The organism is Mesorhizobium sp. B2-3-7 (genome assembly GCF_006442695.1).
GTDB lineage: Bacteria > Pseudomonadota > Alphaproteobacteria > Rhizobiales > Rhizobiaceae > Mesorhizobium.
On sequence record NZ_VFVV01000004.1, the window covers coordinates 55,271 to 111,878 of the forward strand.

Annotated in this window: 51 protein-coding genes and 2 pseudogenes (2 of these 53 cut by a window edge); 21 read left to right on the plus strand and 32 right to left on the minus strand. The window is 64.0% G+C overall.

The features are described 5' to 3' along the window. The 5 genes from urtE to urtA form a co-directional block, all read right to left on the minus strand. On the minus strand, window positions 1–102 hold the 5' portion of the coding sequence (gene urtE / locus FJ940_RS09770) for an urea ABC transporter ATP-binding subunit UrtE (RefSeq protein ID WP_140557767.1). It extends 594 nt beyond the left edge of the window; the window shows 102 of its 696 coding nt (coding positions 1–102); its start codon is at window positions 100–102; its stop codon lies beyond the left edge, outside the window. Window positions 103–171: 69 nt separating this feature from the next. Then, on the minus strand, window positions 172–918 hold the full coding sequence (urtD, locus tag FJ940_RS09775; RefSeq protein ID WP_140584354.1) for an urea ABC transporter ATP-binding protein UrtD: 747 nt from the start codon (window positions 916–918) through the stop codon (window positions 172–174). Between the two features lie 6 nt (window positions 919–924). Next, window positions 925–2,154: an urea ABC transporter permease subunit UrtC gene (gene urtC / locus FJ940_RS09780; RefSeq protein ID WP_140656355.1), complete on the minus strand. Its 1,230-nt coding sequence runs from the start codon at window positions 2,152–2,154 to the stop codon at window positions 925–927. Beyond that, entirely contained in the window at window positions 2,151–3,767 is a 1,617-nt protein-coding gene (gene urtB, locus FJ940_RS09785) for an urea ABC transporter permease subunit UrtB (protein WP_140656357.1), read from the minus strand. The genes urtC and urtB overlap by 4 nt, the downstream gene beginning before the upstream one ends. Window positions 3,768–3,873: 106 nt before the next feature. After that, window positions 3,874–5,184 (minus strand): urea ABC transporter substrate-binding protein, encoded by a 1,311-nt coding sequence (gene urtA, locus FJ940_RS09790; protein ID WP_140498870.1) that lies wholly within the window; start codon window positions 5,182–5,184, stop codon window positions 3,874–3,876. A 314-nt stretch (window positions 5,185–5,498) separates the two neighbouring features. Between urtA and FJ940_RS09795 the strand changes: the two genes are divergently transcribed. After that, window positions 5,499–5,897 carry a hypothetical protein gene (locus tag FJ940_RS09795; RefSeq protein WP_140656360.1) on the plus strand — a complete coding sequence of 133 codons (399 nt, stop codon included), beginning with the start codon at window positions 5,499–5,501 and terminating at the stop codon, window positions 5,895–5,897. A 66-nt stretch (window positions 5,898–5,963) separates the two neighbouring features. Here FJ940_RS09795 and FJ940_RS09800 read toward each other — a convergent pair whose 3' ends face one another. From FJ940_RS09800 to FJ940_RS09810, 3 genes are all read right to left on the minus strand, one after another. Beyond that, window positions 5,964–7,535 carry a GMC family oxidoreductase gene (locus FJ940_RS09800; protein WP_140656363.1) on the minus strand — a complete coding sequence of 524 codons (1,572 nt, stop codon included), beginning with the start codon at window positions 7,533–7,535 and terminating at the stop codon, window positions 5,964–5,966. 48 nt (window positions 7,536–7,583) lie between these two features. Continuing rightward, window positions 7,584–8,114, minus strand: coding sequence for a gluconate 2-dehydrogenase subunit 3 family protein (locus FJ940_RS09805; protein ID WP_140656365.1), 531 nt, complete (start codon window positions 8,112–8,114; stop codon window positions 7,584–7,586). A 72-nt stretch (window positions 8,115–8,186) separates the two neighbouring features. Next, window positions 8,187–8,582 (minus strand): VOC family protein, encoded by a 396-nt coding sequence (locus tag FJ940_RS09810; RefSeq protein ID WP_140498876.1) that lies wholly within the window; start codon window positions 8,580–8,582, stop codon window positions 8,187–8,189. Between the two features lie 246 nt (window positions 8,583–8,828). Between FJ940_RS09810 and FJ940_RS09815 the strand changes: the two genes are divergently transcribed. After that, a complete protein-coding gene (locus FJ940_RS09815; protein ID WP_140498878.1) occupies window positions 8,829–9,134 on the plus strand; it encodes a ribbon-helix-helix domain-containing protein in 306 nt (101 codons plus the stop codon). A gap of 70 nt (window positions 9,135–9,204) precedes the next feature. On the opposite strand, the gene FJ940_RS09820 is transcribed toward FJ940_RS09815, so the two are convergent. The 3 genes and pseudogenes from FJ940_RS09820 to FJ940_RS09830 all read right to left on the minus strand — a co-directional run bounded on the left by FJ940_RS09820 (window position 9,205) and on the right by FJ940_RS09830 (window position 11,129). Further along, on the minus strand, window positions 9,205–9,927 hold the full coding sequence (locus FJ940_RS09820) for a DeoD-type purine-nucleoside phosphorylase (RefSeq protein WP_140656368.1): 723 nt from the start codon (window positions 9,925–9,927) through the stop codon (window positions 9,205–9,207). A 156-nt stretch (window positions 9,928–10,083) separates the two neighbouring features. Further along, window positions 10,084–10,201: pseudogene (locus FJ940_RS09825) on the minus strand (IS5/IS1182 family transposase); the annotation flags it as partial. An 85-nt stretch (window positions 10,202–10,286) separates the two neighbouring features. Then, window positions 10,287–11,129: an oxidoreductase gene (locus tag FJ940_RS09830; protein WP_140515294.1), complete on the minus strand. Its 843-nt coding sequence runs from the start codon at window positions 11,127–11,129 to the stop codon at window positions 10,287–10,289. Between the two features lie 49 nt (window positions 11,130–11,178). On the opposite strand from FJ940_RS09830, the gene FJ940_RS09835 reads away from it, so the two are divergent. Further along, window positions 11,179–11,805 carry a TetR/AcrR family transcriptional regulator gene (locus FJ940_RS09835; protein ID WP_140656371.1) on the plus strand — a complete coding sequence of 209 codons (627 nt, stop codon included), beginning with the start codon at window positions 11,179–11,181 and terminating at the stop codon, window positions 11,803–11,805. A 55-nt stretch (window positions 11,806–11,860) separates the two neighbouring features. Here FJ940_RS09835 and FJ940_RS09840 read toward each other — a convergent pair whose 3' ends face one another. Further along, on the minus strand, window positions 11,861–14,437 hold the full coding sequence (locus FJ940_RS09840; protein WP_140515292.1) for a response regulator: 2,577 nt from the start codon (window positions 14,435–14,437) through the stop codon (window positions 11,861–11,863). A 244-nt stretch (window positions 14,438–14,681) separates the two neighbouring features. Between FJ940_RS09840 and FJ940_RS09845 the strand changes: the two genes are divergently transcribed. Further along, window positions 14,682–15,419 (plus strand): flagellar biosynthetic protein FliO, encoded by a 738-nt coding sequence (locus FJ940_RS09845; RefSeq protein ID WP_181165356.1) that lies wholly within the window; start codon window positions 14,682–14,684, stop codon window positions 15,417–15,419. Window positions 15,420–15,553: 134 nt separating this feature from the next. Here FJ940_RS09845 and dksA read toward each other — a convergent pair whose 3' ends face one another. Continuing rightward, window positions 15,554–15,970, minus strand: coding sequence for an RNA polymerase-binding protein DksA (dksA, locus tag FJ940_RS09850; protein ID WP_140498888.1), 417 nt, complete (start codon window positions 15,968–15,970; stop codon window positions 15,554–15,556). A gap of 271 nt (window positions 15,971–16,241) precedes the next feature. On the opposite strand from dksA, the gene FJ940_RS09855 reads away from it, so the two are divergent. The 4 genes from FJ940_RS09855 (at window position 16,242) to FJ940_RS09870 (ending at window position 20,046) form a co-directional block, all read left to right on the plus strand. After that, a complete protein-coding gene (locus tag FJ940_RS09855) occupies window positions 16,242–16,745 on the plus strand; it encodes a histidine phosphatase family protein (RefSeq protein ID WP_140498890.1) in 504 nt (167 codons plus the stop codon). A 62-nt stretch (window positions 16,746–16,807) separates the two neighbouring features. Next, window positions 16,808–18,286 (plus strand): YcjX family protein, encoded by a 1,479-nt coding sequence (locus FJ940_RS09860; protein WP_140564480.1) that lies wholly within the window; start codon window positions 16,808–16,810, stop codon window positions 18,284–18,286. Next, window positions 18,283–19,404 (plus strand): YcjF family protein, encoded by a 1,122-nt coding sequence (locus tag FJ940_RS09865; RefSeq protein ID WP_140498894.1) that lies wholly within the window; start codon window positions 18,283–18,285, stop codon window positions 19,402–19,404. Before FJ940_RS09860 ends, FJ940_RS09865 begins: the two co-directional genes overlap by 4 nt. Window positions 19,405–19,494: 90 nt before the next feature. After that, entirely contained in the window at window positions 19,495–20,046 is a 552-nt protein-coding gene (locus FJ940_RS09870; protein ID WP_140498896.1) for a hypothetical protein, read from the plus strand. Between the two features lie 86 nt (window positions 20,047–20,132). Here the strand turns inward: FJ940_RS09870 and FJ940_RS09875 are convergent, their stop codons facing one another. After that, window positions 20,133–20,399, minus strand: coding sequence for a hypothetical protein (locus tag FJ940_RS09875; RefSeq protein ID WP_140547541.1), 267 nt, complete (start codon window positions 20,397–20,399; stop codon window positions 20,133–20,135). Window positions 20,400–20,663: 264 nt separating this feature from the next. Here FJ940_RS09875 and FJ940_RS09880 point away from each other — a divergent pair, with 264 nt between their 5' ends. Together FJ940_RS09880 and FJ940_RS09885 are read left to right on the plus strand one after the other, a co-directional pair. Next, window positions 20,664–22,499, plus strand: a complete 1,836-nt coding sequence (locus tag FJ940_RS09880) for a monovalent cation:proton antiporter-2 (CPA2) family protein (RefSeq protein ID WP_140515288.1) — start codon at window positions 20,664–20,666, stop codon at window positions 22,497–22,499. A 12-nt stretch (window positions 22,500–22,511) separates the two neighbouring features. Then, complete coding sequence (locus FJ940_RS09885) at window positions 22,512–23,057, plus strand: DUF924 family protein (RefSeq protein ID WP_140584347.1); 546 nt, start codon at window positions 22,512–22,514, stop codon at window positions 23,055–23,057. Here the strand turns inward: FJ940_RS09885 and folK are convergent. Genes folK through folP form a run of 3 tightly spaced genes read right to left on the minus strand, consistent with a single transcriptional unit; the run spans window position 23,049 to window position 24,777 of the window. After that, on the minus strand, window positions 23,049–23,576 hold the full coding sequence (gene folK, locus FJ940_RS09890) for a 2-amino-4-hydroxy-6-hydroxymethyldihydropteridine diphosphokinase (protein ID WP_140656374.1): 528 nt from the start codon (window positions 23,574–23,576) through the stop codon (window positions 23,049–23,051). The two genes, FJ940_RS09885 and folK, sit on opposite strands and share 9 nt — an antisense overlap. Then, window positions 23,560–23,919, minus strand: a complete 360-nt coding sequence (gene folB, locus FJ940_RS09895) for a dihydroneopterin aldolase (protein ID WP_140498905.1) — start codon at window positions 23,917–23,919, stop codon at window positions 23,560–23,562. Before folB ends, folK begins: the two co-directional genes overlap by 17 nt. Before the next feature lie 3 nt (window positions 23,920–23,922). Then, on the minus strand, window positions 23,923–24,777 hold the full coding sequence (gene folP, locus FJ940_RS09900; protein WP_140557791.1) for a dihydropteroate synthase: 855 nt from the start codon (window positions 24,775–24,777) through the stop codon (window positions 23,923–23,925). A 135-nt stretch (window positions 24,778–24,912) separates the two neighbouring features. Between folP and FJ940_RS09905 the strand changes: the two genes are divergently transcribed. Further along, entirely contained in the window at window positions 24,913–25,530 is a 618-nt protein-coding gene (locus FJ940_RS09905) for a DUF922 domain-containing protein (protein WP_181165355.1), read from the plus strand. A 240-nt stretch (window positions 25,531–25,770) separates the two neighbouring features. After that, complete coding sequence (locus tag FJ940_RS09910) at window positions 25,771–27,246, plus strand: MDR family MFS transporter (RefSeq protein ID WP_140656377.1); 1,476 nt, start codon at window positions 25,771–25,773, stop codon at window positions 27,244–27,246. Between the two features lie 11 nt (window positions 27,247–27,257). Here the strand turns inward: FJ940_RS09910 and FJ940_RS09915 are convergent, their stop codons facing one another. From FJ940_RS09915 to FJ940_RS09925, 3 genes are all read right to left on the minus strand, one after another. Beyond that, the gene (locus FJ940_RS09915) at window positions 27,258–28,292 is read right to left on the minus strand and encodes an NAD(P)/FAD-dependent oxidoreductase (protein WP_140498912.1); all 1,035 of its coding nucleotides are present in this window, start codon (window positions 28,290–28,292) and stop codon (window positions 27,258–27,260) included. A gap of 329 nt (window positions 28,293–28,621) precedes the next feature. After that, a complete protein-coding gene (locus FJ940_RS09920) occupies window positions 28,622–28,942 on the minus strand; it encodes a 2Fe-2S iron-sulfur cluster-binding protein (RefSeq protein WP_137931040.1) in 321 nt (106 codons plus the stop codon). Between the two features lie 98 nt (window positions 28,943–29,040). Next, window positions 29,041–29,409: an Hpt domain-containing protein gene (locus FJ940_RS09925; protein ID WP_140525377.1), complete on the minus strand. Its 369-nt coding sequence runs from the start codon at window positions 29,407–29,409 to the stop codon at window positions 29,041–29,043. A gap of 272 nt (window positions 29,410–29,681) precedes the next feature. Between FJ940_RS09925 and FJ940_RS09930 the strand changes: the two genes are divergently transcribed. Further along, on the plus strand, window positions 29,682–35,834 hold the full coding sequence (locus tag FJ940_RS09930; RefSeq protein ID WP_140656380.1) for a kinesin: 6,153 nt from the start codon (window positions 29,682–29,684) through the stop codon (window positions 35,832–35,834). Between the two features lie 97 nt (window positions 35,835–35,931). Next, window positions 35,932–36,547, plus strand: a pseudogene (locus FJ940_RS09935) (3'-5' exonuclease). Between the two features lie 32 nt (window positions 36,548–36,579). Here the strand turns inward: FJ940_RS09935 and FJ940_RS09940 are convergent. From FJ940_RS09940 to FJ940_RS09955, 4 genes are all read right to left on the minus strand, one after another. Further along, complete coding sequence (locus FJ940_RS09940; RefSeq protein WP_224518948.1) at window positions 36,580–37,179, minus strand: ABC-type transport auxiliary lipoprotein family protein; 600 nt, start codon at window positions 37,177–37,179, stop codon at window positions 36,580–36,582. Window positions 37,180–37,273: 94 nt separating this feature from the next. Beyond that, on the minus strand, window positions 37,274–38,647 hold the full coding sequence (locus FJ940_RS09945) for an MlaD family protein (RefSeq protein WP_140498920.1): 1,374 nt from the start codon (window positions 38,645–38,647) through the stop codon (window positions 37,274–37,276). Window positions 38,648–38,661: 14 nt separating this feature from the next. Then, window positions 38,662–39,480: an ABC transporter ATP-binding protein gene (locus FJ940_RS09950; protein WP_140498922.1), complete on the minus strand. Its 819-nt coding sequence runs from the start codon at window positions 39,478–39,480 to the stop codon at window positions 38,662–38,664. A gap of 1 nt (window position 39,481) precedes the next feature. After that, on the minus strand, window positions 39,482–40,669 hold the full coding sequence (locus tag FJ940_RS09955) for an ABC transporter permease (protein WP_140498924.1): 1,188 nt from the start codon (window positions 40,667–40,669) through the stop codon (window positions 39,482–39,484). Window positions 40,670–40,746: 77 nt separating this feature from the next. Between FJ940_RS09955 and dgcA the strand changes: the two genes are divergently transcribed. Next, window positions 40,747–41,730 (plus strand): N-acetyl-D-Glu racemase DgcA, encoded by a 984-nt coding sequence (dgcA, locus tag FJ940_RS09960; RefSeq protein ID WP_140656383.1) that lies wholly within the window; start codon window positions 40,747–40,749, stop codon window positions 41,728–41,730. On the opposite strand, the gene FJ940_RS09965 is transcribed toward dgcA, so the two are convergent. Beyond that, the gene (locus tag FJ940_RS09965) at window positions 41,701–42,915 is read right to left on the minus strand and encodes an MFS transporter (protein WP_140498927.1); all 1,215 of its coding nucleotides are present in this window, start codon (window positions 42,913–42,915) and stop codon (window positions 41,701–41,703) included. The genes dgcA and FJ940_RS09965 overlap by 30 nt on opposite strands. Window positions 42,916–43,044: 129 nt before the next feature. After that, on the minus strand, window positions 43,045–43,860 hold the full coding sequence (locus FJ940_RS09970) for a UDP-2,3-diacylglucosamine diphosphatase (RefSeq protein ID WP_140498929.1): 816 nt from the start codon (window positions 43,858–43,860) through the stop codon (window positions 43,045–43,047). Between the two features lie 117 nt (window positions 43,861–43,977). Between FJ940_RS09970 and FJ940_RS09975 the strand changes: the two genes are divergently transcribed. The 3 genes from FJ940_RS09975 (at window position 43,978) to FJ940_RS09985 (ending at window position 48,516) form a co-directional block, all read left to right on the plus strand. After that, entirely contained in the window at window positions 43,978–44,757 is a 780-nt protein-coding gene (locus FJ940_RS09975) for an SDR family oxidoreductase (protein WP_140560907.1), read from the plus strand. Window positions 44,758–44,917: 160 nt separating this feature from the next. Continuing rightward, the gene (locus FJ940_RS09980) at window positions 44,918–47,242 is read left to right on the plus strand and encodes an NADP-dependent malic enzyme (protein WP_140498933.1); all 2,325 of its coding nucleotides are present in this window, start codon (window positions 44,918–44,920) and stop codon (window positions 47,240–47,242) included. Window positions 47,243–47,319: 77 nt separating this feature from the next. Continuing rightward, entirely contained in the window at window positions 47,320–48,516 is a 1,197-nt protein-coding gene (locus FJ940_RS09985; protein WP_140656385.1) for a DUF2865 domain-containing protein, read from the plus strand. Here the strand turns inward: FJ940_RS09985 and gltX are convergent. Together gltX and FJ940_RS09995 are read right to left on the minus strand one after the other, a co-directional pair. Next, window positions 48,434–49,807, minus strand: coding sequence for a glutamate--tRNA ligase (gltX, locus tag FJ940_RS09990; RefSeq protein ID WP_140584338.1), 1,374 nt, complete (start codon window positions 49,805–49,807; stop codon window positions 48,434–48,436). The genes FJ940_RS09985 and gltX overlap by 83 nt on opposite strands. Window positions 49,808–50,006: 199 nt before the next feature. Further along, window positions 50,007–51,710, minus strand: a complete 1,704-nt coding sequence (locus FJ940_RS09995; protein ID WP_224518947.1) for an ABC transporter ATP-binding protein — start codon at window positions 51,708–51,710, stop codon at window positions 50,007–50,009. Here FJ940_RS09995 and FJ940_RS28715 point away from each other — a divergent pair. Then, entirely contained in the window at window positions 51,709–51,861 is a 153-nt protein-coding gene (locus FJ940_RS28715; RefSeq protein ID WP_224518946.1) for a hypothetical protein, read from the plus strand. The genes FJ940_RS09995 and FJ940_RS28715 overlap by 2 nt on opposite strands. Window positions 51,862–52,189: 328 nt before the next feature. Here FJ940_RS28715 and FJ940_RS10000 read toward each other — a convergent pair whose 3' ends face one another. The 3 genes from FJ940_RS10000 to FJ940_RS10010 form a co-directional block, all read right to left on the minus strand. Further along, window positions 52,190–52,603 carry a GNAT family N-acetyltransferase gene (locus FJ940_RS10000; protein ID WP_140656388.1) on the minus strand — a complete coding sequence of 138 codons (414 nt, stop codon included), beginning with the start codon at window positions 52,601–52,603 and terminating at the stop codon, window positions 52,190–52,192. A 49-nt stretch (window positions 52,604–52,652) separates the two neighbouring features. Next, the gene (locus FJ940_RS10005) at window positions 52,653–54,329 is read right to left on the minus strand and encodes an NAD+ synthase (protein ID WP_140656390.1); all 1,677 of its coding nucleotides are present in this window, start codon (window positions 54,327–54,329) and stop codon (window positions 52,653–52,655) included. Window positions 54,330–54,391: 62 nt separating this feature from the next. After that, window positions 54,392–55,108 carry a DNA-3-methyladenine glycosylase I gene (locus FJ940_RS10010; RefSeq protein WP_140525391.1) on the minus strand — a complete coding sequence of 239 codons (717 nt, stop codon included), beginning with the start codon at window positions 55,106–55,108 and terminating at the stop codon, window positions 54,392–54,394. 87 nt (window positions 55,109–55,195) lie between these two features. On the opposite strand from FJ940_RS10010, the gene FJ940_RS10015 reads away from it, so the two are divergent. Both FJ940_RS10015 and FJ940_RS10020 read left to right on the plus strand, forming a co-directional pair. Beyond that, on the plus strand, window positions 55,196–55,756 hold the full coding sequence (locus tag FJ940_RS10015) for a DUF1003 domain-containing protein (protein WP_140656393.1): 561 nt from the start codon (window positions 55,196–55,198) through the stop codon (window positions 55,754–55,756). Beyond that, on the plus strand, window positions 55,753–56,340 hold the full coding sequence (locus FJ940_RS10020; protein WP_140498949.1) for a DedA family protein: 588 nt from the start codon (window positions 55,753–55,755) through the stop codon (window positions 56,338–56,340). Before FJ940_RS10015 ends, FJ940_RS10020 begins: the two co-directional genes overlap by 4 nt. 22 nt (window positions 56,341–56,362) lie before the next feature. Here the strand turns inward: FJ940_RS10020 and FJ940_RS10025 are convergent, their stop codons facing one another. Continuing rightward, a protein-coding gene (locus tag FJ940_RS10025) for a diacylglycerol kinase (protein ID WP_140498951.1) crosses the window boundary here: on the minus strand, window positions 56,363–56,608 show its 3' portion. 114 nt of this gene lie beyond the right edge of the window; 246 of the gene's 360 nt are visible here — the last part of the coding sequence; its start codon lies off the right edge, out of view — the gene reads right to left on this strand; it ends in the stop codon at window positions 56,363–56,365.

Genomic DNA, 56,608 nt, shown 5'->3' on the forward strand with positions numbered 1-56,608 from the left:
GCCGAGCACGCAAGTGATCTTGCCGGCGCCCGCCTTGAGCGACACGCCGCGCAGCGCCTGGGCGGCGCCGTAGTGGAGCGTGGCATCGGAAACTTCGAGCATGTCAGCGCCTTCTCCAGAACCGAAGGAAGGCAAGATCGAAGCGATGGAATTGCACCCGCCAAACCATGCTCATCTCCCCAGATAGACTTCGACGACGCGTTCATCGGCAGATACGAAATCGAGCGTGCCTTCTGAAAGCACCGAGCCCTCATGCAGGCAGGTGACCTTGACGCCGAGCTCGCGCACGAAATGCATGTCATGCTCGACGACGATCACTGAATGGTCGCGGGCGATCTCCTTGAGCAGGCGCGCGGTTTCCTCGGTTTCGGCGTCGGTCATGCCGGCGACCGGCTCGTCGACCAGCAGCAGCTTCGGGTCCTGCGCCAGGAGCATGCCGATCTCCAGCCACTGCTTCTGCCCATGGCTGAGATAGGCGGCGAGCTCGTCGCGTTTGTCGCCGAGCCGGATGGTCCCGAGGATGTCATCGATCCGCCGCGTCTCGGCGGGCGAGCGTCGATGGAACAGCGCCGGGAAGATCGAGCGCGGCCCCTTCAGCGCCAGCATCAAATTTTCCTCGATGGTGTGGCTTTCGAAAACCGTCGGCTTCTGGAATTTGCGGCCAATGCCCATCATGGCGATCTCGGCCTCGTCATGGCGGGTGAGATCGACCTGGCCGTCGAAGAACACCTCGCCCTCGTCGGGCCGTGTCTTGCCGGTGACGATGTCCATCATCGTGGTCTTGCCGGCGCCGTTGGGGCCGATGATGGCGCGCATCTCGCCCTTGTCGAGCACCAGCGACAGATTGTTGATGGCGCGAAAGCCGTCGAAGGAAACCGAGACGCCGTCGAGATAGAGAATGGTGTTCGACTTCGACATCGCTCGTTACTCCGCCGGCTGTGGTTCGAGGCTGGACGAGGACCATTCGCCGGGTGTTCTGGCCGCCGCCTGCACGACTTTGGATGGCGCGATTTCACCATCGGCGCCGGCCTCCTCGGCCAACGATGCCGCGCGCAGCGCCTTGGCGTTGCCGCGCCAGCTATCCCACATGCCGATGATGCCTTTCGGCAAGAGCAGCGTCACGGCGACGAACACGCCGCCGAGTGCGAACAGCCACAGTTCAGGCAGCACGCCGGTGAACCAGGATTTTCCGGCGTTGACCAGCAGCGCACCGATGATCGGCCCGATGATGGTGCCGCGCCCGCCGACCGCGGCCCAGATCACCACCTCGATCGAATTGGAGGGTTCGAATTCGCCCGGATTGATGATGCCGACCTGCGGCACGTAAAGCGCGCCCGCGACGCCGGCCATGACAGCTGAAACCGTGAAGGCGAACAACTTCACATTCTCAGCCCGCCAGCCGAGGAAGCGGGTGCGGCTTTCGGCATCGCGCACCGCCATCAGCAGCTTGCCGTATTTGGAGCCGACGATCGCCCAGGTGACGAAGACGCCGAGCGCAAGCATCACCGCGCTGGCCGCGAACAGCGCCGAGCGGGTCACGTCGGCCTGGACGTTGAAGCCCAGAATGTCCTTGAAATCGGTCAGGCCGTTGTTGCCGCCGAAGCCCATGTCGTTGCGGAAGAAGGCGAGCAGCAGCGCATAGGTCATCGCCTGTGTGATGATCGAGAGATAGACGCCTGTGACGCGGCTGCGGAAGGCGAACCAGCCGAAGACGAAGGCGAGCAGGCCGGGCACCGCGAGCACCATGAGGCCGGCGAACCAGAAATGGTCGAAGCCGGTCCAGAACCAGGGCAGCTCCTTGTAGTTCAGGAATACCATGAAATCAGGCAGGATCGGGTTGCCATAGACGCCGCGCGAGCCGATCTGGCGCATCAGATACATGCCCATCGCGTAGCCGCCGAGCGCGAAGAAGGCGCCGTGGCCGAGCGAAAGGATGCCGCAATAGCCCCAGACAAGATCGAGCGCCAAGGCAAGCAGCGCGTAGCAGAGATATTTGCCGGTCAGCGCCACGATATAGGGCGGGACGTAGAAGGCGCTCGTCGGTGACACAGCAAGATTGAGCAGAGGGCCGACGATCGCGGCCCCGAGCAGGATGAAAATGGTGATGGCGATGCGGCGGTCCGCGCCCGCGGCGAAGAAGCGTCCCGACATCATGCTTCCACCGCCCTGCCCTTGAGCGCGAACAGGCCGCGCGGGCGCTTCTGGATGAACAGGATGATCAGCACCAGCACGACGATCTTGCCGAGCACGGCGCCGGCATAGGGTTCCAGGAACTTGTTGACGATGCCCAGCGAAAAGGCGCCGACCAGCGTGCCCCACAGATTGCCGACGCCGCCGAAGACGACGACCATGAAACTGTCGATGATGTAGCCGCGGCCGAGATTGGGCGAGACATTGTCGATCTGGCTGAGCGCCACGCCGGCAATGCCGGCAATGCCGGAGCCGAGCGCGAAGGTCAGCGCGTCGACCCATGGCGTCCTGATGCCCATAGAGGCGGCCATGCGGCGGTTGGCGGTGACGGCGCGCATCTGTAGGCCCCAGGGGGTGCGCTTCATCACATAGAGCAGCACGGCAAAGACGCTAAGCGCGAAGACCAGGATCCAGAGCCGGTTCCAGGTGATGGCAAGCTGGCCGACATCGAACGAACCCGACATCCAGGAGGGATTGCCGACCTCCTGGTTGGTTGGCCCGAAGATCGAGCGCACTGCCTGCTGCAGGATCAGCGAAACGCCCCATGTCGCCAGCAGCGTCTCCAGCGGCCGGCCGTAGAGGAAGCGGATAACGCCGCGCTCGACGGCGAGGCCGACAAGCCCCGCGACCAGGAAGGCGAGCGGCAGCGCGATCACCAGCGACCAGTCGAACAGGCCGGGAAAGGATGTACGGATCACCTGCTGGACAACGAAGGTCGTGTAGGCGCCGAGCATGACCATCTCGCCATGCGCCATGTTGATGACGCCCATGACGCCGAAGGTGATCGCAAGCCCGATCGCCGCCAGCAGCAGCACCGAGCCCAGCGAAATGCCGTACCAGATGTTCTGTCCGGCGTCCCACAGGGCCAGCGTCGAATTGATGTTGGCGATTGCCGCCGTCGCGGCTTCCTTCGCTGCGCCCGAGGCATTGGCCTCTGCCGAGGTGAGCAGCGATACCGCATCGCGGTCGCCGCGCGCGCCGATCAGGGCGATTGCCGCGAGCTTGTCGGCATCCGGCCGATCCGAGCTCAGGATCGACGCGGCACGAGCCTGTTCCAGCAAGGTCTTGACACTGGCGACCGTCTCATTGGCGATCGCAGCGTCGAGCGGCTCGATGTTTGCGGAATCGGGCGTCTTGAACATGGTGTCGGCGGCGGCGAGCCGCACGGCCGGATCCTTGGCGCCAAGCGTCAGCGTGCCCAGCGCATCGCGGATGGTGCGGCGCAGCGTGTTGTTGACCTTGATCTTGATGATGTCGTCCCTGGCCGCTTCACCGGATGGTTCACCGCTCAGCGGGTCGAAAAGCTGGACCCGTTCGCCGCCTTCCTTGCCGACGAAGACCAGGGAATCGATCTTGTGGATGTAGAGATTGCCATCGGCGAGCGCCGCAAGCGGCCGCTCCACTGCCGGATCGCCGGTCGCCGCCAGGTCGTGAACGACAGCTCCCGTCTCCGAAAAACCCTTGGCGGCGGCGAACTTGGCGATGATGCCACGCAGATCGGCTTCGCCGGCGCCCGATGACGACAGCGTCGCCAGCAAGAACAGCAGTGTCAGGCCAAGTGCGCGGAAAAGGTTCATCGGCGTCAGGCGACTCTTCAGGGTTGAGTTGGACGTCCGGACGGCGAAGGAACCGTCCGGACGCTCGCGGTCATGGGCATGGACCTGAAGGTCCAGCCCGGGAGGATCAGTTTGTGCCCTTGCCGCCGCATTTGCCGGTGGCGACATTGAAGTTGCCGCAGGACAGGGGCGCCCGCCAATCGGAGATCAGGTCCTTGGAATCGGGCAGGTAATCCGACCACTCGTCGCCCATCACCAGCCCCGGCGTGCGCGAGACCGTCTCGAACTGGCCGTCGGCCTGGATTTCACCGATCAGCACCGGCTTGGTGATGTGATGGTTCGGCATCATCGTCGAATAGCCGCCGGTCAGGTTCGGCACCGAGACGCCGACCATGGCGTCAATCACCTTGTCCGGATCGGTGGTGCCGGCCTTCTCGACCGCCTTCACCCACATGTTGAAGCCGATATAGTGGGCCTCCATCGGGTCGTTGGTGGTGCGCTTGTCGTTCTTGATGAACTTGTGCCAGTCGGCGATGAACTTCTTGTTCTCGGGCGTGTCGACGCTCTCGAAGTAGTTCCAGGCGGCGAGATGGCCGACCAGCGGCGCCGTGTCGAGACCGGCAAGCTCCTCCTCGCCGACCGAGAAGGCCATGACCGGGATGTCCTCGGCCTTGATGCCCTGGTTGCCCAGTTCCTTGTAGAACGGCACGTTGGCGTCGCCGTTGACGGTGGAGACGACGGCGGTCTTCTTGCCGGCCGAACCGAACTTCTTGATTGCCGAGACTTCGGTCTGCCAGTCGGAAAAACCGAACGGCGTGTAGTTGACCATGATGTCTTCCGCCGCGACGCCCTTGGCCTTCAGATAGGCCTCGAGGATCTTGTTGGTGGTGCGGGGATAGACATAGTCGGTGCCTTCCAGCACCCATCGCTTCACCGAGCCGCCATCCTCGCTCATCAGATAGTCGACGGCCGGAATGGCCTGCTGGTTCGGCGCCGCGCCCGTATAGAACACGTTGCGCTCGCTCTCCTCGCCCTCATACTGGACGGGATAGAACAGGATGTTGTCGAGTTCCGAAAACACCGGCAGCACCGATTTGCGCGACACCGAGGTCCAGCAGCCGAACACCGCCGCGACCTTGTCCTTGGAGATCAGCTCGCGCGCTTTCTCGGCGAAGAGCGGCCAGTTGGACGCCGGATCGACGACGACCGCTTCGAGCTTCTTGCCGAGCAGGCCGCCCTTGGCATTCTGCTCGTCGATGAGCATCAGCATGGCATCCTTCAGCGTCGTCTCCGAAATCGCCATCGTGCCGGACAGCGAATGGAGGATGCCGACCTTGATCGTGTCGTCGGCCGCCTTCGCGGGCGCCGACATCGACAGGCCGGCAGCGACCACGCCCGCCGAAAACATTTTTGTTATTGTCGAGAAATTACCCCTCATGCCTGACACTCCCAAGCTGATTGATTGCAACGCAACACTACGAAGCAACCCCCATGCCAACCGCCGAGGCGGTCTCGCGGGAGGAGTTAATGCTCAATGTTATCAGCGGCTTGATGTATCGTACTTAGAGAAATCGTGAGCGCCCGGTTAAAAATTGGTTGAGAGAAATTTGCGCAGCGCACACGGTTTTTGCCTAATTTTCGTCCAATTTCTCCAAATGCCTGGATTTTGATCTCCGGACGCGGGCCGCACGCGACAAATATTGCGGTACGGCACACAAATGGGGCAAGTTCGCCCCTCAACCGAGCGACGTCATGGCATCCGGAATTTCACGCATCTCTACCGGCCTATTGTTTCTGGCGGCGGCGACCGGGACGGCGCGAGCCGACTTCAGCGACGGCAAGATGCCCGACGGCATTTATCATTGCGAGGTCTACCTGCTCGGCATGTTCCTCAACCTCGGCGACATCACCATCAAGGGAGATGTCTATACCGGCCCAGTCACCTTCGGGACCGCCCAGCAGGGCTACAATTACCAGATGGACGCAAACGGGGTGATCTCCTGGTTGGGACCGCTCGGCGGCTACACCGCCGGCGGCAACTCGTTGTCCCTCACACAGGCGACTCTGGATGGTCAGGGCCCGCCCTCATTCGACATCATCATGAGACAGCCCGACGGCGCCTTCACCGCCTCGACCTGCACCAGGGGCTGAAGGTCGAGAAAAATGGCGCGGAACCCCGGTCGGGGCTCCGCGCCAGCAGGCAGTCGGGAGGTGGAACTAGATGCTTCTCGCTGACATTTGGCTGGCGATGTAATCGGCCTGCCGGATCGCCAGCGAGACGATCGTCAGCGTAGGGTTCTCGGCCGCGCCTGTCGTGAACTGGCTGCCGTCGGAAACGAACAGGTTCTTGATGTCGTGCGTCTGGCCGTGCTTGTTGACGACACCGTCGGCCGCCTTCTCGCTCATCCGGTTGGTGCCGAGATTATGGGTGGAAGGATAGGGCGGCGTCGGGAAAGTCCGCGTCGCTCCAACCGCGTCGTAGAGCGCCATGGCCTGTTTGTAGGCATGATCGCGCATCGCCGTATCGTTGGGATGATCGTCGAAATGCACATCGGCGATCGGCATGCCGTGCTCGTCCTTTTCGTCGGCATGCAGCGTGATGCGGTTTTCTTCGCGCGGCATGTCCTCGCCGACGATCCACAGCCCTGCCATGTGGTCGTAGTGGTCGAGCGCGGTGGTGAAGGAGCGGCCCCAAGCGCCGGGATCGAGGAAGGCCGCCATAAACGGCAGGCCGAGCGAAAGCGTCTCGAATTCGTAGCCGCCGACGAAACCGCGCGATGGATCATGCCGCGCCTCGTCGCGGATGATGCCGGCCATCGTGGTGCCGCGATACATGTGCACCGGTTTGTCGAAGATGGCATAGACCGAGCCGGTGGTGTGGCGCATGTAGTTCTTGCCCACCTGCCCCGATGAATTGGCGAGGCCGTCAGGGAACTTGCTCGAAGCCGAATTGAGCAGCAGGCGCGGGCTTTCAATCGAATTGCCGGCGACGGCGACGATGCGGGCCTTCTGTTCCTGCAGCTTGCCGTCCTTGTCGGCATAGACGACGCCGGTCACCTTTCCCGAGGCGTCATGGTTGATCTTGACGGCCATGGCGTTCGGCCTCACCTCGAGATGGCCTGTCGCTTCGCCTTTCGGGATCTCGGTGTAGAGCGTCGACCATTTGGCGCCCCATTTGCAGCCCTGGAAGCAGAAGCCGGTCTGCTGGCAGGACATCCGGTCGTCACGCTCGACCGAATTGATCGCCATGTTGCCGGTGTGGCATTCCTTGTAGCCGAGCTTGTCGGCGCCAGCCTTCAACAGCTTGAAATTATTGTTGCCCGGCAGCCTCGGCCAGTCATTGGTGCCGGTGACGCCCATCTTGGCTTCGGCCTTGGCGTAGTAGGGCTCCATCTCGGCCAGTGTCACCGGCCAATCGAGCAGGTTCGCGCCCTCCACCTTGCCGTAGGTCGAGGCGGTCTTGAACTCATGCTCCTGGAAGCGCAGCGAAGCGCCGGCCCAGTGCGTGGTCGAGCCGCCGACCGATTTCACGATCCAGGCCGGCAGGTTCGGAAAATCCCTGGCTACGCGCCAGTCGCCGGAGGTTGTGCGCTTGTCCTTCCAGGCGAGCTGGGCAAAGGAGTCCCATTCGTCATTGATGAAGTCGTCGAATTCGTGGCGTGCGCCGGCCTCCAGGATGACGACGTCGATGCCCTTCTGGGCGAGTTCATTGCCGAGTGTGCCGCCGCCAGCTCCCGAGCCGATGATGACGACCAAATTGTCGTTTTTCAGATCAAATGCTGCTGCCATGGTTTCCTCCCATGATTTCGATTTTGCTGGGTGACGAGAGGAGCCGGCTCAGAGCCACTCGATGTCGTCGAAGCCGCGCGCGATATAGCCGCCCTTGGAATAGGATTCGCCCTCATAGCCAAAGACCGGCCAGACCTCCTTCTGGTTGTAGAGGCTGACGACGAGGCCCCCGCGCACCGCCTGGAAGAAAGGCGTGGCTTCGACCTGCTTCAGCACTGCGACACGCTGATCCTCCCAACCAAGGTTCCGGTAGCCGCCCTTGCCGGAGCTCTTGTCGAGATCGGCGATGCCGTTCTCGATGAGATCCCTATGTGCGGCATCCTTGCCGGCCTGATCGTCATGGCTCTTGACCGCGATGGCGTAATATTTGTCGGGAAGCTGATCGTGCGGGTAGACGTCCCGCCCCATTTGGATCAGCGTCGCCATCGTCTCCGGCTTCAGCGCCGACGTTTCGAGGCCCCAGGCATGTTCCGGGCTGATGACCGCGCTGCCGGAAATGACGAGCAAGGCTCCGACGCCGCCGCGCTTCAGAAGCTCGCGCCGCGAAAGCCCGGGCCTGCTTTCATAGATCGTGACCATATTTTCCTCCCTGCTTGCTGGTTGCATCCATGGGATGCCTTGGCTGGCGCCGCGCACGCGCGGCCGCGATCTCTATTGGAACCTGCCTCCTCGTTGCAGAACCTCGATCCTGTAGCCGTCCGGATCCTCGATGAAGAAGAAGCGTGCGATCAGCGAACCGTCACGGTTGAATTCGACGATCTTCTTCGGGTTGAGGCCGAGCGCGCCGAGCCGATCGTGCTCGCCGTCGAGATCGACGACCGAAACCGCGAGATGGCCGTAGCCATCGCCAAGCGCATAAGGCTCCTGCCGACCCTTGTTCACGGTCAGTTCGACTTCGAATTGCGTCTCGGCATTGCTGAGGTAGATGAGCGTGAACGTGTCGAAATCCAGCCTTTCGGCGACATCGAGGCCGAAGGCATTTCTGTAGAAATCGACGGAGCGGGTCTCGTCGAGAACCCGGATCATGGTGTGGATTGCCTTCGCCAAATCAGTCCTCGCCACTCGATGCTTCGAAGATGATTATGCGCGGCGACGGCAAAAGATGGTGGCAGCCGGTTACCACGCTCCGAAGATCGACTCGCCTGACAATCGCAAGGACGAAAGTCCGATTGCTGTTCAGCCGATTTTGCCGGAGAATGCTGTCGGGGACAAAGGCCGCGTCGCCTCTGGCGGCAAAAGCATCTGTCCACCCAAAATCAACGCCAAAAATCAACGAACGTGGGAGGTTGTCGGATGTGCAGGGTATTTGCGGCCCAGGACCCCGAAGGTTATCGTCAGATCAACCGGTCGATCCGCATCGACGGATATTCGACCAGCATCCAGCTTGAGGCGACGTTTTGGGCACTGCTCGACGAAATCGCCGAAAGCCAGGACCTGACGACGCCGAAATTCATCTCGAAACTCTATGACGAGGCCATCGAGATCAATGGCGAGATTCCCAACTTCGCCTCCATGCTGCGCACCACCTGCGCGCTCTATCTGCGCAGCCACCGGCCGGGCATGGAAGACCAGATGCCGCCGAAATGGGAAGCCGCCTGAAGATCCAGAAAAGTGCCCCCCGGCTTTGTGTTCGGAATGCATCAGGAACTGGGGCGGCTCGGCGGGCCTATCACGCACCGGGCCGATCGGCGGCGGCGATTTCCAGCGCCAGCCGCGTCATGTCGGTAAAAAGATCCTGGCGTTCCGCATATTGGGTCTGTTCGCCGCTGTCGATATCGTCGACCACCGTGCAGATCGATAGCGCACGGGCCCCGAAATGCCTGGAAATGCGATAGAGCGCACTGGTCTCCATGTCCACGGCCAGCGCGCCGGCTGCCTGCGCATCGGCAAAACGGGCGCGTCCCTGCGGATGGTGGAAGACGTCGCTGCATGCCGTCAGCCCGGCACGATGGTCGATGCCGAGTTCGGCCGCCTTCGCCAATGCGCGAGCAAACAGCGCCGGGTCCGGCCCGGCTGCTGCGTCATAGAGGCCGAAAACCTGACCGCTTCGGGCGCTTTCGGGCCGCACCGATTGCGAGATGACGAGGCTGCGTAGTTTTACGTCAGCGGTCAGCCCGCCGCAGGTGCCGGTACGGATCAAAGTCCGCACACCGTAGCCGTCCAGCAGCTCATGCGCATAGATCAGAAAGGAGGATACGCCGATGCCGGTCGCCTGGATGCTGACCGGCTGACCACGAAACAGGCCAGTGAAGCCAAGGGCACCGCGCCGGCGGTTGATGCAGCGTGGGGCCTCCAGGAATGTCATGGCCATCCATTCGGCGCGCTGGGGGTCGCCCGGCAACAGCACAATGTCGGCGTAGTCACCCTTGCTGGCTTCGATGTGTGGCGTCAACAGCTCGTCCCTGCCGTTTCATCCACAATCATGGCCTTGTCGCGGTATTGCGCAAGAGGCATTCGGGAACGCTAATACACGGAAACTTCGTTTCAGGACGACAATATCACGAAAACAAAGAGTTAAACCGGTCGGCGACTCTATCAAAGTCGTAGCGGTGGCGACACGCCGGAAGTGCTTCAGCTTGGAGGAGAACCGCTCGATCAGGTTGCGCTCGCGATAAGAGCCGCCCGCTGAAGCAAGGCTTCACTTGGTTGCTCTTCGGCGGGATGTTCGGCCGGCGGTCAGGCCGAGCCGCCCCAATTGCAGGCTGATGAAAACGCGCGGCGCGTCTTCATCAGCCGACGCACTCCAAGCGCTCATGATGCGAAGCTGGTTGATCGCGAAAGCTCCTCCCACGCGCTGATTTCGCTCCGCATCGCGTCGAGCTTCTGGTCGACCAGCCCCAGCGCGTCGTCGCCCAGGAACAGCCGTACCGGCGGGTTCGCGGCATCGACCAGCACGAGCAACGCCTGCGCGGCCTTGGCCGGATCGCCCGGTTGGTTGCCACTCTTGGCCTGTCGCGCGGCGCGGATCGGGTCCATGACCGCGTCATAGTCGGCAATGCTGCGCGGCGTGCGATCCATCGAGCGTCCGGCCCAATCCGTGCGGAATTGGCCGGGAGCGAGCGCCGTCACCCGAATTCCAAAGCCTGCTACTTCCTTGCCGAGCGCTTCGGAAATGCCTTCGAGCGCGAATTTGCTTCCGCAATAGAAGGTGATCCCGGGCATGGTGATGAAGCCGCCCATGGACGTGACGTTGATGATATGGCCGCGACGCCGCTCGCGCATGCCCGGCAGCACCGCCTTGATCATCGCGACGGGCCCGAAGACGTTGGCGGCGAACTGGCGCTGGAGATCGTCCATGGAGGACTCCTCCAGCACGCCCTCATGGCCGTAACCGGCGTTGTTCACCAGCACGTCGATTGGACCCGCCTGCCGTTCGGCCGCGGTGACAGCCGCCGGGACCGTCTCGAAATCGGTCACGTCCAGCAAGAGCGGGTGGGCGCGATCGGGCGCGAGCGCGGCGAAGATCTCGGCGTCGGCTTCCCGCCGCACGGTGCCGATCACCCGATGGCCCGCTTCAAGCGCGCCTCTTGCAAATGCGCGCCCCAGCCCGGAGCTGACACCGGTGATGAGGAATGTCTTAGGGGTGGAAGTCATGGTTCACTCCGGGCTATGATTGAAACTATATCATGATATAGATAACAGCATGACGCCAAACAAGACCAAGGTTGCTCCGACCGCTACGCGGGGTGAGCCGCTTCGCCAGCGTGTGATCGATGCGGCGGAGCGACTGCTCCGACAGGGTAAGGCCGATTTGTCGATGCGCGACCTCGCCACCGAAGCTGGGGTCAGTTTCGCGACGCCGTTCAATCAGTTCGGGAGCAAGGCCGCGATCATGCATGCCCTTTCGCGGCGGCGGATCGATACGATGGCCCAGCGCTTTGCCGGGATGTCACCGCCTGCCGATGCCGCAGGCCGCGTGCTGTTGGCCATCGATACCGCGGTCGAGGTGATGTTGGAGGAGCCGGAGATAAACCGGGCCGTGATGGGATGGATCGGCACGGCCGGCCCGTCCCCCGGAAAGGTCCTGGCGCACTCCACAACCTTGTGGTCGCTGGCCCTTGGAGCGGGCGAAGGCTTGATCGCGGCCGGCAGGCAGGAGGCGCTGCGCAGTTTGCCGGAGCAGCTCGCATTTGCCTTTCGTGGGGTCCTGTCATTCTGGACCGCCGGCGAACTGCCGGATGAGGCGCTTGCCTCGAAGGCGCGAGAGATCGCAAAAACCTTGCTGCTCGGATTTGCTGAACGGCCGCTATTCGGCGATTCCGCCTCCTAAGCTGCCCTCCGGGAACCACCAATCTCGGCCATTTCCCGATTTATGGGTTCACGGCCTAAGACTCCAGCATGTCCTTGACGATCGTTGCCAACTGCTTGAGCGAAAACGGTTTCGGCAGGAATCCGAAATGCGCGTCCGCCGGCAGGTTCCTGGCGAATGCATCCTCGGCATAGCCGGACACGAAGACGAACTTGATGTCCGGCTGGCGCTTGCGCAGTTCGCCGAGCAGCGTCGGCCCGTCCATCTCCGGCATCACCACATCCGAAACCACAATGTCGACCTTGCCGCCGAGCGCTTCGAACACTTCCAGCGCCTCGACCCCGGAGGACGCCTCGTGCACGGTATAGCCGCGCGAGGTCAGAGCCCGCATGCCGCCCATGCGCACCGCATCCTCGTCCTCGACCAGCAGCACCGTGGCCGACCCGGACAAATCCTTGCCTGTCTCTGCCGACTTGGCAGGCACCGCTGCCGGTGCTTCCCCGGGTTCGCCTGCCTTCTTTGCCTCGGCGATGTGGCGCGGCAGGAAGATGCGGAAGACCGAACCCTTGCCGACCTCGGAATCGCAGAAGATAAAGCCGCCGGTCTGTTTGATGATGCCGTAGACCATGGACAGGCCAAGGCCGGTGCCCTTGCCGACCTCCTTGGTGGTGAAGAACGGTTCGAATATCTTCTTCAGCACGTCGGGCGCGATGCCGCTGCCGGTGTCCTCGACCTCGGCCACCACATAGTCCGCCGGAGTGAGTTCCCGGTAGGGAAAGGTCTTGCACTCCTCGGCGGTCACATTGCGGGTGCGCACCGTGAGGTCGCCGCCCGCCGGCATTGCATCGCGCGCGTTGACCGCCAGGTTGACCACCACCTGCTCGAACTGGCCGATATCGACCTTGACCGGCCAGAGATCGCGACCGTGGTCGATCTTCAGCTTGATGTCGTTGCCGACCAGACGGGCGAGCAACATCCTGAGATCGGCGAGCACGTCGGTAAGGTTCAGCACTTCCGGCCGCAGCGTCTGCTTGCGCGAAAAGGCCAGCAACTGCCGCACCAGCGAGGCTGCCCGGTTGGCATTCTGCTTGATGTTCATGATGTCGGGGAAGGATGGGTCCGACGGCCGATGATTGGTCAGAAGCAGGTCCGACGCCATGATGATGGCGGTCAGCACATTGTTGAAGTCGTGTGCGATGCCGCCGGCAAGCTGGCCGACGGCCTGCATCTTCTGGCTTTGCGCCATCTGCCCTTCGAGCGCCTTCTGCTCCGTCGTCTCGACGGCGTAGACGATGGCCGACTCCTCGGCCCCCTCGCCGCCTGTGCCGTCGGCGACCGCATTGACGTAAAAACGGATGTGGCGCTCCTCATTGCCGGGCAGGAGCGTGTCGATCGGCTCGATATCGGCCTGCCGCTGCCGTGCCTTTTCGAAGGCCGCGGCAAAGGCCGGGCGGTCACGTTCGTGGATGACCGTGTCGAGCCGCATGCGGCGGTCGACGGCGTCCCGGTCGACGACCGATGAAAACAGCGAAAGGAATGGCGCATTGGTGCGCAGGATGCGCCCGCTGGCGTCGACGCCGGCGATCGCCATCGGCGTCGAGTTGAAGAAGCGGGTGAACCGCACTTCCGAAGCGCGCAGGTCCGCCGAGGCGTCCTCGCCTTGCGTGCGGTTGAGCACGATCGTGCGCGTCGGACCGTTGAGGCCTTCGCGGCTGGCTGAAACGCGATGCATGAAGCGCACCGGCAGCGCCTCGCCCGTCATTGTCGTGAGGTCGAGATCGATGACCGCGTTGCGCGTCGTACCGGGGTCGGCCTTGACCGAGCGCACCAGCGCCATGCCGTCGCCGGCGACGATCTCCGGCAGGGAGACGGCGCCGGGCGTGAAGCTGGCAAGGTCGATGCCCAGCCATTCGGCGAGCGTGGCGTTGATATAGGTGACGCGGCCTTCCTGGTCGGCGGAAAAGAAGCCGGCGGGCGCGTGGTCGAGATGATCGATCGCCTTCTGCAGGTCCAGGAAGAAACGCTCCTGCTCGGCGCGTTCCTGCGAAATGTCGGCAAGTTGCCAGGCGAGCATCGGCGGCCGCTGGCCCGGCACGCTGAAAGCGCGGGCGCGGGCGCGATACCAGCGCGCGCCTGGCTCAGCGCCAGGCTTGATCGACTGCGCGAGCCGGAACTCGCCGTCGCCCGGCTGGCCGTCACGCAGACCGGAGGCCAGTCGGTAGATGGTGACCGAAGCTTCCGGAACGTCCGAAAGCAGCCCTTCGACCGTCTTCAGGTCGGCCGCGGAAGAGGCTCCGGTCATGTCAGCATAGGCGCGGTTGGCATAGACCACGCGGCCCTTGGTGTCCGTGACCAGAAGACCCTGCGACATCGAATCGACGAATGCCTTCGACAGTTCGTCGCCCGTCGAGCGTGGCGTGATCTGCACAAAGCCAATCGCCGTGGCGAACAGGAAGCCGACGCCGATCATCGCCAGCACGCCGAGCATGCCCAGCAGGAAAGGGTCGCCGAGCCGCTCGCGAAACAGGCCAAAAACGATCGCGGCCCCCGTCAGGACGGCAATGAAGATGACGAGCCGGGTAACGGCGCCCGGCCGCGTGTTCTGATCGACGATCGGTACCGGATAGAAATCGCCGCGCGTTTCCTTGGCCATGTGCCCCCTGCTCTTGAAGTCCGGTGTTCCGATACTCGCCGCAATGTGTGCCGACGCCCGCCCCTGTCGGGTTGAATCACATTCTCCTGGTCCCGAAAAGGCCCGGGCGGCAAATGTCAGATAAAAATGACGTCGGCCAGCCCTCCAGTGTTTCAAGCTGTTCATGAAGCGTGAAAGGCAACTTGCGGTAGCCCGCCGCAACGGTCTAGTGTCGCGTCACTTCCAAACCGATCAGGGGGAACCAATGCTGCAATGGCTGGATAGCGTAGCGGGCCCCGGCTATGTAGCGGCACTGCTGTGGACCTTCGCGGCGCTGGTCCTGCTGGTTATCGTCCTCATCATCGTCAAACTCGTTCGCAACCTGACCTTCGGCACCTTTGTCGCGGGCGGCCGGAACCGCAAGACGCGGCTTGCGGTCATGGACGCCACCGCCGTCGACAGCCATCGCCGCCTAGTGCTGGTGCGCCGCGACGACATCGAGCATCTGCTTTTGATCGGCGGCCCCACCGATGTCGTCGTCGAGCGTGACATCCGCCTTTCTGCGCCACGCCGTCCCGCGCTGACCGGAGATGGCGGTTCGCAGCAGCCTGTCGCGGTGGCAAAGCCGCGTCCGCATCAGCCCACCCCGGCGCCGGCGAGACAGGCACCTGCTCCGCAGCCGGTGAGTGCAGCGCCACCCGCCCGCCAGCGCGCTCCGGAGCCGGTGCCGAAGCCGGCGGCGCAGGGTTATCAGCCGACCAATGTCACGCCGCTGCCTTCCTACGGCTCCGCAAACGTCAATGCCGTCCGGCATGCCCCGCCGCCGGCTTCACCACCGCCGGGGCAGGAAAGCATCGATGAAACGCTGATGAAGGAACTCGAGGTTTCGCTCGACCAGCCCCGCTCGAGCAGTCCGGCGAATAAGCCGGTGGCAAAAACACCGCCGTCGCTCGACGACGAGATGACCAGGCTTCTGGGCGAACTCTCCAGCCAGAAAAGATGAGCAGCGCTTGCGCCCGGTCCGAAAAACCGATCGGGGTTTTGCGCGCATCGCCCGGTTCTGAAAAAAGAAATGGCCGGAAAACCGGCCATTTCGAGAGCGATATCGCTGAAATCTTCTTGAATGCAGACCGCAGGCTAATCGTCGCGATAGACCTTCTCGCGGCGCTCGTGGCGCTCCTGCGCTTCGATCGACAAGGTTGCAATCGGGCGGGCATCCAGCCGCTTCAGCGCGATCGGTTCGCCAGTCTCCTCGCAATAGCCGTAAGTGCCTTCCTCGATGCGCTGCAAGGCCGAATCGATCTTTGCGATGAGTTTCCGCTGGCGGTCGCGCGCCCTGAGTTCGATGGCGCGGTCGGTTTCCGAAGAGGCGCGGTCGGCTAGATCGGGATGATTGGCGTTTTCCTGCTGTAGGATTTCGAGGGTTTCGCGCGCTTCGCGCAATATGTCATTCTTCCAGGTGACGAGCTTTGAGCGGAAGTAGGATTTCTGCCGCTCGTTCATGAACGGCTCGTCTTCGGAGGGTACGTAATCGGCGGTAACGGCATCGTTCATTCGACTCACCCAAACAGCCCCAAATTTGGCGCCTATATATTCGCGGTCAAACGCCTGCACAAGCGCAATCGATTACCGATTCACGCAATTGTTAATCTGCCTCGAGGAGCGCGATTGAGGTGATTCGGGCTGGTCTTAGGTACCGGATCCTTCGAACTGGCGGCCGCCGGCTGATGATTCGTCATGTCCGAAAAACGACTGCCATTGTGCGCCACGCCGTTCTTATGGCTAATCACGGCACGGTTCGGGCTGTTGGCACGGTGGAGGTTGGGTGAGCAGGCTTTATCTGTTGAGGCACGCCAAAGCCGGATGGGCGCTGCCCGGCATGCGTGATTTCGATCGCCCTCTCGATGCGTCCGGCCGCGCTGATGCGGAGGCGATGGGCATCGCCATGCGGTCGCGCTCCTATGTGCCCGATCTGACGCTTTGCTCCACAGCCCGGCGCGCGAAGGAGACGCTGGAAGGCGTGGCCGGTCGGGCCGACACCGGCCGGGTTCTGTTCGTCGACGCGCTCTACAGCGAGGACGCGGCCGCGTACCTCAGCCTCATCCGGGACAATGGTGGGGTGGGTTCGATGCTGCTCGTCGGCCACAATCCGATGACGGAGGATCTCGCCATGGCGGTGTCCGGCGATGGCGAGGAAAGCGCCCGCGCCATGCTCAATCATGGTTTCCCGACCTCGGGCCTGGCGGTCGTGCGCTTCAGCGGCGATCTTGCCGGGGCCGCCCAGGGTGCCGGCTATCTCGAGGCATTCCTGACGCCGGCTGACCTCTGACGCCATTTCAAACCAGAACGGCAACGCCTATATCGGACCTGTCGCAGCCTCGAGAGACAATTTTGGCATCATCGCTGACCACTTTCACCGACGAGGCGAGAATTGCCCTCGACACGCTTTCGGGCCGCGCCAGCGGGCTTTTTTCGCCGTCGCTGCGGCTGGGCGTCACGGGCCTTTCCAGGGCGGGCAAGACGGTTTTCATCTCGGCCCTGGTCCACAATCTTATTCATGGCGGGCGCCTGCCGCTGTTCGAGGCGCAGAAATCCGGGCGCATCGCGCGCGCTTTCCTCGAAGAGCAGCCCGACGACGCGGTGCCGCGATTCCAGTACGAGGACCATATCGCCGCCTTGGTGAACGACCGCGTCTGGCCCGATTCGACACGCGCCATCTCCGAATTGCGGCTGACCATCGAATATGAATCGGCCTCCGGCTGGAACAGGATGTTTTCCTCCGGAAAACTGTCGGTCGACATCGTCGACTATCCCGGCGAATGGCTGCTCGACCTGCCGCTGCTCGGCAAGTCCTTCGCCGATTTTTCGCTCGAAGCCTTTGAAATGGCTGCATTGCCGGTGCGCGAGGACCTGTCGCGCGCCTGGCGGGCGCTATCGGCCGAGATCGACCCGAACGCCGATGCCGAGGAGATGACGGCGCGCCGCCTGGCCGAGGATTTCGCCGCTTATCTCAAAGCCTGCAAGCTCGACGAGCGGGCGCTTTCGACCTTGCCGCCGGGCCGTTTCCTGATGCCGGGCGATCTCGAAGGCTCGCCCGCATTGACCTTCGCGCCTCTGGCCGGCCTGGGCGACAAGCGCCCGCGCAACGGCTCGCTGCACGCCATGATGGAAAGGCGCTACGAGGCCTACAAGACCCATGTCGTCAAACCCTTCTTCCGCGAACACATCACCCGGCTCGACCGCCAGATCGTGCTGATCGACGCCATGCAGGCGCTGAACGCCGGCCCCGGAGCCATGGCCGACCTGGAGCGCGCGGTGACCGAGATCCTCGCCTGTTTCCGTCCTGGACGCGGCAGCTTCCTCACCGATCTTTTCTCGCGGCGCATCGATCGTATCCTGATCGCCGCCACCAAGGCCGACCACCTGCATCACGACAGCCATGACCGCTTGCAGGCGATCGTGCGGCGGCTGGCAGACCGCGCCGTGGCGCGGGCGAATTTCACCGGCGCCGGCGTCGACGTCGTCGCCATGGCGGCGGTGCGCGCAACACGGGAAGGCACCGTCAAACAGGGCCGCGAGACATTGCCGGTCATCATCGGCACACCGCTCGCGGGCGAGACAATCAATGGCGACACCTTTGACGGGAAAGCTGAAACGGCCATATTTCCCGGTGATTTACCGGAGAAAATTGATGCTGTCTTCGAAGCTCCCGGGGGAGCGCACAGGCAGGACAATACCGACCCGGCGATCCGCTTCGTGCGTTTTCGCCCGCCAAAACTCGAGCGCACGGCCGAGGGCGTCATGCTGTCACTGCCGCATATCCGGCTCGACCGTGCCTTGCAGTTCCTGATCGGAGACCATCTGGCATGACCGCGCCCCGCAAGCCGGCGGCATTCCGCATCGAACCGGAGGCCACATCGCAGCAGGACGCGGCGCAGGCGCGCCGTGCCCAGGCCGGGGCGCCGGAGGCGCGCCGTGTCCAGACCGACACACAGCGCAAGCCCCGCGCGGTGAAGAGCGATGTCGCGCTGGTCATCCCGTCGGAGATCGACGTGTTCGACGAGCCGGACATCGTCGCTGCCGAACCGCCGCCGGCGGTCGCTCGCAGGAAACGTTCATTGCTTGGCTCCATCTTCTTCGGCGCGTTCGGGGTGCTGGTTTCGCTGGCCATCGGCCTGTGGACCGATCAGCTCATTCGCGATCTGTTCGCGCGCGCCGAGTGGCTGGGTTGGCTGGCCGCCGGCATGGCTGCCGTCGCCGTGCTGGCGCTGGTGGTGATCCTGATTCGCGAGTTCCTGGCGATCGCCCGGCTTGCCGAGGTCGAAAAGCTGCAGAAACGTGCGCTCGATGCGATTGCACGCGACGATCCCAAGGCGGCGCGATTGGTGGTCGACGAGCTGTCGGCCTTCGTCGCGGCCAAACCCGAAACGGCCGCGGGCAGGCGCGCGCTGGCCGATCTGCGCGACGAGATCATCGATGGCGCCAATCTGGTGCGTCTCGCTGAGGCGGAGATCCTTGGCCCTCTCGACGCCAGGGCCAAGATCATGATCCTGGAAGCCGCCAAACGCGTGTCGCTGGTGACGGCCGTCAGTCCGCGTGCGCTCGTCGACGTAGCCTATGTCGTGTTCGAGGCCGGGCGCCTCATCCGGCGCCTTTCGGAACTCTATGGCGGGCGGCCGGGAACACTGGGTTTCTTTCGCCTGGCGCGCAGCGTGCTGGCGCATCTGGCGGTCACCGGTTCGATCGCCGTCGGCGACAGTTTCGTCCAGCAGATCGTCGGCCACGGCCTGGCTGCGCGCCTCTCCGCCAAGCTCGGCGAAGGCGTCGTCAACGGCATGATGACGGCGCGCATCGGCATCGCCGCGATGGAGACGGCGCGCCCCCTGCCCTTCAGTGCGGCAAAACGGCCGGGACTGGGTGATTTCCTCTCCGCGCTGACATCGTTCGCAAGCAGGAAGGAAAGCGAGAACACCCCGCCTGGCAAGTGAACGACGACCTTGGCAGTGACGAAGCATTAACCAATCTTGTTCATGGTCGCACTGGTTCCAAAACAGCCTCTTTGTTGCCGGGTGTCGTCGATGAAAAGCGTAATTCTGTCCAGCCTGTTGCCCCTGGCGGTTGCGATCACCACTGTCGCCGGCATTGCCGCACAGGCGTCCGCGGCGGAGCCGGACAAGCAGTTCTTCCGGTCCGCCGAAGGCAAGTGGGTGGGCCCGGGCGAGATCGTCGCCGGCAAATACAAGGGCACGAAGTTCAATTGCAGCTTCACCGGCTCGACGCCCGACGGCAAGATGGGCATGACGCTCGACGGCGGCTGCCGTGTGGGCATGTTCACCCAGCCGATGTCGGCCAAGATCGAGCGCAAGGGGCGCGATTACAAGGGCTCCTTCATGGGCGGCGCGGCCGGTGCCGGCCTCGATATCATCGGCGGCAATGTGGTCGATGCCCGCAAGGTGGTGTTCACCATCAACCGCAACCAGCTGCGCGGCGTCATGCAGGCACGCATCCCCGACGACAATTCGATGACGGTGACGGTTGCAGTGCGCGTCGCGGACCAGCTGGTGCCGGTGATCGGCATGAGCCTGAAGCGGGTCGACGCGATCGAAGTCGGCTCCATCGCGCCGAACTGAGCGCGTATCAACCGCCTGTAACCAAACACAAAAAGAGACGGCGGCCCATCGCCACCGCCTCCTTTTGAAGACGTCGATAGGAACGATCAGCCCTTGATCGCCGCCGTCACCTCATCATAGGCCTTGCAGGCGTCGGCCAGGGTCGTGGTGCCCTGATATTTGGTCGTCACCTCTTGCACCTTGGCCGTCAGATCGGCCGCCTTGGACGGATCCTTGGTAACCGCCTCCTGCAGCGCGGCGGCCATGTCCTGCGCCTTCTTGGTGGCGACCTCGGCCGTGCACTCAGGCGCCTTGGAGCAAGCCGAGCCGGCGAGCACCGCCAGGCCGACGGCAACGAGCAAAAACTTCTTCATGTCAGTCATCTCCTCAAAAAGGGCGCGGCTTGATCGCCACACCCTCCACTGGCCGAAGCCGAGCGTGCTTAACCTCCGATTGCAGCCAGACGCAACGCGGCCTCGCGCTCAACTTGTGTAACGTGCCTGCAACATTGCCCGCCGCAGGATTCGGGCTGTTACATGCCCGCCGAAGCCCCTATCCTTGGGGCGCTGGCGCCTGATCCGAGGCGTCTTGACCCCGACCGCACAGGCTGCGGTCCTCAAACGAGCGGAATGGCGGGAATGGCGGCAGAGGCAGCGGGCAGCGAGCTTGTTCAGGTGGTGGCGCTGCTCGCCGCGGGTGTTGTCGCCGTTCCGATCTTCAAACGTATGGGCCTGGGTTCGATTCTCGGCTATCTGGCCGCGGGCGTGGTGATCGGCCCGTTCGGCATCGGTGTGTTTTCCGAATCGGGAGCCATCCTCCACGTCGCCGAGCTCGGCGTCGTGATGTTCCTGTTCATTATCGGGCTGGAGATGCAGCCGTCGCGGCTCTGGGGCTTGCGCCGCGAGATCTTCGGCCTGGGCGCGCTTCAGGTCGGGGTCTGCGCGGTCTTGCTGACCGGTGTGGGAATAGCCGGAGGCTTTTCCATCGCGCAATCCTTCGTCGCCGGAGCCGGCTTCGTGCTGACCTCGACGGCGATCGTCATGCAGCTTCTGGAAGAGCGCGGCGAAATCGCCTCGCCCAAGGGCCAGCGCATCGTCTCCATCCTGCTGCTGGAGGATCTGGCGATCGTGCCGCTGCTGGCCCTGATCGCGTTCCTGGCGCCAGGCGGCACCGACACCAGCCTGTCGGAGCGGCTGGCCGAGGTCGGTATCGGCCTTGCCGCGATCATCGGCCTGGTGCTGGCCGGACGTTTTCTGCTCAACCCTTTCTTCCGTATCCTGGCGGATGCCCGCGCTCGCGAGGTGATGACGGCGGCCGCCCTTCTGGTCGTTCTCGGATCCGCCCTTGCCATGCAGCTCAGCGGCCTGTCGATGGCGATGGGCGCGTTCCTGGCCGGCGTGCTGCTGTCCGAATCGACCTTCCGCCACCAGCTCGAAGCCGATATCGAACCGTTTCGCGGCATCCTGCTCGGCCTGTTCTTTCTCGCCGTGGGCATGTCGCTCGACCTGCATGTGGTGGTTCAGAACTGGCGGCTGATCGCCGTCTATGTCGTTGCCTACATGGTCATGAAGGCGCTCGGCATCTACATCGTCGCCCGCATCCTGAAGTCGGGCCATCGCGAGGCGCTGGAACGCGCCGTCTTCATGGCGCAAGGCGGCGAATTCGCCTTCGTCCTCTATTCGGCCGCCGCTTCCGTCGGCATCATCGACGGCCAGGCCAACGCGACGCTGACGGCCATCGTCATCATCTCCATGGTGCTGACGCCGCTGGCGATCGTCGCGTTGCGGTATCTGACGCCGCGCGACGAGCTGTCGCTGGATGGCGTCGACGTCGCCGAAGGGCTGACCGGCAGCGTGCTGATCATTGGATTCGGCCGCTTCGGCCAGATCGCCAGCCAGCCATTGCTGCTGCGCGGCATCGACGTGTCGATCATCGACAACGATGTCGAGATGATCCAGGCGGCGGCCGATTTCGGCTTCAAGGTCTACTACGGCGACGGCACGCGGCTGGACATCCTGCACGCTGCCGGTGCCGGGCGCGCACGCGCCGTGCTCATCTGCGTCGACAAACCCGATGCCGCCGTACGCATCGCCGAGCTCGTCAAAGCCGAGTTTCCCTTGCTCACCGTGCTGGCGCGCGCCTTCGACCGAGGCACCGCGCTACAGCTCATCCGCACAGGCGTCGACTATCAGCTGCGTGAAACATTCGAATCGGCGCTGGTTTTTGGCGGTTCGACGCTGGAGGCCCTGGGCGTCGACCCGGAAGACGTCGCCGAGGTGGTCGAAGACGTCCGCCGCCGCGACACCGCCCGCTTCGAGACGCAACTCGCCGAAGGCATCCGCTCCGGACAGCGCTTCCTGAAGGGCAATATCGGCACGCCGATCCCGACGCCGCTCTCCACGCCGCGCCGCCCCGGCCAGGCGCTCAACGAGGAAACGGCCGGCGTTCTGCACAAGTCCGAGCCGGCGGATTGATAGGAGAAAAGCATGGATTTGGACAGCGGAGCCCTGTCGGTCACCAGATTCTGGCGTGATGCCGGAGCGGACGCATGGTTCGAGAAAAGCGATGTTTTCGACGGCGATTTCCGCAACCGCTTTCTTGAGCTGCATTACGCGGCCGCACGGCGCGAATGCGACGGCTGGTCGGAGCATGCCGAAGGCTCGCTGGCGTTGATGATCCTGCTCGATCAGTTTCCGCGCAACTGCTTTCGCGGCACCGGCCACATGTACGCCACGGACCCGCTGGCGAAGCATTTCGCCCAAAAAGCTGTAACGGCCGGCCAGGACCTGGTGCTCGAACCGGAATTGCGGGTGTTCCTGTATCTGCCGTTCGAACATTCGGAATTGCTCGCCGACCAGGAACGGTCGGTCGAGCTCACCGCGGCCAATGCGCCGGACTACCTCAAATACGCCGAAGAACACCTCGACATCATCCGGCGCTTCGGCCGTTTTCCGCACCGCAACAAGATGCTCGGCCGCGAAACCACGCCGGAGGAAAAAACCTTTCTGGACGATGGCGGGTTCTCAGGCTGACGCTGGTCTATCCAGCCACCAGTCGCGGCCCGACGGCAGGCGTTCGATACCGGCCGCATCGACGGCGGCCAGCCGCTCCGAGACGCTTCGCCCGCTTACCGCAAGATCGGGCGCGATCTCGGCCAGCGGCGCCAGCACGAAGGCACGTTCAAGCATGCGCGGATGCGGCACTTCCAGGCCGGTTTCGTGGATGACGCGGTCGCCGAAAACCAGGATGTCGATATCGATGAGGCGCGGCCCCCAGCGCTCCTCACGCACGCGCTTCAGCTTGCGCTCTGCATCGAGGCACAGGTCGAGCAATGCCCGCGGCGAGAGCCGTGTCGAGAGTTCGGCGGCGGCGTTCAGGAAGTCGGGCTGGTCGAGCTTGCCCCAGGGCGGCGTGCGGTAGAGCGAGGACACCGCGGCCACGCGAGCGGCGGGATCGGCGTCGAGCAGGCGCAGCGCCGCCGCCATCGAACTCGCCGGATCGCCAAGATTGCCGCCAAGGCTGAGATAGACGGTGTTACTGCGGCCAGACAACTGTCACCTCGACGTAATCGAGCACGCCGGGCACCGGCGCATTCGGCTTGCGGACCGTGATTTCGGCTTTCCTGATCTGCGGGAAGCGTTCCGTCAGGGCTTTTGCGACTTCCAGGGCCAGCGCCTCGATCAGGAAGCGCCTGTGTCCGGTGATGATCTCCTCGATCACCGTGAAGGCAACACCGTAATTGACGGTTTCCCCGATGGCATCGTCGACCAGCGCGCGCCCGGGCTCCACGGTGAGCGAGGCGTCGACATAGAAGCGCTGGCCGAGCGCCTCCTCCTCGTCCAGCACGCCGTGCCGGGCAAAGAAGGCGCAGTTCTTCAGGCGAATGACATACATGGTTCAGCGTCCCGAAGCGGCGGCGGTTTCGCGCGCCAGCATAGCATCCGCCACGGCCAGCGCGTCCACGTTGATTGCGACATCGTGGACGCGAAACAGGTCGGCGCCCTTCAATCTAAGTATGACGCTTGTCGCCGCAGTCCCAGCCCCTCTTTCGGCGGCATCGCGGCCAGTGACGGTGCCGATGAAGCGTTTTCGCGAGGTTCCGGCCATCAGCGGAAATCCGAGGGCGTTGAGCTCGGAAAACCGCGCCATCAGGTCGAGGTTATCCTCGGCCGTCTCCTTGGCGAAGCCGAAGCCGGCATCGAGAACGATATGATCGTCGGCGATGCCGTGTCGGCGGGCGATTTCAAGCGATTTTTCGAGGAACGCGAACTGGTCGGCGATGACGTCGGGCAGTTTCCGGCGATCCCGCCCGGTATGCATGATGATGAGCCCCGCGCCGGTTTCGGCTGCGACACGCGCAATGTCCGGCTCGCGCTGCAAGCCCCAGACGTCGTTGACGATATGCGCCCCGGCCGCGACGGCCAGCCGCGCGGTCTCCGCACGATAGGTGTCGACCGAAATCAGCACCTCGCCGGAACGCGCCAGCGCCTCGATCACCGGCAGGATGCGCGCCTGCTCCTCGCCCGCCGTGATCGCGGACGCGCCCGGCCTGGTCGATTCACCGCCGACATCGACGACCAGGGCCCCTTCGCCCAGCATGCGGCGCGCCTGGACCAGCGCGGTTTCGGCGGCATCGAACAGACCGCCGTCGGAAAAACTGTCGGGCGTGACATTGAGAATGCCGACCACCACGGCCTTGTCGCCAAGGTCGAGATGACGCCCGTGCGCCAACTGCCATCGCCTCGCCGTCATTGCTCATCAACCATGGGGCTCATCAACCGTGTGGCTCATCAACCGTGGGGCTCATCAACCATGTGTGATCCGCACCAGATCAATTCCGTTGCGCCGGCAATGGCCGTAAAGCAAGGTAGGACGAGAGGCAACCTGATGAAACGAACCCTGCTTTGCGCATTGCTGCTTGCCGCCACCGCCGTTCCGGCGGGCGCGGCCAATCTCGTCAAGACATATAGCTACTTCGCCGTCGGCGGCAGGACGCTAGAAGACATCGAGGCACAGCTTTCCAAACGTGGTCCGCAGGTGAAGAGCACGGGCTCGCGGCATCCCGGCGCCACACAGATGGCCTTCACCACGCGCATCAGCTATGCCGGGCAGTCCGGCTCCTGCCGGATCGCCGACGCCGCCGTGACCGTCAAGGTCAAGGTTATCCTTCCCGAATGGAGCCGCCCACGCAAGGCCGACGCGGATGTGCGGCTGTTCTGGGACACGCTGTCGGCCGACATCAAGCGCCATGAGGAACGCCATGTCGAGATCGCCAAGAATCACGCCCGCGAACTGGAAGACGCGCTGAAAGCCGCTTACCCGCAGAAGGACTGCGATGCGGCGAAGGCCAAGGCCGCCCAGATCACCGCCGCCATTCTCGCCAGACACGACCGTGCCCAGGTGCAGTTCGATCGCGTCGAAAGCGTCAATTTCGAAAGCCGCATCCTGCGGCTCCTGCGCTATCGCGTCGAGCGCATCGGCAACGGCCGGTTGCCGCCGACGTGAACGTCCTGATGTATGTCGCCTAAGGGGCGGCGGTGCGAGCCAACCGGGCCGAAGCGTAGTGCCAGCTTCGAAAAATTTCCGGGCAACGGTCGAAATCGGCCTATACGGGACGACATATCAGGGGTTGGCAAGGGCACGACCTTTCAAACACGAGCATCACGACCGATCGCGCCGCGGATGCAACCCGGCTAGCCCAGCCGACGCACCGGACGGCGCGCGCAAGCATATGGACGAAAGATTATGGACCAGGCTGTCGACAATCAGGCCGTGGCGGCCGCGAGCGCGCCGCTGACGGAAAGCGAAAAGAACGCCATTATCGGCGGCGTTCTCCTGTCGATGCTGCTGGCAGCACTTGACCAGACCATTGTGGCACCGGCCATGCCGACCATCGCGCGAGCGCTCGGCCACGCCGAGTACCTGCCCTGGATCGTGACCGGATATCTCCTGACCGCAACCGCCATGGCGCCGCTCTACGGCAAGATCTCCGACGTCTACGGCCGCCGGCCGACCGTCTATGGCGCGATCCTCATCTTCCTCGCCGGCTCGCTGGTCAGTGCGATGGCGCCCAACATGTTCGTGCTGGTGATCGGCCGCGCGATCCAGGGCGCCGGCGGCGGCGGGCTTTTCGCCCTGGCGCAGACCGTCATCGGCGACCTCGTGCCGCCACGCGAGCGGGCACGCTATGCGGCCTGGATCTCGGGCACCTGGGCAGTCGCCAGCATCGCCGGGCCCTTGCTCGGCGGCACGTTCGCCGAACATCTCCATTGGTCGCTGATCTTCTGGATCAACATTCCGCTCGGCATCCTGGCCATGGCCATCATCAACAAGCCGCTGCGCAAGCTGCCGGTCGCGGCAAGACGGCATCGCATCGACGGGCTCGGCGCGCTGCTTCTCGTCGCCGCCACGGCCCTGCTGCTTCTGGCGCTGAACTGGGGTGGCAGCGAATACCCCTGGCTATCGACGGAGATCCTGGGGCTCGTCGCCAGTTCCTTGGTCCTGTGGGGCGCCTTTGCGCTGCGGCTGCTGCGCGCAACCGAGCCGCTGATTTCGCTCGAGGTGCTGAGCAACCCGATCGTCCTTGCCGGCACGCTCTCCATGTTCCTTCTGCAGGCGGCCAATATCGGCCTGTCTGTCTACTTGCCGGTCTATCTCCAGTCGGTCATCGGCCTGTCGGCAAGCGAATCCGGCACCGCCCTCCTGGGGCTGATGCTTGGCACGGTGGCCGGCGCGACATTCAGCGGGCGCACCATTCCGCGTTTCGTCCATTACAAGCGGATCGCCATCTTCGGATTGGCCTTCGCCGTTCTATGCCTCGGCGTCCTCAGCCTGGTGGCGGGGCACGCCTCGCTGCTGGTTGTCGAGATCCTGACGACATGCGTCGGGCTCGGCAGCGGAACCACCTTTCCGGTGGCCACGGTGTCTGTCCAGAACGCAGTCGACCCCAGGCACCTTGGCGTCGCCACCGGCGTTCTGACGTTCCTGCGCTCGCTGGGCAGCGCGCTCGGCGTTGCTATCCTCGGTGCGGTCGCCCTGGGCAACGGGCTGCCGCTGGCGGGCGAAGGCGCGCAGGCGACCGGCGCCGGTGCCGAAGCTGCCGCCTTCGGGCTGATCTTCGTCGCCGCCGTGGTGATGTTGATCATGGCGCTGCTGACGCTCAGCCTGATGCCCGAAAAACCGCTGCGCGGCCATCCCGAGGCCCCCGTGCTGGCGGACTGAAGCGATACGCGTCAGGAGGCCTCCGCCACACCGAGCTTCTTCTGCAGGCTGGTCGACGAGGTCGTGTATTGGAAGACGATGCGTTCGCCCGGGCTGACGATGCGCTTGGCGGCCTGGGCCATCAGCGCGACCTCGTGAAAGCCCGACAGGATGAGCTTCAGCTTGCCGGGATACCAATTGATGTCGCCGACCGCGAAGATGCCCGGGACCGACGTCTGGAACTTCTCGGTGTCGACCGGAATCAGGTTCTCGTGAAGGTTGATCCCCCATTCCGCGATCGGTCCGAGCTTCATGGTCAGGCCGAAGAAGGGCAGCATCCGCGTGCAGGGAATTTCGATGTCGCCCTCCGGCCCCCTGATCAGGGCGGACGACAGTTGGCCGTCGGCGCCGGTCAAGCCGGTCACTTGCCCGACCTGGAAATCCAGCTGCTTCATTTCCTGCATGGCGTACATCTTGTTGACGCTGTCGGGCGCGGCGCGGAACTCCGGGCGCCGGTGGACCAGCGTCACGCTTTTTGCCACCGGCTGCAAATTGAGCGTCCAGTCCAGCGCTGAATCGCCGCCGCCAACGATAACGAGGTCGTGGCCGCGAAAATCTTCCATTCGGCGCACCGAATAGAAGACGCTCTTGCCCTCATAGGGTTCGATGCCCGGGATGGGCGGGCGTTTTGGCTGGAAGGAGCCGCCGCCGGCGGCGATCACCACCACCTTGGCCTCGAACACCTCATTCTCGTCGGTGGTGACGCGAAAGCCGCCGTCCTCCAGTCTCTCGAGACTGGAGACCATGCGATTGTAGGTGAAATCAGGCTTGAACGGCGCGATCTGCTCGAGCAGCTTGTCGACCAGGCCTTGCGCCGAGATCGAAGGCCAGCCGGGAATGTCATAGATCGGCTTCTCCGGATAGAGTTCCGCGCATTGGCCGCCGGGCCGGTCGAGAATGTCGATCAGGTGGCACTTCATGTCGAACAGGCCTAGCTCAAACACGGCGAACAGCCCGACCGGCCCTGCCCCGACAATGAGTACGTCTGTCCTGGTGATGCCGGTCATGATGCGCCTCGCTGCTGGATTGGCGTGAGACTGCATGACCATCGGCTTGCTGCCAAGCGGTGGCGGCAAAAATCAGAGCTGCGAACTGAATTAAGAAAGGCTGGACGACCGCCAGTCCGGCTGCGCCGGCAATTTTTTATGGCCGGCATCTCCCAAGATAGGAATTTTTTCTTGAGGGGGTGCCCGCAACTATGGTAGATATTTGGTTATGGTGTTGAGTTGCGCCGGAGGCCCGCCGCACAGGCGGGTTTTCCATTCAAGGCGACGTCAACAGCCGGCCCCCAAGGACCCCCCTGCCCGGATTCATTGCCTCGGGCAAAAATCGGCTTTTAGCCTTGGCGCTCGGGCACCCGCACCACCAGTCCGTCGAGCGCGTCGCGCACCTTGATCTGGCACGATAGCCGCGAATTCGGCTGGACGTCGTAGGCAAAGTCCAGCATGTCCTCTTCCATTGCTTCCGGCTCGCCGACTTCCGCCGTCCAGGCCTCGTCGACATAGACGTGGCAGGTTGCACAGGCGCAGGCGCCGCCGCACTCCGCTTCGATACCCGGCACGGCATTGCGGATGGCGTTTTCCATGACCGTCGAGCCGTTCTCGGCATCCACGTCGAAATGTGTGCCGTCATGGGCAATGAAGGTCAGTTTGGTCATTTGTCACCTGAGGGAGTTTCCGCCGAGATAATCACTCGGGCACACAAGTCAACTGCGGCGAGAAAGCGCCGCTCGGTGACGTTTTTCCGCAAACGGGTCTAGCGGTTGATGGCGGCGATGAAATCGCGCACTTCGTCGATCAGTTTGCCGAGCCGCGTAAGCGTCTGGCTGTCTTCCGGCTGCCGTTCTATCTCGGTGGCGCAATCGGCAATGGCAAAGGCCCCGACACCACGCGCCGAACCCTTCAGGCCGTGCGCCAGGAGCAGCCGGTCCTTGATGTCCGCATCGACTATCCTGTCGCGCACCGACAGCGCCTGTTGTACAAAGAGCGCCAGCACCTCCTGTTCGAGGCCGCGGTCGCCCATCGTCTGCCGCGCAAGGTGTGCCAAATCGACCGGTCGGGACCGCCTCGTTCCCGATACATCGCCCCCGGGCATTGAGAAGGCAATGCCGCTTTCGCCACGCATGAACTCGAACTCCGCTTCTTCGGCCGCCTGAAAAACTAGGCGAATCCAATGGACAACGGGTTAATGGATGGCCGGAAAAAATGTTGCGAAAGCGGCGCCGGAATCACGCTTCCGTTAACCTTATATTTAAAGTTTTACGTATCCCGCGGAATGCATGTTTTCTTTACCCCCCTGTGTCATTACGATACGAGGGGTCCATTTTCAGCCTCCTGCGCGTGGGTGCGACAACCAAAATCATAAGCCCGCGGCAGCTAGTACAGGGTAGCGAAGGCATGGCGAAGAAAACAACGACGACCAGATCTCTGGACAACGATGTGGCCAGGGAACTCGAGAAGGCACTCGATCTCGACCTCAGCGGCGACACCGGCAGCGGCGACCTCGATATCGCGGCCTCGATGGAAGATCTGGAAGCGCAGATATCCCAGGCCGCCGACGAATTGGCGCGCGAGGGACGCAATCAGACGCAGGCACCCGTCGTCAACCAAGCCCAGGCCGCGAATCCCGCGCCAAAGACCAGACCCGCCGAACTGCGCCCCGTCGAAACACGCAATGGCGGTCAGCCCGCCGGCTTCTCGCCGGCCAATGACGATCGTCAGAAGGATTACAAGACGCTTCTGCACAGCCTCAACCGGCGCGCCTCGAACACGATCTACTGGGTTATCGCCTTCGTTTCGCTGGCCTGGATCGCCGGCGCGGGCGGATTGGCCAACCTCCTCTTCGGGCCGAGCATCTGGAGGATCCGCACGCTCGACCAGTTCTTCGCCCGTCCCGAACTGATCGGCCTTGCTGTCGCGGCCATCGTGCCGGTCATCCTGTTCTGGGCCTTCGCCGCCATGATTCGCCGCGCGCAGGACATGCGCATCGCCGCCCAGTCGATGACGGAAGTGGCCTTCCGCCTCACCGAGCCGGAAAACATGGCCCAGGATCGCGTCATGATGATCGGCCAGGCCGTCCGCCGCGAGGTGGCCGCCATGGGCGAAGGCATCGAACGCACGCTGGCCCGCGCCGTCGAACTGGAAACGCTGGTCCACAGCGAGGTCAACCAGATCGAGCGCTCCTATTCGGAAAACGAAACCCGCATCCGCTCGCTCGTCGACGGGCTCGGCAGCGAGCGCGAGGCGGTCGTCAGCCATGCGGAGCGGGTTCGCGCTTCGATCGCCGGCGCGCACGACACCCTCAAGGACGAAATCGGCGCTGCCAGCGACCTCATCCGCGACAGCATTCTCAATGCATCGACCAAACTGTCGATGACCATCACCAATTCCGGCGACACGCTTATCGACCGCATCAACGAAAGTTCGCTGTCGATCTTCGATTCGGTGGAAGGACGGCTCGACACCATAACCGACAAGCTTTCGACTTCCGGCGAGGCTTTCGCCAGCCTGCTCGACACGCGCATCGCCAAGCTGACGGACACGACAGACGGCCTGACCCGGTCGTTGACCGACCTGCTCGACGATCGCACCAACGGCATGGTGTCGCTGCTTGGTGGCGCCGCGCGCACACTCAATTCGGAATTCGAGGCCAGCCTCAACGGCATCGAGCGCACGCTCGCCGAGCGCGGCCAGGCGCTGATCAGCGAGTTCCAGACCCGCGCCGAGGCTCTCGACACCGGCACGCAGAAGCTCAACGCAGCACTCGAAGCCCGTGCCCGGCAGATCAACGAAACGCTGGTCGAACGCGCGCGCGAAATCGCCCACACCTTCGCCGAGAGCAAGGACACGCTGACGGCGATGATCGACCAGGGCAAGACCCAGATCGGCGCCGACATGGCCGATATCGTCACGTCGACCTCGTCCATGCTCGAAGCGCGCGCCAGCGATTTCGCCGGACGCATGGAAGCGGCGCGCCACGTCGTCTCGCGCTCGTTCGATGCCGATATCCAGCGGCTTGCCGATGCCCGCGTGGGCATAGAGGAAGCGGTCGAAAATCACAGCCGCAGCCTTTCCGAGAGCCGCGAGCGCATGGCGGCCGCGATGCAGGCCGATCTGGCCAAGTTCGCCGAGAGCCGTGCCGGCATCGATGCTGCGGTAACCGACCAGGTGCAGAAGCTGGCCGAAGGCCGCAGCCTGATCGCGCGCGCTCTCGAAGAAGATTTGCGCAAGGTCAACGAATCGCGCGCTGCCATCGACGCTTCGCTCGGCAGCCACCTCGAAAGGCTGGAAGAAGGCCGCAACCGGCTCTCCCAGGCTCTCAACGAAGACTCCGGAAAGCTGGTGCAAGCCCGTACAATCATTGACGAAATGGTTGCTGGACATGTTGGCAAGCTGGCCGAGGGCCGCAACATTCTCTCGCGCGCGCTCGAAACCGACCTCGGCAAGCTCGTGGACACGCGCGCCGATATTGATGGCCTTGTCGCCGGTCAGGTCGAGAAGATCGCCGAGGGCCGCGCGGTACTCGCCAGGGCGCTGGAGAACGACATCGCCGGCATCAAGGACCTCATCGAGGCGCATTCGGCGAAACTGGCGGAAGACCGCTCGCAGCTCGGCCGTTCGCTGGAGGACGATCTGTCCAGCATACGCGGGCTGATCGAGGACCATTCGGGCCGCCTGGCCGAGGATCGCAGCCTGCTGTCGCAGACCCTTGAAGCCGACCTTGCCAAGCTCGCCGAGAGCCGCTCGAGCATCGACGGCCTGGTCGCCGGTCAGGTCGAGAAACTGGCCGAAGGCCGCGATATTCTCAGGCGGGCGCTGGAATCCGACCTCAACGCGATCAAGGGCGTCATATCGAGCCAGTCCGAGAGGCTGGCCGAGGACCGCGGGCAGCTGTCGCGGGTTCTCGAGGCGGACTTGCAGAACGTGAACAGCGTCATTGCCGACCACATGAACAAGCTGGTCCAGGACCGTTCGACCTTGTCGAAAGCGCTTGAGGAGGACCTCGCCAAGCTGGCCGAGAGCCGCTCGAGCATCGACGGGCTGGTGGCCGGCCAGGTCGAGAAGCTGGCCGAAGGCCGCGACATCCTGCGCCGTGCGCTGGAAGCCGATCTCAATACGATCAAGAACACCGTCGCCGACCAGTCCCAGAAACTGGTCGAAGATCGGGGACAATTCGCCCGGGCGCTCGAAGCCGACCTCGAAAACGTCAACACTCTCGTCAACAGCCACTCCGAAAGGCTTGTCCAGGATCGTTCGGCGCTGTCGAAGGCACTCGAAGACGATCTGGAAAACGTCAACGGACTGGTCAATAGCCACTCCGAGCGGCTTGTCCAGGAGCGTTCGGTGCTGTCGAAGGCACTCGAGGACGATCTCGCCAAGCTGGCCGAAAGCCGCTCGAGCATCGACGGCCTTGTCGCCGGCCAGGTCGAGAAGCTGGCCGAAGGCCGCGACATCCTCAAGCGCGCGCTGGAGGCCGATTTGCAGAGGCTGTCGGAGAGCCGTGGCGATCTCGACGGCATCATCGCCGGACATGTCGGCAAGCTGGCCGAAGGCCGCGACGTGCTGAGCCGCGCGCTGGAAGACGATCTCGGCAGGCTCGCCGAGACCCGCAAGGATATCGATCGTTCACTGTCGGGTCACATCGACCAGATCGCGGCCAGGAGCACCGACATCTCCGCTGCGATCGCCGCCGACGTGGACAAGATCGAGCAGGCGTTCAGTCGCCAGACCGGCATCATCGAGGAGCGTGCGGGCACCATGGAGCGTGCGCTGTCGACAGGCGTCGACAATGTGCGCAACGTGCTCGAGAAGAGCGCCGTCTTCGTGGCCGGCGCCTTGCGCGAGAAGGTCCTGGAAGTCACCAGCGTCCTGCATGAGCAGGCGGGCCAGGCCTTCTCCGATGCGGATCGCAAGATCGCCGAGCGCGCCGAGCAGACCTCGGCCGCCCTGCTGGCTCGAGCCGAAGACATCGCCCGCACCTTCGAGGAGGCGGATCGCCGTCTCCACGCCCGTGCGGAAGACACGTCGAGCGCCTTGCTTGCCCGCGCGGACGATGCGTCCAGTTCCTTGCTGGCGCGAGCCCATGAAACCGCCGATCAGCTTGCCGCCCGTGCAAGCGAAATCGCCGGCACGTTCGACGCGGCCGACCAGAAGCTGGCCGCCCGCGCCCAGGAGACCGCCGACCAGTTGGCGGCTCGGGTGAGCGAGATTGCCGGCACCTTCGACGCGGCCGACCAGAAGCTGGTTGCCCGGGCCGTCGAAACGGCACAGTCGCTGGCCGCCCGCGCCGGCGATATCCTGCGCAATTTCGAAGGCGCCGATCAGCGGCTCGGCATGCGCATCGGCGAATCGGCCGAAGCTCTTGCCGCGCGTGCAGCGGATCTCGGCCGCATCTTCGACGCCGCCGACCAGCACCTGGTCTCGCGCATCGCCGAAGGTTCGGAAGCGCTGTCAGGCCGCGCCTCCGAAATCGCCCGCATCTTCGATGATGCGGACAACCGACTGGTTTCCCGCATCGCCGCCAGCACCTCGACCATCGGCGAACATGCTGAGAGCATCGTTGGCGCCTTCACCAGCACAGAGCAGAGGGTCGCCGACCGTGCGCGCCAGACCGGCCAGGAGCTGGCCGCGCATGCCCGTGAAATCGAGCAGGCGCTCGCCGGCGCCGACGAGCGGCTCGCATCGACCGCGGCAACGGCTGCCGCCCGCGTCGAAGAGCAGATCGCCAGCGTCGAGAACCGGCTCGCCCATACCGCCGAGACGATGGGCCAGAAGCTCAACGAGCAGGTGTCGAGCGCCGAAGCGCAACTCGTGTCGCGCGCCAATGTCATCGCGGAGACTTTCACCGCGGTCGGCCAGCATATCGGCCAGAGCACCAACGACGCCGCCAAGACGATCGGCGCCAACACCCGCGAGCTCAACACCATGCTTGCGGCACGGTCGGCGGAGATGTCGAAGATCCTCGACGAGACCGCGCGGCCGCTGGTCGAGCGTTTCGCCCAGGGCGGCTCGGAACTGCAAAAGAGCATGGAAGAGGTCACCGAACGTGCCGCCGAGAAGCTGCGCAGCGAAAACGCAGCCCTCGTCAACGCGCTCGCCAGCCGCACCGCAGAGACCCTGTCGGCGGTCGAAGGTGCCCGCTCGTCGCTATCCGACAGTGTCGCCGACCTGATCGGCCGCATGACCACGTCGAGCGCGCAGCTCGGTCAGCTGATCGAACAGGCCGCGGCCAATCTCGGCCAGGTCGACGAACGCCTGACCGGCAGCACGCAAAGCTTCGCGGCAACCACCGAGAAAGCGGCGCAGACCTTCGCCAGCTCGGCAAGGCTGGTCGATTCGAACACGACAAGGCTGACGGAACTGTCGTCGTCGACCTTGCGCGAGGTCGCGTCGATCGCCACCAAGTTCGATGAACACAGCCGCCTGCTCGCCGGTGCTTCGGACCTCCTGAGCTCGGCCCAGAGCAACCTCGAACACACGCTAGAAAGGCAGTCTTCGCTCGAGGATCTCGCTGTCGGCCTGGTCAAGAAGTCGGAAGATCTCGAAAGGGTCATGCGCTCGTTCGAGAATCTGGTCGGCCAGACGCTGCAAAATGCGGAAGGCAGGACGCTGGAATCGGCCGACAAGATCCGCAACGCCATCACCGACGTCGTCGATTCGGCAACCAAGCGCTTCTCCGACGCGACCGAGGAGATGCGCCGCACCGCCGGCGCCATCAAGAGCGAGCTCGACCTCACCCGCGCCGAGCTCAAGAAGGGCGTCATCGAGATGCCGGAAGAGGCCAAGGAATCGACATCGGCCATCCGCCGCGCGGTTTCCGAGCAGATCAACGCCCTGAAGGAGCTTTCGGACATCGTTGCGAAGTCCGGCCGCAGTGGTGGAGAGCCCTTGGAATCGCGCAATCTGCGCCCGGCGCCGCAAGCCCCGGCAGCGCCCCGCGCGGCAGAGCCGCCGCGCCGCGCTCCCGCGCCACAGCCGGAACTTCGCGCGCCGCAGGCGCCGTCGGGCGGCACGGCGCTACGCGGCACGCTTGACCTGGAGCGCCCCGCCGACACGGCGCCGCGCCAGCGTCCCGACGCCGGTGCCCGCACGCAACAGGGCGGCTGGGTGCGCGATCTCCTGAGCGGGGCGTCACGCGAGGACGAAGCCAAGCCGGCAACACCCGCCGAAGCGCCGCGCGCCGCCCCTGCCCAGCGCTCGCCGCTTCACGTCGTGGAATCGCTGAACTCGCTGTCCGTCGACATCGCACGGGCCATCGATCACGATGCGTCGATCGAACTGTGGAACCGGTACCGGCGCGGCGAGCGTGACGTGTTCACGCGGCGGCTCTATACGTTGAAGGGCCAGCAGACGTTCGACGAGATCCGTCGCAAGTACCAGACGGAGGCAGAGTTCCGCGCCGCCGTCGACCGCTACTGCGATGATTTCGAGAAGCTGCTGAAGGACGTGTCGCGCAACGACCGCGACAACATCATGGCGCAGACCTACCTGACCTCGGATACAGGCAAGGTCTACACCATGCTGGCCCACGCCAGCGGCCGCCTGCACTAGGCAGCGGCAGACAGCGAATGAAAAAAGGCGGGGGACTTGTCTCCCGCCTTTTGGCTTGGAAGGGTGGACGTCGCATCCGGAACTGGATCTCTGACTTGTGAAGACGGCGATCATATTCGACTGCGAGTTTCTTTGCCTTGAGGGCTCGCAACGCAGATTCTGGTGCGCGGCCCACGATCCCGACCCGGTCATCGCGCAGATCGGCGCGGTCAGGCTTGGGCTCGAAGACGACTTTCCCGTCCTGGGCACGCACAAGGCCTATGTCAGACCGATCGACCGGTTTGGCAGGAGATACGCGCTCGACCCTTTCTTCACCGAGCTGACTGGCATCACAGAAGAAAAGCTGGAGATCGAGGGGGTCGCGCTAGGAGAAGCCCTTGTTGACATCGATCGTTTCTCGGGTGGGGCGCGATTCTGGTCCTGGGGCAAGGACGAACTGAACATGATAGCCATCAGCTGCTATATCGCAGGCATTCCTGCTCCCATCCCGGCGGCCCGCTTTGACAATGCCGTAAAGCTGCTGATCTTCGGCCGGGATGCCGATCGAGGACCTGGCAAGAACGCCGAGCAACAAGCTTGCCGACTATTATGGCGTTCAACACCCGCCATTGCAGGGACACGATGCGCTCGATGACGCGCTGTCCGTAGCCTACACCCTGCAGCACCTGATGAAGACCGGAAAGCTGCGGCCGGACGCCTTCGACCGCTTGTAGCCTGGTGGCTGGCGCCCACCCGGCATCGCCGCTCAGATCGCCGAATCGGTCCAGCGCACGATCTGTTTGGCCGCGTCGCCGAAGGCAGCATCGAGCGCGCCGACATAGCCTTGGTTGCCGCTGCCCGAGACGGGCGCGGTCGCCGTAAAGCTCTTGGACGCACGCACCTCGCCATTGCGGTCGTTGAGGATGCGCACGAACAGGTCGACCTCGGCATGATCGCCGCCGTCGACACGGACTTCGAACGAACGTATCTCGACGATGACCTGGTAATCGATCGCCAGTCCCTCGCCCGGCTTGCCCACGCCGGCGAAGCTGCCCGAGCGCTGGAACGTCTCGGCCAGCCGAGCCTGCACGATCAGCGGCAGCCGGTCCGCCCATTGCGCGCCCTTGAGGTACTGGATCGAGCGCGGGGACGGTTTTATGACGATGTTCTGGCTGTCCAGCGCCTTGAGCGCGGACGGCTGGGCGATCAGGATCTGGCGGCGGCTATGGCCATGCGCCTCGACCGACGGCGCCGACAGTTCGAATGTGTCAAGCGGCGCAGGCCCGCCGCCCGGCAGCGCGGCACAACCGGCAAGGGTCAAGGCAAGCAAGGCCACGCCCGATCTGAACACAATCGTCGACTTCACGCGCGATCCCTGCTGTCCCCGGCCTCACTATCCCTGGATTGTAATAACAACCCGCGGATGCAGACACTGTTTCTGCGGCGAGCCGAGACCGAAGTCAACGCCGCGCCCTGCCATCGTACTGCCGAACCTCGCCCTCGCCGCCCGACAGGATGCGCTGCGGATTGCGGCTGAGGTCGGTAACCGCCTCCTCGATGCGGCTGATCGAACGGCGGCTGTCCTGAACCAGCGCTTCGACATTCGAAAGGCCCTGGCCGGAGAACCGGGCTATATTGTCGGTGATGACGCCAAGCCGCGAATTCAGCGTATCGGCAACCTGCTTGAACGACCTCAGCGTGTCCCTGGCGTCCGCCATCACGCCGTCCGCCTGCCCCGAACCGAGCAGCTTGTCGACTTTGGCCAGGATGCCGTCGACGCGCACCGAGGCGTCGTTGAGCCGCTGCGCGAGCTGCCTCGCATCCTTGATCGTCTCGTCTATGTCGTCCGCCCTGTTCGCGAATTTGCCGGTCACCTTGGCGATGTCCGAGGCCGCCTTGTCGGCGCTTTCGCTTGCCTTCTGGATGTTGGCCAGAGCCGTGCGCACTTGCGCCGGATCGATGCCGTCGAGCACGCCGTCGACCTTGGCCAGCGTACCTTGTGTCTGCTTGGCGAAATCATTGACCGATCCCACGGCCGTATCGACATTCCTGATCACGCCATCGAGCTGTTTGGACGTTTCCTTGAGGTTGCCGGTCACCGTATCGACATTGGCGACGATGCTCTTGATCTTGTCCTTGTCGACGGCATTGAGCAGCCCTTCGGCCGCCTTCAGCGTGCCGTCGAGCTTGCCCGAGACACCCTTCAGCTCATCGGACAGCGCGCTGACCGCGGACAGGAACTTGTCGACGCCGTCGGAATTCCTGGCCAGCGCGTCGGAGAACGTCTGCACATTCTGCACGGTCTGCGTCAGCGGCCCGCGCACATCCTTGGTGAACCCCTCCAGCTGCGTCAGTACCGTGTCGGCGCGCGTGAAGATGTTCTGCGCCGTCTGCAAAAGATTGGTCACCGCCGACGGGTTGGCCACGATCTCGGCGACCTTGCCTTCCTTTTCGGCCTGGTCGAGAAGTTTTACTTCCTTGGGGTCGGCGCCCTTGAGTTCGATATTGGCCTGTCCGGTCAGTCCGGCCAGGCCGATATCGGCCTGCGTCGATTTGGTGATCGGCGTCATGCGGTCGATCTCGGTGTCGGCGATGGCGACCGTCGGATTGTCGACATCGATATAGACGCGCCTGACGTCGCCGACCTTGACGCCGTTGAACAGCACGAAGCTGCCGCGGCCAAGTCCGGAAGCCGAGCCAGGGATGCGCACGCGCAACAATGTGGTCTCGCCTTTGTCGCCGATCGCCGCCGTCCAATAGACGAAGCCGAACGCCGCCAGGATCGCCACCAGCGTGAAGATGCCGACAATAACGTAGTTGGCTCTGGTTTCCATTGCTTCACTTATGGCTATGCGCGCGCGGCAAGATCAAGTTGCCGGGCTCGTTTTCCGCGGAAATACGATTTTACCCACGGTTCTTCACTCTTCAGCATGTCGTCTATGGTGCCTTCGACCAGCACTTTCTTCTTGCCGAGCACGGCGACGCGGTCGCAGGCGGTGAAAAGCGTGTCGAGATCGTGGGTCACCATGTAGACGGTCAGGTCCATCGTATCGCGCAGCTTGACCACCAGCTCGTCGAATTCCGCCGCGCTGATCGGATCGAGGCCCGAGGTCGGCTCGTCGAGGAAGACGATGTCGGGATCGAGCGCCAGCGCGCGAGCCAGTGCCGCGCGCTTGATCATGCCGCCCGACAGCTCGGACGGGAATTTCTGCGCCGCGTCCGGCGGCAGCCCGACCAGTTCGACCTTGAGCATCGCCAGTTCGTCCATCAACTTGCGCGGCAGGTCGAGATATTCGCGCATCGGCACCTGGACGTTTTCCAGCACCGTCAGCGCCGAGAACAGCGCGCCGTGCTGGAACAGCACCCCAAGGCGCATGTCGATGCGCAGCCGTTCGGCATCGTCGGCCTTTTCGATATCCACGCCGAACAGCTTGATCGTGCCGGACTGCTTGCGCGTCAAACCAAGGATGGTGCGCAGCAGAACTGATTTGCCGGCGCCCGAAGCGCCGACGAAACCGAGGATCTCGCCGCGCCAGATATCGAGCGACAGTTTGTCGAGGATCAGGTTGTCGCCGAAGGAAACGGTGATGTCATGCGCCGAAAGCACGACCTCGCTGTCATCCGCGCCCTCCTTGGCCCTGGTCTCGATGCCGTTTCCCATCGCCATTTCAGAACTCGATCGCTGCATAGAACATGGCGAAAAGCCCGTCGAGGATGATGACGACGAAGATCGATTTCACCACCGAGGCGGTCACGTGCTGACCAAGCGATTCGGCGCTGCCGCCGACCTTCATGCCCTCGACCGAGGCGATGGTGCCGATGATCATGGCCATGAACGGCGCCTTGATCAGGCCGGCGAAAATGGTGCTGAGGTCGATGGCAACGCGCAGCCGATCGATGAAGGCGGCGGGTGCGATGTCGGAATAGAGCCAAGCCGCGAGGATACCGCCGCCGAGTGCGGCAAAATTGGCGATGATGGTCAGGCAAGGCAGGGCGATCACCAGCGCCACCAGGCGCGGAAAGACCAGCACGCCGATGGGGTTAAGCCCGATGACCTTCAGCGCATCCACTTCCTCGCGCATCTTCATCGAGCCGATTTCGGCGGTGATGGCGCTGCCCGAGCGGCCGGCGATCATGATTGCCGTCATCAGCACGCCGAGTTCGCGCAGGATCAACACGCCGACGAGGTCGACGACGAAGATGTCGGCGCCGAAATAGCTGAGCTGGTAGGCGCCCTGCTGGGCAACGATGGCGCCGACGATCGCCGACATCAGCACCACCACCGGAATGGCTCCGACGCCCATGCGGTCGATCTGGTTGAAGATCGCCGCCGGATTGACGGCATGGCCGCGGCCGAGCTTCATCTGCGCGCCACGGATCGTGGCGCCCAGTATGTTCATCGAGGCGAGAAAATCGTCGCGCATTTCGTAGACGCGGCGGCCGACCGCCTCCAGCGTGCGAATGACGATGTTGGGCGGCCCGACCGGCCCCGATTCGGGCTCGCGCCGCACCGCATCGCCGACCGCGCCGAGCAGGATCGAGGCAACGTCGCTCTGGCCCTGCAACCTGACCTCGACGCCCTTCTTCTCGAAAGCGCTGACCAGGCGGTCGATCAGCCAGGCGCCGGCGGTATCGATCTTCTCGATATGCGAAAGATCGAGCGCCAAGGTATTGAAACCGCTCCGTTTCTCGATTTTGCGCATCTCTGCGTCGATCGCGGCCACGGTGCGCGTCGTCCAGATTCCCGAGAAGGCGCAGCCGAGAACGCCTGCTTCCTCACCGACCGACACGCGCGGTTCGTGGTCAGCCTCCGAGGCGGTCTTGCCGCTTGCGTCGCGCTTGCCGATGGTCAACATGGCGTCCTGTTTAGCCTGACGGGTCCGGCCTTGTCGATTTGCCGACGACCCTTCTCGCACAGCCGGAGCAGAAAATTATGGCGCGTGTCATTTCGGTCGAGGCCGAGTGTTTTCCAATCGCCGGCACCTTCACCATTTCGCGTGGTTCGAAGACCGAAGCCGAAGTGATCACCTGCACGATCAGCGAAGGCGATTACACGGGCCGTGGCGAATGCGTGCCGTACAAACGCTATGGCGAGACCATGGACGGGGTTCGCGCCGCGATAGAGGCCATGCGCGGGCAAATCTCTGCTGGCATGGACCGGACAGCCCTGCTCGGCGCCATGCCGGCAGGCGCGGCGCGCAACGCCATCGATTGCGCCTTGTGGGACCTGGAAGCCAAGATCAGCGGCAAGGCGGTGGCGGACGTAGTCTGGCCGGCTCCTTTGCATCAGCTCGAGACGGCCTACACGCTGTCGCTGGGCGAACCCGAGGCGATGGCGGCGCAGGCCCGTGCCAACGCGGCGCGCCCGCTGCTCAAAGTCAAGATCGGCGGCGACAACGACATTGCGCGCATCCGCGCGGTCCGGCAGGCCGCGCCCGGCAGCCGCATCATCCTCGACGCCAACGAGGGCTGGAACGACGACACCATCGCCGCGAACCTCGCCTTTGCCGCCGAGCAAGGCATCGCGCTTATCGAACAGCCGCTGCCGGCGGGCCATGACGGCATCCTGCGCCACATCGCGCATCCGGTGCCGATCTGCGCGGACGAGAGCGTGCATGAGGCGGGGGATCTGGCCGCGCTCGCCGGTCTCTACGATGCCGTCAACATCAAGCTCGACAAGTCGGGCGGGCTGACGGCGGCGCTCGTGCTGCGCGACCGCGCCCGCGAACTGGGTTTCGGCGTCATGGTCGGCTGCATGGTCGGCACGTCGCTGGCGATGGCGCCGGCGGTGCTGCTCGCCCAGGACGCCGATTTCGTCGACCTCGACGGACCGCTGCTGCTTGCGCGGGATCGTGTGCCCGGCCTCGCCTATGAGGGATCCTTGGTTTCACCGCCCGATCCGGCGCTTTGGGGCTGAGCGCGCCGCGAGTCCGACCAGCACCAGGCCGATGATCGCGATCGGGATCATGGCCAGGAAGCCGTCGACCCCGAAACGGTCGTAGAGCGGGCCGGAGGCGAGCGTCACGGCGGCCATGAAGAAGCCGTTGAAGAAATAGGCGACGCCCTGTGCGGCACCGGTGCGCTCTTCCGAGACCGTTTCGCCGATCATTTTCTGCAGGCCGATCAGCACCATGGCCACCGACACCGAATGCAGGGTCTGGACGCCGAAAAACCCGGCGACGCCGAGGCCAAGCGGCCAGATCAGCGGAAAGGCGATCCAGCGCACGACCGCGCCGATGCCGGCAATCACCATCACCCTGACGACCGACACGGAGGCGAATATGCGGTTGAAAAACACGAACATGCAGACTTCGGCCACCACGCCCCACGCCCACAGAAGCCCGACGACGGTGTCGCCGATGCCGATCGACTTCCAGTAGATCGACACGAAGCCGTAAAGGAAGGCGTGGCTGGCGGTGAGGATGCCGACACCCAGGGTGAAATAGACGAAATAGGCATTGAAGAGACTTGGTGCCGAGTGCTGGATCTCCGCGGCCGAAAGCGGTGAGGCAAGGCGCGGCCGGCCAAGACGCGGCGCAAGCAGCGCGGCAAAGAGCGCGGCACCCAGTGCCGCGAAAATGATCGCCGGGACGGCTTGCGCCCCTGCCGCGGTCAGGATGAAACCACCGGCCACGTTGGCGCAGAGATACGAGATCGAACCCCACTTGCGCATGCTGGTGTAGTTGGAGCCGAAGCGGCGCACGCCCGAAAGCGCGAGCGAATCGGCCATCGGCGAATGCGGTGTCCATACGATCGTCAGCGCCAGCGACACCGCAAGCACGACGGCGTAGGAGGCCGGCAGAAAATAGCCGGCGGAAATGATCATCGATGCCGCGACGAGCGCGATATAGACGTCGGCGCGGTCCCTCGCCCGGTCCGCGAGCGCGGTGAGCAGCGGCGTCGTCACGACGCGCAGGAACATCGGAGCCGCCAGGATGACGGCGATCTGCTCGGCGTGAAAACCTTTCGCCTGCAGCCACAGCGGGAAGTAGGGCAGATGCGTGCCCTGCGACACGAACAATGTCGCGAAGATCAGGCTCATGCGCAGTTCGAAATGGCGAGGCTTGACGAGCTGTTCGGGTGAAAGCGGCGGCAGCGGCATGAATCGATCCAATAACGCTGCCGTCCACGAACGGCGAGCAGTGTGGATTGACCCTTAACATGAGGAAAAACCGGACGAAACCGATTGGCCTAATCGATTAACACCGGAATCTGTGCCTGGCACCCGCAGTCAGGCGGCCTGCACCACCCGGTCCTCGATCAGCATCGGGATGAAGGGTTCGTCCGGCGCCTCGGGCAAGACATGCGCCCAGGTCAGGATTTCCATCCGGCCGTCGAAATGTTCGACCACCGCCGTGCAGCTTTCCACCCAGTCGCCGGTGTTGATGTACTGAACGTCGCCATAGCTTTCGATCGCGGCATGATGGATATGACCGCATATGACGCCGTCGACATGCGAGCGCCGCGCCTCGTCGCTGAGTACCGTCTGGAACGAGCCGATGAAATTCACCGCCTTCTTGACCTTGACCTTGGCCCAGGACGAAAACGACCAGTAAGGCAGGCCGAGCAGCTGGCGCAGCCGGGTGATCACACGGTTGACCTGCATGGCGGCGTCGTAGGCATGGTCGCCGAGATAGGCGAGCCAGCGCTGATTGTGCACGACCGTGTCGAACTGGTCGCCATGAATAACGAGCAGCCGCCTGCCGTCGGCGGTTTCGTGAATGGCGCGGTCGGCTACGACGATGCCGCCGAAATGCACGCCCTGGAACTGGCGAGCGAATTCGTCGTGGTTGCCGGCGATGTAGGTGATGGTGGCGCCCTTGCGCGCCTTGCGCAGCAATTTCTGCACGACGTCATTGTGGCTCTGCGGCCAGTGCCAACTGCGCCTCAGGCGCCAGCCATCGACGATATCGCCGACGAGATAAATGATGTCGGCATCGTGATGTCTAAGGAAATCGATCAGGAAATCGGCCTTTGCCGCCTTCGACCCGAGATGGACGTCGGAGATGAACATGCTGCGGAACGTGCGGGGCTCTTGGCCGGACATCGCGAATTCACCGTTGCTTTCGCGAGCCTATGCCCCGATTCATGCAACAACCGTATGACGGTTGCGATTGGTCCAGCCCAAGAGCTAGCCTGCCGGCGAATCACAGGAGAAATCGTCATGGATCTCGGCATCCGCGGAAAGAAGGCCATCGTCTGCGCTTCGAGCAAGGGGCTCGGAAAAGGCTGCGCCATGGCGCTGGCCGAGGCTGGTTGCGACGTCGTCGTCAACGGGCGCAACGCCGAGCTGGTGGCCAAAACCGCTGCGGAGCTGCGCGAGCGTTACGGCGTGACCGTCACGGAAGTCGTCGGCGACGTATCGAAGCCCGAGGTGCAGAAGGCGCTTCTCGCCGCTTGCCCCGAACCCGACATACTGGTCAACAATAATGGCGGCCCGCCGCTGCGCGATTTCCGCGAGCTCGATCGTGCCAAGATGCTCGAAGGCGTGACCCAGAACATGGTGACGCCGATCGAGCTGGTGCAGGCAGTGATCGACGGCATGGCCGTGCGCGGTTTTGGCCGCATCGTCAACATCACTTCGCTATCGGTCTATGTCCCCATCCCCGGCCTTGATCTGTCGTCCGGCGCGCGCGCCGGCCTGACCTCCTTTCTTGCCGGCGTGGCGCGCACGGTGGTCGACCGCAACGTGACCATCAATAGCCTGCTGCCCGGCAAGCTGGATACCGACCGGCTGCGCGGTCCGCACGAGGCCGGCAGCGTTGAAGACCCGGCCGCGGCAGCCGCCCGCAAGGCGCGCATCAGTGCCGACGTGCCGGCCAAGCGGCTCGGCACGCCGGAGGAATTCGGCCAGATCTGTGCCTTCCTGTGCTCGGTCCATGCCGGCTACCTGACCGGCCAGAACATACCGGTGGACGGCGGCCTCTATGTCAGCGCCTTCTGAGACCCGGTAGCGCCGGCGTCGAAGGAATTCCGCCAAGCTGTTGAAACAGATTGATTATCCCTGCTTCGTCAACGTGAATGGCGATTGCGTCATTTGGCGTCGCGAAAAACCTTGGCCGCATGCTAAGAAGGCGGCACGCAGGATCGCAGGGAGGCCCGGAATGAACGGCGAGAGCAAGAAAACGGCACGTTCGGACCTCGACGAAGCCGCGCTCTACTTCCACAAGCACCCGACGCCGGGCAAGCTCGAAATCCAGGCCACCAAGCCGCTCGGCAACCAGCGCGACCTGGCGCTCGCCTATTCGCCGGGCGTGGCGGCCCCTTGCCTCGAAATCCGCGACGATCCGGCGACCGCGGCCGACTACACGGCGCGCGCCAATCTGGTCGGCGTCGTTTCCAACGGCTCGGCCGTGCTCGGCCTGGGCAATATCGGCCCGCTCGCTTCGAAGCCGGTCATGGAAGGCAAGGCGGTCCTGTTCAAGAAATTCGCCGGCATCGACGTCTTCGACATCGAGATCGACGCGCCCGAGATCGAGCGCATGGTCGAAACGGTGGCGGCGCTGGAACCGACCTTCGGCGGCATCAACCTCGAGGACATTAAGGCGCCGGAATGCTTCGAGGTCGAAGAGCGACTGAAGGCCCGGATGGGCATACCGGTTTTCCATGACGACCAGCACGGCACCGCCATCATCGTCGCCGCCGCAGTGCTCAACGGCCTGGAATTCGCCGGCAAAACCATTGCCGACATCAAGATCGTCACTTCGGGCGCCGGCGCGGCGGCATTGGCCTGCCTCAACCTGCTGGTCTCGCTCGGCGCCAAGGTCGAGAACATCTGGGTCACCGACCGGTTCGGCGTTGCCTACAAGGGCCGCACCGACGAGATGGACCGCTGGAAAGATCCTTATGTGAAGGACACGGAGGCACGCACGCTGGCCGACGTCATATCGGGCGCCGACGTGTTCCTCGGGCTTTCGGCCGCCGGCGTGCTGAAACCGGAATTGCTCCAGCACATGGCGCCGAAGCCTTTGATCCTGGCGCTGGCCAATCCCAATCCGGAAATCATGCCGGAAGTGGCGCGGGCGGCGCGCCCCGACGCGATGATCTGCACGGGCCGGTCCGATTTTCCAAATCAGGTCAACAACGTACTGTGTTTTCCTTACATCTTCCGCGGCGCGCTGGACTGTGGCGCCAGCGCCATCAATGAGGAGATGAAGATGGCCGCGGTGCGGGCCATCGCCGCCCTTGCCCGCGAAGAACCTTCGGATGTCGCCGCGCGCGCCTATTCCGGCGAGACGCCGGTGTTCGGACCCGAATTCCTGATCCCCTCGCCCTTCGATCCGCGGCTCATCCTGCGCATCGCCCCGGCCGTCGCCAAGGCGGCCTGCGACACCGGTGTCGCGACAAGGCCGATCAGCGACTTCTCCGCCTATATCGACAAGCTCAACCGCTTCGTCTTCCGCTCCGGCCTGGTGATGAAGCCGGTGTTCTCGTCGGCCAAGGCGTCGAGCGCCAAGCGCGTCATCTATGCCGACGGCGAGGACGAGCGCGTGCTGCGCGCCGCGCAGGTGGTTTTGGAGGAAGGCATCGCCGAGCCGATCCTGATCGGCCGTCCGCACGTCATCGAGGTGCGATTGAAGCGCTACGGACTGCGCATCAAGCCCGGCGTCGACTTCGGCCTGATCAACCCGGAGGACGATCCGCGCTACCGCCATTACGTCGACCTCCTGATCGAGCTGGCCGGCCGGCGCGGCGTGACGACGGAGGCCGCGCGCACCATGGTGCGCACCGACAACACGGTGATCGCGGCCCTCGCATTGAAGCGCGGCGACGCCGACGCCATGGTCTGCGGCCTCGAAGGGCGTTTCGAGCGGCACCTGCGCAACGTCACGCTGATCATCGGGCCACGAACCGGCATCAAGGACCGGGATCTGTCGACGCTGTCCATGCTGATCTCGCAACGCGGCATCATCTTCCTGACCGACACCCATGTTTCTGTCGACCCCACCGCCGACGAGATCGCCGAAATGACCGTGCTGGCGGCCGAGGAGATCCAGCGCTTCGGCATCGAGCCCAAGGCGGCGCTGCTGTCGCATTCGGATTTCGGCTCGCGCGATTCGCCGAGTGCGCTCAAGATGCGGCAGGCGGCGGCGATCCTGGCGCGCATCGCGCCCGAGCTGCAATGCGACGGCGAGATGCATGCCGATTCCGCGCTGTCGGAACATCTGCGCCAGCGCGTCTATCCGCATTCGCGTCTGAAGGGCGAAGCCAATCTCCTGGTGTTCCCCAACCTCGATTCCGCCAACATCACGCTGACAGCGCTCAGGACCATGATGGATGCCCTGCATGTCGGCCCGATCCTGCTCGGCACCGACAAGCCGGCGCATATCCTGACGCCCTCGGTGACTTCGCGCGGCGTCGTCAACATGACAGCGCTGGCGGTGGTCGAGGCCGCCCACAAGGCGCAAGCTGTCGTCGATCTGGGCTGAACACCAATTCGGGGGTAAACTGCGGTTTAACCACGAGCACGTAGCGTGCGGCGAACAACCAAGCAGGGTTTCGGCGGATGATGGGCAAAGGGTGGAAGCAGGCGCATCTCGCCGTGCTGCTTGGCCTGCTGCTTTCGGGCGCCGCCGTCTCCGAGCCGCAGGCCGCCTCGCGTGTCTGCCGCCAGCTCGAGACCGATCTTGCCGCGACCTCGCGCGGCAGTGGCGGTCCGGCCCTGATCCGGAAATATGACGCCGCGATCGACCGGCAACGCGAGCAGATTTCAAAGGCGCGCGGCCAGTCCAGCAGCGCCGGCTGCGGCTTCTCTCTATTCAGCCGCAATGTCAGCCAATGCGCTGGGTTCAACGCCACCATCGAGCGCATGAACGCCAATCTCGATAGCTTGCAGGCCAAGCGCGCCCGCCTCGCCGGCGGCGGTTCGCGGCGCGATCGCGCACGCATCCTGGCCGCGCTCGACACCAATGGCTGCCGCGAGGACGCGGTGGCGCCCCGCCGCGAACTCTTGCGCGAAGCGAAACGGGAACAAGGCAACGGCAATCTGTTCGACCAGCTGTTCGGCGGCGACACACGCCGGCTCGATACGCTCGACCAGTCTGACGATCCCGACGAGGAGCGCAATATCCGCCGCGTGCCGGGCCGGTCCGGCATACCGGATTTTCCGGGCGTCGGCGGCGAGTTCCGTACCACCTGCGTGCGCACCTGCGACGGCTACTTCTTTCCGATGTCGAATGCCGCCTCGGTCGGCGATTTCGAGCGCGACCAGAAGAACTGCGAATCGAGCTGTCCCGGCACCGAGATCCAGGTCTTCTATTCGCGCGGCGTGGGCGACGATTCAGCCGACATGACATCGTCGGTCACCGGCCGACCCTACAGCGAACTGCCGACGGCCTATCTTTACAAGCAGCCCAACCTGTCGCGGCCGCCGGCCTGCGGCTGCAACGCCGCGCAGAACTTCCAGATCATCGGCGGCAATCCGCCAAGCCAGCAACAGTCGCGGCCGCAAACGGAGGGCGCCCCGTTCATTCCGGTGCCTGCCTCCAAACCCGATCCAGGTGCCGATCCCGAGACGCTGGCAAACGCCGCAGGCGGGCTGGACCGCGACGCCATCAAGCGGCTTGCGGTCAAACCGGTCACATCGCCGGTCTCGACGCTGCCGCCGGAACAGCGGAAGGTCAGGGTCGTCGGGCCAACGTTCCTTCCCGACCCATCAGCGGCAATAGATCTGCAAGCTCCGGTCCCGAAGTCAGTCCGGTAAGGGCGAGCCTCAGCGGCATGAACAGCGCCTTGCCCTTGCGGCCGGTCGCTTCCCTGATCTTGGCCGTCCAGTCCTTCCAGACGGTCCCGTTCCAAGGCTCCTCGGGCAGCAGATCGATGGCCTGGTGAAGAAAATCTCGATCGGCGTCGGAAAATTCCGGCTTCTCCTGCGGCCCTTCGCGCAGGATGCGCCACCAGCCGACAGCATCGGCCAGCCTGTCGAGATTGCCGCGCACAGCCAGCCAGAACGGTTCCGCCTGCTCGCCCGATATGCCGAGCACCACCAGCCGATTCTGCGCTTCGGAGAACGGCATTTGGTGCAGCAGCGTCCGGTTGAGCACGAAAAGCTCGTCCGGGTCGAACTTTGCCGCCGACTTCGAGGTCGCCGCCGGGTCGAAACGGCTGGCGAGTTCGGTCAGGTCGTGCGCGGCGGCGACATTCTCCGACGTGCCGACGAGCACGGCCAGCGATGCGACCGCCATCGGCTCGATGCCGTCCTCGCGCAGGCTTTCGATGGAGAGTGCGCCGGTGCGCTTCGACAGCCCCTCGCCCGAAACGGTGGTCAGCAGATTGTGGTGGCCGAATTCCGGCGGCTCGGCACCCAGCGCCCGGAACAGCGCGATCTGCACGCCGGTGTTGGTGACGTGGTCGTCGCCGCGGATGACATGGCTGACGCCCATCTCGATATCGTCGACGACGGATGGCAGCGTATAGAGATAGGTGCCGTCCTCGCGCACCAGCACCGGGTCCGACAGCGAGGCGAGATCGACGGTTTCCTGCCCGCGCACTAGGTCGTTCCAATGGATTTCGGTGCGCTCCGGCTGCTGCGGATCGCCGGTGAAATTGGGCAGCAGGAAGCGCCAGTGCGGCCGGCGGCCATCGGCCTGATATTCGGCGATCTGTTCCGACGTCAGCGTCAGCGCCTCGCGGCCATAGACCGGCGGCAAGCCGCGCGTACGGCGCACCTTGCGCCTGAGGTCGAGCTCCTCCGGTGTTTCATAGCAGGCATAGAGAACGCCCGCCGCCTTCAGCCGCTCGACCGCCGCGTCATAGATCTCGAAGCGACGCGACTGGTATTCGGTGGTGTCGGGAAAGATGCCAAGCCAATGCAGGTCGTAAAGGATGGCGTCGGAAAATTCCTGCTTCGAGCGCGCGACATCGGTGTCGTCGAAGCGCTGGATGAAGCGCCCCTTATGGTTCATGGCGAACAGCCAGTTGAACAGGGCGGTGCGCGCATTGCCGATATGGATGCGGCCTGTCGGTGAAGGGGCGAAACGAACGGTAACTGTCATGAGCGGGGCGTACCGGATGCTTTTGTGATTGACAAGACGCGCCCCCGTGCCGTGCCGCAGACATAGAACATGGCGCAAGCAATGAAAAGACTTGGCGGACGCGGCTCCGCCCGCGATCACATGTCCCGCGCCGCCCGCCCGTCAAGCCGCCGGCGCCTGATGGGATGGCCTCCGGGCCAGAGCCGGAGGCCATCCCCGATCAGGTGACAAGTCCCTTGGTCAATTCGAGCGCCTGGCGCTCGAACAGGCGGCGGTAGATGCCGCCCGGCAGCCGGATCAGCGCGTCATGCGAGCCTTCCTCGGCGATCTTGCCGCGATCGAAGACCAACAGCCTGTCGAGCGCCCGCACCGTCGAAAGCCGGTGCGCGATGACCAGCGTGGTGCGGCCGACCATCAGCCGCTCCATCGCCTGCTGGATCAGCACCTCCGATTCTGAATCGAGGCTCGACGTCGCCTCGTCCAGGATCAGGATGCGCGCATCGGCGAGGAACGCGCGCGCGATCGCCACGCGCTGGCGCTCGCCGCCCGACAGCTTCACGCCGCGCTCGCCGACGAGCGTGCCGTAGCCCTTCGGCAGGTTGGCGATGAAGTCGTGCGCGCTCGCCAGCTTCGCGGCGTGCTCGATCTCGGCCTGCGTGGCGCCAGGCCGGGCATAGGCGATGTTTTCGGCCAGCGAGCGGTGGAACAGGATCGGCTCCTGCTGCACGATGGCGATCTGCGCGCGCAGCGACGCCTGCGTCACCTCCGAAATGTCCTGGCCGTCGATCAGGATCCGGCCGGCGTTCACGTCATAGAGCCTCTGGATCAGCTTGACGAAAGTCGTCTTGCCCGACCCGGAATGGCCGACCAGCCCGACCCGCTCGCCCGGCGCGATATCGACCGAGAAATCGCGATAGAGCGGCGAACGGTGACTGCCATAATGGAAGGTGACGTCGTCGAAGGCGATGCCCCCTTGCGTGATGCGGATCGGTCCGGCGCCGGGCCGATCCTCGATGCCGAGCGGTTCGGACTGGAAATCGACCAGTTCCTCCATGTCGTTGATCGAGCGCTGCAGGTTGCGGATATGCGTTCCGATATCCCTGAGATAGCCTTGCAGGACGAAGAAAGAAGTCAGCACGAAGGCGACGTCGCCGGCCGTTGCCTGCCCCCACGACCACAGCATCAGCGCCAGGCCGATGACCGCCGCTCTCATCACCAGCAGCAGCACCCCTTGCGTGGTACCGTTGATGGTGCCGCGCACCCAGGTGCGCCGCGTGCGGGCACGCCATTTGGCGACGACCTTCGCAAGCCGGTTCTCCTCGCGCTCCTCGGCGCCAAACCCCTTGACCACGGCGTTGCAGCTCACCGCGTCGGCCAGCGAGCCGCCAAGGCGCGTGTCCCAGGTGTTGGCGAGCCTGGCCGCCGGCGCGACATAACCAAGCGACAGCATCGCCGTGACAGCGATGAACAGCACCGAGCCGGCGGCGACAACCGCTCCCATCAGCGGCCAGAACCAGCCCAGCAGCAGCGTCGAGCCGACGAGCATGACGATCGACGGCAGCAGCGCGATCAGGATCGTGTCGTTGAGCAGGTCCAACGCCCACATGCCGCGCGTCACCTTGCGCACGGTCGATCCGGCGAAGCTGTTGGCGTGCCAGTCGGTGGAAAAGCGCTGGACACGGTGGAAGGCGGCGGCGGCGATGTCGGCCATCATCTTCAGCGTCAGTTCGACGATCCCCATGAAGGCCAAATTGCGCAGGACGACACCCGCCAGCGCCAACGCCATCAGCATGGAAAACGCGGTCATCGCGGCATTCCAGGCGATCTCGTCGGCGCCGGCGCTGCTGGCGACGGCATCGACCAGCCGGCCGGAATAGAGCGGCGTCAGCACATCGGCCAGCGTCGACAGCAGGAAACCAGCCATGATCAGCGAAAGCCGCCAGGGCTGGCGCCGCCAATGGGTGAAAGTAAAGCCAAGAACGCTGCGAAAGGCGCTCGCGCGCAAATCGATTCGAAAACGAGCCATGATGTCATTCGGGCGCAAAAAGCCCGATCCCGGTAAGGTCGAAAATTGAAAAAACCGCGCAAGGGGCTCAATGCCCGGGAATGCGGAGGTTCGGTTATGAATGGCCGCTTGCCCGAAGGCGGCGACCGGCATCGGCAAAGGCCTGTTCTCGATCCGGCTCCGTTCCGAGGGTGAAAACCCTGCGGCGCGCCGGTCGGGACCTAGGCTTCGCGGCCTCGCATAACGATGTCAAATCCTGGCATTCGGTCCTCCCTAAAGGGAATCGCGGAGAGGTCCTTATAGAGATGCCGCATCGCATCGCCAAGGCTGGCGGTCACCAAAAACGGCATCTGGTCCAAGCACTGGGATAAATTTGCAACAACGGCAATGGCGCTTGGTCAGCGGATCGGCTTACGATCGAGGCGCATGTACCGGCCATCGGTCGATGCCTTGAATCCCAGTCTTTCATAAACCCCATGCGCGTCGCTGGTCGACAGGCTCCAGTGCGAAACGCTACCGAGCTCGGGATGGTCGATCAGCGCCCGTACCAGCCGCGAGCCGATGCCCTGCCCGCGATGCTGCGGCCAGACGATGATATCGGCCAGATAGGCGAACACCGTGCGGTCGGTGATCGCCCGGCCGAAGCCGACCTGTTTGCCTTCGACATAAGCGCCGACGCAGAGCGAATTCGCGAAGGCGCGGCGGTGGGTCTCGTCACTGCGCCCGCCGCCCCAATAGCTTGCCATCAACAGGTCGGATGTCGCCCTGAAGTCGATCCGTGACAGGTCGAAGCTGATTTCACACTCGGGCATCGCTACCCCTCGCCTGCGGCATGACGCGAATTTTCGGTCGGTACGGTGTCTAGCCGCGATCCCTGAACCGGTTGGTGATGGGATAGCGACGGTCGCGGCCGAAATTCTTCCTGGTGATCTTCACGCCGGGCGCCGCCTGCCGGCGCTTGTATTCGGCGACGTAGAGCAGGTGCTCGATGCGCGTCACCGTCGCCCGGTCATGGCCGCGCGCGACGATGTCGTCGACGCCCATCTCGTTCTCGACCAGGCATTCGAGGATGTCGTCCAGCACCGGATAGGGCGGCAGCGAATCCTGATCGGTCTGGTTCTCGCGCAGTTCCGCCGACGGCGCCTTGTCGATGATGTTCTTCGGGATCACCTCGCCCGACGGTCCGAGCGCGCCCGGCGGCACGTGGCTGTTGCGCCAGCGCGACAGTGCATAGACCTGCATCTTGTACAGGTCCTTGATCGGATTGAAGCCCCCATTCATGTCGCCATAGAGCGTTGCATAGCCGACCGACATCTCGCTCTTGTTGCCTGTCGTAACCACCATCGAGCCGAATTTGTTGGAAATCGCCATCAGGATGGTGCCGCGCGCGCGGCTCTGCAAGTTCTCCTCGGTGATGCCTTCCTTGGTGCCTTCGAAAAGCTGCGTCAGCGCATGAAGGAAACCTTCGACCGGCTCGAAGATCGGCACGATGTCATAGCGGCAGCCGAGTGCGCGGGCACAGTCCTCGGCATCCCTAAGCGAATCCTTCGACGTATAGCGGTAAGGCATCATCACCGCGCGCAGCCGCTCCTCGCCCAGCGCATCGACGGCAAGGGCCGCGCAGATGGCCGAATCGATGCCGCCCGACAGGCCGAGCACGACGTTCTTGAAACCGTTCTTGTTGACGTAGTCGCGCAAGCCCAGCATGCAGGCGCGATAGTCGGCCTCCTCCCGTTCGGGGATCTTCGACATCGGTCCTTCCGAACAGACCCAGTTTTCGCCCTGTCTCCTCCAGGTGGTGATGTCGACCGCCTCCTCGAACTGGCTCATCTGGAAAGCAAGCCGCTTGTCGGCACCTATGGCAAACGACGCGCCGTCGAAGATCAGCTCGTCCTGGCCGCCGAGCTGGTTTGCATAGATCATCGGCAGCCCGCATTCGATGACCTGGCGGATGACGACCTGGTGGCGCACATCGATCTTGGCGCGGTAATAGGGCGAGCCGTTCGGCACCAGCAGGATTTCCGCGCCGCTCTCGGCCAGCGTCTCGCAGACGCCGATGTCGCCCCAGATGTCCTCGCAGATCGGGATTCCCAGACGCACGCCGCGGAAATTGACGGGCCCCTGGATCTCCGGTCCGGCCTGGAAGACGCGCTTCTCGTCGAACTCGCCATAATTCGGCAGATCGAGCTTATAGCGCTCGGCGATGATCTTGCCGCCATCGGCGAAGACGATCGAGTTGTGGGTGCCGGTTTTGCGCTTCAGCGGCGTGCCGATGATGACGCCGGGACCGCCATCGGCGGTGTCGGCGGCAATCTCCTGCGCGGCCCGCTCGCAGGCCTTCAGGAAGGCGGGCTTCAGCACCAGATCCTCAGGCGGATAGCCGGCGAGGAAAAGCTCGGTGTAGAGCACGAGATCGGCGCCTTGACGCGCGGCATCCGCCCTCGCCTCGCGGGCCTTGGCGAGATTGCCGGCGACGTCGCCGACTGTCGGATTGAGCTGGGCAACGGCGATGCGCAGTATGTCGGGCTTCTTGGTCATGCTGCTGACTTAGCGCGGCAAAATTCGCCCCGCAATGGCGTTTGCTTGGGCCAATTTCGACATCAGTCGTTGCCCATATAGTCGCGCAGCGCCTGCGGCGAATGGTTCTCCCCGATCGACATCGCCAGGATGCGCGAAATGTGCCGGCGCGGCAGGCCGGTATCCGCAACCCAACGGTTGACCTGGGCCTGGATCTTGTCGAGATCCTTCTTCGACGTCGGGCTTTCGGCGATATCAAGCCCGGCATCGCGAAGGGCGGCCGCCATGTCGGCCGAAATGACGAAGGCGTCCCAACCCAGCCAGCGCAGGAAATACTGGCCGGTATTGCCGCCGAGCCGGCTCCCATGCTTGCCGAGATAGGCCATCAGCCCGACCTGGTCGTCGGCGGGCCACTCGGCGAGGAATGTGCCGAAGCCGCCATGCTCTTTTGACACGCGCTCGACGAAGGCAGCGTTGTCGCGAACGGATTTGATCTTCTGCGGATTGCGCACGATGCGCTGGTCGGATGCCAGTTCATGCCAGAAATCGTCAGGCTGGAACAGCAACCGCTTCGGCTCGAAGCGCAGGAACGCCTCTTCGAATCCGGGCCATTTCTGCTCGATGACGCGCCAGACGAAACCGGCGGCGAAGACGCGCTCGGCCATCGTCGACAGGATACGGTCATCGCCGATGTCGGCCACGGCGGCGTTGTCGGGAATCGGCCCGAGCAGCGAGACCAGTTCCTCCTCGCCGCCCTTGCGCTTTGCGGCGCGAGCGCGAATTTTCTTGAAGTCGACCATAAGTCCCTCCGGTTCCCTCAATCTAGCACTTCCCGCGCGGGCCGGCAGCCTCTACCTCTATCGCCAGCCAAGCCCTTGGAGACGGCCATGAACAAGACGATCGACGATCTGGCGAACCGCTGGCTGAGACGAAAGCCGGACGGTCTCAGTGCCCTGGAGAACCGGGTGCTGCAGTCGACGCTCGAGCGCACAACGATCTCCAGGGACACCAACAAGGCCGTCGCCTTCCACCAGACCTTTGGCGACCGCCTTGCCGATAGCATCGCCCGCATTGGCGGTTCCTGGTCGTTCATCCTTGGCTTCATTGCCTTCCTGATCGTCTGGACATCAGCCAATGCCTGGCTTCTGGCGCGCGACGCCTTCGATCCCTACCCGTTCATCTTCCTCAATCTCGTCCTGTCCATGGTCGCGGCGCTGCAGGCGCCGGTGATCATGATGGCGCAGAACCGCCAGACCGAGCGCGACCGCATCGATGCCGCCCACGACTACGAGGTCAATCTGAAGGCCGAGATCGAGATCATGGCGCTGCATGAAAAGCTGGACGAAATGCACCACGGCCAGATCATCGGCATGCGCGACGAGATCGTGCGGTTGGCCGAACTGGTCAAGCGGATCGACGAGAGGCTGTCGCAGCAATCGCCGTCATGAGCGACGCGATCCATCATTTCATCGAACAATACGGGCTGATCGCCGTTTTTCTGGGCTGTGTCGCCGAGGGCGAGAGTGCCGCCATACTCGGCGGCTTCTTCGCCCATCAGCATATCTTCGTCCTCTGGCAGACCGTCGTCGTGGCAGCGCTTGGGGCCTTCGCCGGCGACACCTGCTTCTTCATCCTGGGGAGAAGTTTCGCGGACCATCGCTATGTCGTCGGGTTGCGCAAGCGGCCCGGCTTCCGCCGCGCCTATCGTCTGCTCAACACCCATCCCAACATCTTCGTGCTGTCGAACCGCTACGTCTATGGCATGCGCCTGGTCGGTGGCATCGCGGCCGGCCTGTCGAACATCGCAGCACCCCGCTTCATCGTCTTGAACGCCATTTCCTCGGCGGTCTGGGCGGTGCTGTTCAGCACCATCGGCTATGTCTTCGGGTTGGGCGCCGAGCATTTCATCGGCCAGGCGCTGCTTCGCCATGAGCGGATATTGGTGGGCCTGGCTATCGGCCTGGCCGTGGCCGTACTCGCCTGGCTCATCGCCCGCCATTTCGCCCGAAAGGAACGCGCCAGGGAAAACTGACCGCCGGCCGGCGGTCGAAAGCTCAGATCGGCAGCCCGACGATACGCTCGATGATCGCGATGCCCCAGACGCCGGCAACGATCGCCACGGAGATCAGTACCGCCAGCGAACCGCAGTCCTTGGCCAGCTGGATGTCGACATTGAATTCGCGGCTAAAGGCATCGCAGGCCGCTTCGATGCCGGTGTTCAGCACCTCGACCATGATCAGGAGCAGCACCGCGCCGATCAGCAGCGCGTAGCCGCGCCACGACACCGAAACGAACCAGCC

Coding starts and splice junctions, on each gene's coding strand:
- FJ940_RS09910 (WP_140656377.1), top strand. CDS start 25,771: ATGGACCAGGCTGTCGACAATCAGGCCGTGGCGGCCGCGAGCGCGCCG.
- FJ940_RS10015 (WP_140656393.1), top strand. CDS start 55,196: ATGAACAAGACGATCGACGATCTGGCGAACCGCTGGCTGAGACGAAAG.
- FJ940_RS09875 (WP_140547541.1), bottom strand. CDS start 20,399: ATGAAGAAGTTTTTGCTCGTTGCCGTCGGCCTGGCGGTGCTCGCCGGC.
- FJ940_RS10010 (WP_140525391.1), bottom strand. CDS start 55,108: ATGGTCGACTTCAAGAAAATTCGCGCTCGCGCCGCAAAGCGCAAGGGC.
- FJ940_RS10020 (WP_140498949.1), top strand. CDS start 55,753: ATGAGCGACGCGATCCATCATTTCATCGAACAATACGGGCTGATCGCC.
- dksA (WP_140498888.1), bottom strand. CDS start 15,970: ATGAACGATGCCGTTACCGCCGATTACGTACCCTCCGAAGACGAGCCG.
- FJ940_RS09970 (WP_140498929.1), bottom strand. CDS start 43,860: ATGTCCGGCCAAGAGCCCCGCACGTTCCGCAGCATGTTCATCTCCGAC.
- FJ940_RS09930 (WP_140656380.1), top strand. CDS start 29,682: ATGGCGAAGAAAACAACGACGACCAGATCTCTGGACAACGATGTGGCC.
- FJ940_RS09955 (WP_140498924.1), bottom strand. CDS start 40,669: ATGTTGACCATCGGCAAGCGCGACGCAAGCGGCAAGACCGCCTCGGAG.
- urtA (WP_140498870.1), bottom strand. CDS start 5,184: ATGAGGGGTAATTTCTCGACAATAACAAAAATGTTTTCGGCGGGCGTG.
- FJ940_RS09830 (WP_140515294.1), bottom strand. CDS start 11,129: ATGACTTCCACCCCTAAGACATTCCTCATCACCGGTGTCAGCTCCGGG.
- dgcA (WP_140656383.1), top strand. CDS start 40,747: ATGGCGCGTGTCATTTCGGTCGAGGCCGAGTGTTTTCCAATCGCCGGC.
- FJ940_RS09980 (WP_140498933.1), top strand. CDS start 44,918: ATGAACGGCGAGAGCAAGAAAACGGCACGTTCGGACCTCGACGAAGCC.
- FJ940_RS09920 (WP_137931040.1), bottom strand. CDS start 28,942: ATGACCAAACTGACCTTCATTGCCCATGACGGCACACATTTCGACGTG.
- gltX (WP_140584338.1), bottom strand. CDS start 49,807: ATGACAGTTACCGTTCGTTTCGCCCCTTCACCGACAGGCCGCATCCAT.
- FJ940_RS09805 (WP_140656365.1), bottom strand. CDS start 8,114: ATGGTCACGATCTATGAAAGCAGGCCCGGGCTTTCGCGGCGCGAGCTT.
- FJ940_RS09985 (WP_140656385.1), top strand. CDS start 47,320: ATGATGGGCAAAGGGTGGAAGCAGGCGCATCTCGCCGTGCTGCTTGGC.
- FJ940_RS09835 (WP_140656371.1), top strand. CDS start 11,179: ATGACGCCAAACAAGACCAAGGTTGCTCCGACCGCTACGCGGGGTGAG.
- FJ940_RS09815 (WP_140498878.1), top strand. CDS start 8,829: ATGTGCAGGGTATTTGCGGCCCAGGACCCCGAAGGTTATCGTCAGATC.
- FJ940_RS09870 (WP_140498896.1), top strand. CDS start 19,495: ATGAAAAGCGTAATTCTGTCCAGCCTGTTGCCCCTGGCGGTTGCGATC.
- urtC (WP_140656355.1), bottom strand. CDS start 2,154: ATGATGTCGGGACGCTTCTTCGCCGCGGGCGCGGACCGCCGCATCGCC.
- FJ940_RS28715 (WP_224518946.1), top strand. CDS start 51,709: ATGATCAGCGAAAGCCGCCAGGGCTGGCGCCGCCAATGGGTGAAAGTA.
- FJ940_RS09950 (WP_140498922.1), bottom strand. CDS start 39,480: ATGGCGATGGGAAACGGCATCGAGACCAGGGCCAAGGAGGGCGCGGAT.
- FJ940_RS09840 (WP_140515292.1), bottom strand. CDS start 14,437: ATGGCCAAGGAAACGCGCGGCGATTTCTATCCGGTACCGATCGTCGAT.
- FJ940_RS09800 (WP_140656363.1), bottom strand. CDS start 7,535: ATGGCAGCAGCATTTGATCTGAAAAACGACAATTTGGTCGTCATCATC.
- FJ940_RS09885 (WP_140584347.1), top strand. CDS start 22,512: ATGGATTTGGACAGCGGAGCCCTGTCGGTCACCAGATTCTGGCGTGAT.
- FJ940_RS10005 (WP_140656390.1), bottom strand. CDS start 54,329: ATGACCAAGAAGCCCGACATACTGCGCATCGCCGTTGCCCAGCTCAAT.
- FJ940_RS09905 (WP_181165355.1), top strand. CDS start 24,913: ATGAAACGAACCCTGCTTTGCGCATTGCTGCTTGCCGCCACCGCCGTT.
- FJ940_RS09880 (WP_140515288.1), top strand. CDS start 20,664: ATGGCGGCAGAGGCAGCGGGCAGCGAGCTTGTTCAGGTGGTGGCGCTG.
- FJ940_RS09975 (WP_140560907.1), top strand. CDS start 43,978: ATGGATCTCGGCATCCGCGGAAAGAAGGCCATCGTCTGCGCTTCGAGC.
- FJ940_RS09915 (WP_140498912.1), bottom strand. CDS start 28,292: ATGACCGGCATCACCAGGACAGACGTACTCATTGTCGGGGCAGGGCCG.
- FJ940_RS09925 (WP_140525377.1), bottom strand. CDS start 29,409: ATGCGTGGCGAAAGCGGCATTGCCTTCTCAATGCCCGGGGGCGATGTA.
- folP (WP_140557791.1), bottom strand. CDS start 24,777: ATGACGGCGAGGCGATGGCAGTTGGCGCACGGGCGTCATCTCGACCTT.
- FJ940_RS10000 (WP_140656388.1), bottom strand. CDS start 52,603: ATGCCCGAGTGTGAAATCAGCTTCGACCTGTCACGGATCGACTTCAGG.
- FJ940_RS09845 (WP_181165356.1), top strand. CDS start 14,682: ATGCTGCAATGGCTGGATAGCGTAGCGGGCCCCGGCTATGTAGCGGCA.
- FJ940_RS09795 (WP_140656360.1), top strand. CDS start 5,499: ATGGCATCCGGAATTTCACGCATCTCTACCGGCCTATTGTTTCTGGCG.
- FJ940_RS09865 (WP_140498894.1), top strand. CDS start 18,283: ATGACCGCGCCCCGCAAGCCGGCGGCATTCCGCATCGAACCGGAGGCC.
- urtB (WP_140656357.1), bottom strand. CDS start 3,767: ATGAACCTTTTCCGCGCACTTGGCCTGACACTGCTGTTCTTGCTGGCG.
- FJ940_RS09965 (WP_140498927.1), bottom strand. CDS start 42,915: ATGCCGCTGCCGCCGCTTTCACCCGAACAGCTCGTCAAGCCTCGCCAT.
- folB (WP_140498905.1), bottom strand. CDS start 23,919: ATGTATGTCATTCGCCTGAAGAACTGCGCCTTCTTTGCCCGGCACGGC.
- FJ940_RS09945 (WP_140498920.1), bottom strand. CDS start 38,647: ATGGAAACCAGAGCCAACTACGTTATTGTCGGCATCTTCACGCTGGTG.
- FJ940_RS09995 (WP_224518947.1), bottom strand. CDS start 51,710: ATGGCTGGTTTCCTGCTGTCGACGCTGGCCGATGTGCTGACGCCGCTC.
- urtD (WP_140584354.1), bottom strand. CDS start 918: ATGTCGAAGTCGAACACCATTCTCTATCTCGACGGCGTCTCGGTTTCC.